Raw genomic sequence first — 52183 nt, 5'->3', positions numbered from 1 at the left:
CTTGAAAACTGTTGACTGTAACAGGTCCGGGGGTTCGAATCCCTCTTTCTCCGCAGAACTTAAAACCCCTAACAAATGTTAGGGGTTTTGTTTTTTATATCTTTTCTCTTTTAGGATTTATTCAAAACCAAAAAACCTCCGAAATCATTTCTAACTTTGAAGGCTCTTTAACTTTATCTAAAACTTATCCCTACTTATACTCCTCTTCTTTCTGTGCGTACCAATCTTTCATCACATAAAAAGCTTTCTTTTTAATTCCATTACTTGAAATTAAGCCTTTACGGTTGAAGAAATCCTGAATGTTTGTCAATTGTCTTCTTGGTGATCTAAAGTCGACTAAAATCCACGGAGACACTCCGGCTAAGCCTTCAATTCGATTGAACATCTGTGTGTTTTGAATATATAATTCTTCTTGATATTCTTCGTTCCAGCGTTCTTTTTTATCGCCGTGTAATCCTTGCAAAGCTTCGCCTCCAAATTCACTGATGATAACCGGTTTATTATATGGAATTACCCACTGCATATCTTTACAAGATTCATTAGTTCCTCTATACCAGCCTAAATATTGATTAAAACTCACAATATCTACATATTCATTCATATTATCCTGCAGCGTATTGATATTATTGGAACTTTTAGTCACTTCCATCGCCATACTAATCAAACGAGAATTGTCCTGTGTGCGGGCATATTTTGCTAATTTGCTTAGAAAAAGATCTCTGTCGTCGCCATGCGGCGTTTCGTTTGCTATTGACCAAATTACGATTCCACAGCGATTTTTATCTCTGTAGATCATATCGTGCAACTGACGTTCGGCATTAGCGTATGTATCAGGATTTGTCCATGAAATTGTCCAATATACCGGAACTTCAGACCAAATCATTAATCCCATTTTTTCGGCTTCTTTTACCATGTTTTCATTATGCGGGTAATGCGCTAAACGAACATAATTACAACCTAGTTCTTTTGCCCAAGTCAATAACGTAATCGCATCTTCCTGCGACCATGCCCTTCCAGATCTGAAAGGCGCTTCTTCATGAATACTGATTCCTCTTAAAAAGACTTTTTTTCCGTTTAACAGAATTTCTTTTCCTTTAGTTTCAATTGTTCTAAAACCAATTTTATCGTTTATATTTTCATCTGCTTTACTTATAACTACATCATATAATTTTGGTTTTTCCGGAGTCCATAAAACCGGATTTGCTTTTATTTCGAAATATGCAAAACCTTTTGAGTCGGTTGTAATAGTCTTTTTGATTTTTAATTCAGGAATAAAAACCGAAAGTGATTGATTGGCCGTTTCACTATTCAGCTTAATCCAGCCTGAAATTTTTCCTTTTTCTTTTTTATCTAGCTGAACCAGATAATCTTCAACATAAGTATTCGGAACCTGAGCCAAAGTAACATCTCTTGTGATTCCGCCGTAATTCCACCAATCCATATTTACGGTTGGGACATTATCTTTATGACGTTTGTTATCTACTTTTACTACAACAAAGTTATTTCCGTCAACCAGCAAATTTGTTACATCAAAATTAAAAGGCGTATAACCACCAACGTGAGTTCCCGCCAGTTTTCCGTTTACATAAACTTTTGCATCATAATTAACCGCTCCAAAATGAAGAATTCCTTTGGTTTGAGCATCTTTTTTATAATTAAAGTCTTTCTGAAACCAAACCGTTCCTTCATAAAAGAATAATCTTTGATCTTTTGAATTCCAATCAGACGGAATATCCATCGTGGCTGAAGTAGCAAAATTATATTCCGTTAAATCTGTAGTATTGAATTTTTTATTTTCGAAAAATCCATTGTCTTTTAAAGGCATTAAACGATAATCGTAATATCCGTTTTCGAGTGGATCTACAATATAACTCCATTTTCCATTTAGGTTGATGTTATTTCGAGATGAAATATTAGATAGTAACGGAATTTCCTGTGCCATCGTTTTCCCAAAAATCAGAAAAGCCAAACACAGCATTATTATTTTTCTCATAGCTACAATTATTTATTTAAAATACAATTTTCTATTTTTTATCAAAAGAACGAATTAACAATCAGCTTCTTATCAAAAAATCATCCTTCATAACTAACTAATCCATTTGCCGTTCCTAAATTACAATAGGTTTATCTACCTTAAACTTAGAAAAAACATATCAAATACACTACAAAATAAATCTAACGCAAGAAAATGAGCGTAGTTATTTTTTTCTTTTGAAGAGGATCTATTTGCATTTTATTGATGGAATAAAAAATGAAAACCTCTTAAATACAATAATTTAAGAGGCTAACTTTTATAGTGATATGTAAATTTACATCATCGTATTAATACGAATACTAGCTTTTATAAGGGCCAGCGCAGATATTTTTGAAATATGTATATCTTTTGGCTGATGATGTGAATTCTGACTTACCAATTTCACAAACTCCTGCCCTTGTTCTGATTTCTGAACATATTTCACTGTAATATATTCTTCCCAGTCATTTAATTTGACACTTAAAAGGTACATTTCTCCAAAAAAGATATTATCAAATTCTGTTTCCTTATATAAAATTATATCTCCGGATTTTAAAAGCGGATACATACTATCACCTGTAACAGAAATCGCTCCGTCACATTTAGGAAGATTTGGAATTTTTATCGTATCCAAAACTCTTTGCGGCTTTCCACTACTAAATAATTCCCTTAAACCTGCTACAGCTTCCAAATCATATAATGGTATTTCCTGACTCACGTGCAGCGAATCGATTGTTTTTCGGTCATTATTCATAATTACAATATTAGTGTTATGCTCTTTTATCATGGATCCGTTTCCGGTTAAAAGCCATTCAGAATTTATCTCCGGATAGTAGTGTAAAATTTTACATGCCTTATCTGTCCCCATGTTACTGCTATTATCTAAAAACTTATTAGAAAAGCCTAAATCATTGCAGAACTTATATTTAGTAATCCCTTTATAATCAAGGTATTCTCTTATTCTTTCAGTCGACCCCATAAAAAGATGTATTTTTTTACGTTAAAAATTTGTTTTGATGTATTATTTTACATTATATTTGCAAAGTAAAGAAAAATAAATATTAAAAACAAGTCAAACACATACAAATTTATGCGGTACACAAACTACATTCAAAACAAAATACTTGAATAAATTATTGATATTAAATTAATTACAAGATATTTAAGTTACTAAAAAATGAAAAACACAGCACTACACTAAATCAGAATAAAACTACGAATGACTTGTAATATTAATCATTAAAATTAAAAATCCTTATTCATCATTACTTAAATCATAAAAATGGAAACAAATCAAATCAAGGAAAAAATTCAGGAACTGGAAAATTGGCTGATTGAAAATCCAAACAGTCCCGAGAGAAACTTAATAGAATCTGACATCAAAAAATTACGAACCTTATTAAATAAAAATCATGAGTAGAAATCAAATCGAAACAAGAATTGCACAATTGTATCTGGCACTTCAATATTGTTCTGAAAGATCGAAATCTTTTACACCCGGAGAAAGAATCTGCATTAATCAGGAACGTTTTCAATGGATGCATATTCTGGACAATGAAACCGCTTCTCCCCGTCCCGTTTCACAAGCAATTGAAAACAAATTAAAAGAAGTACTAAGACTTGCTGATCACTATAATTTTAAGCCTTATTACGGTGATCCATTTAAAGAAGAAATCTTATTGCATAACTAAAATTATTATAAAAACTAAAAGCCTAATATTATGAACACGCCGTTAACAAACACAATGAACCCATCTTTGGACTTATCTCAATTTTCTGCACAGCAATTAAAAGAAGCTTTAAACCGAATTGAAAATAAAAAGAATGAAGAACGAGATGCTTATAAGAAACTGGTAGCCGAAACTATTCCTAAAGCACTTTCGAGATTATACGAAACTTCTGAAATGATGCGAAATGCAAAAACAGAAACTTTTCAATTATTTGAAACTATTCTGGATTTAAAGAATCAGGTTTATGGTTTTAAAGAAAAGCAAATGTCGCATACTTTTTCTAATGATAAAGAAGAAATCACAATTGGATATCGTATTAATGAAGGCTGGGACGATACGGTAACAATTGGTATCGAAAAAGTGCAGAACTATATTTCGTCACTTTCCACCAGTAAAGAAACTGCATCTTTAGTAAAAATTGTTTTCAATTTATTAAAAAAAGATGCCAAAGGAAATTTAAAGGGTTCGCGCGTTTTGGAACTTCAAAAATTAACGAAAGAATTTAATAATGAAGAATTTACAGATGGTGTTGAAATTATTGCTTCTTCTTTTAAACCAATTCGCTCAAGCTGGTTTATTGAGGCGAACAGAATTGATGAAAATGGTGTAAAAACCAATATTCCGTTGTCAATGTCGTCTGTAGATTTTTTACAGGGATATGCTTTTAATTTCTTTAACCAGCAAAACGAACAAAGTCATGCAGCCTAATAATGATATTTACGCTTTGGCCCTTTTAGCTCTTCTGCTTATTGCAACCAACTTAAAGCCAATTCTTTTATTTCGTGAATGGTTTTATTTCAGAATCAAAATAATTTTTAAACAATATTTAAATGAGCGTAAAAATAAAGCCAATTACTGACCACGAAAGTTACAAGGTTAATGAACACATCATTTTTAAAGACGGACTTGGTAACTGGAACTGTAAAAATGATTTATCGAATAAAGAACGTCAGGCTTTTAATCAATATGAAAGCATCGTAATTAAAAATCCGAGATTTAAAAAACACACAACTGCCACTTACAAAGGCTGAGTAAATCCCTCAAAATCTACATTATAAAAACTTAAGTAAACATAAAAAAATGGTTCCTGTTTTTCGCTTCTTTCTGAAGGAAAACAGGAACCGAAGATGGGCGGTTTTTACCCAAAAAAGCAGCCAAAAACCATTCTTTCTGTAGAGTTCCCAGTCTTTAGAGCTGCGGAACGAGATCATGATGGGAAGAGTACTGACCTCAATTGTTAAAAAATAATTTTTAACAAATAGCACCTCAGAACGAGGTTCAAAAAAATGGCATTTGAAGTAGAAAAACCATTACTTAAAAAGATTAAATGGTTTGGCTGCAGTAAATCTTTATGTCATTATATCGTATTCAAATAATTCTTAATCATGATTAAATCTTCATTTTAATAATTCTTCTCTTTTCAAAAAATCTTTCTTCATTTTCTATCACTCTATAAATATCATTATCATGCCTATATCCTCAAACAGAAGCCTCGGAATTCAAAAAAATAAATTATTGCGCTACAAACTTGTTAAAGAACTGTATCAAAAACACAAAACGGAAGATATTCCGACTACGGTAGTATGGCGTAAATATGTTTATCCTGTTTATCCCATTTCACGAACTACTTTGTATGAAATTCTTTGTACGCCTATTACTTCAGAATTGAAAAAAATTGAAGAACTTATGAGCAATCAGGAAAAGTCTTCTTAATACTTATAAAAGGAAAACGAAATCTTTTGAGCTCCTAAAAAACATTGTTTTTATGGTGCAAAGATGAGCCATTTACTCTCGTAAAAATGAGCTTTGTTCGCTTTCTGTACAACTATGTAAAGCCCTAGAATACTAATGTTCGTACGCCTTGCATTTGTTTTTTTTAGGGCTTTTTTTACCCAATCTTTGCAATCACAAAAGGAAAAGACAGCAGGAATCTAACTGCAAAAAATTAAGATTGCACCTTCTCCAAAAAAAACAGCACGCTGTGTGTTTCCCCAAATCACTTTTATAAACATTCAACATTAACACATTCAATGGAACAGTTTCTATACCCCTCTCTTACGGCATTTTTTGCCGCTTTTATAACCTGGTTTTTCTCTATGCGAAAATCATTAGCAGAAGACCGCGCCGCCGAACTTGACAACGCAGTAAGCGCTGTAAAATATTACCGTGATCTTCTTGATGACATTACCGCTCGCCTGACCGCCGCCACAGATACCATAAAAAAAATGGAAGTACAACACAAAGAACTTATGCTTATCAACCAGCAGCTGGTTGATGAGTTACAAAAATTTAAACAGCTTAACGGAAAAAATTCATGACACTAATCCAAAAAACCTTAGAAATCGCCACGGCACAAATTGGTGTCGAAGAAATTCCCAGAAACAGTAACTCCGGCCCCGAAGTTGAAATTTATTTAAGAAGCGTTGGCCTATCAAAAGGATATGCCTGGTGCATGGCTTTTGTTTACTGGTGCACGCAAAAAGCAGCGCTTCAGATTAATGCCAAAAATCCTTTAAAGAAAACTGCCGGAGTTTTGGATCAATATAATTCGAGACCGCTTTTGGTAAAAAAAACACCTCAGCCCGGAGATGTTTTCATTATGGATTTTAATAATGGCGCAGGCCATACGGGTTTCGTTGAAAAAGTGACCGGAACCACGATTTACACAATTGAAGGAAACACAAATGATGCCGGAGGCCGTGAGGGCTACAAAGTAGCCAGAAGAAAACGTGATATAAAAAGCGTAAAAGGCTTTTTACGTCTGCAAAACTAAATTTATAAACCAACTCTAATTATGACTAAAAAACTAAAATGCTTTGTTTTTCCTTTTTTCATTATTCTGATCGTGATTTCATGCCGAAGTCCAAAACCTGTTGAAAACGAAAATAAAGTTCAAACTATTACTATTACAGAAACACTGCACGATACTGTTTTTAAAATAGCCAAAGACAGCAGTTCTTATAACGCATTGCTTGACTGTATTAACGGAAAAGTAGTCCTTAAAAATGTTATTCAGGCCGAACCAGGGCGTACATTAAAAAGCCCAAGGGTTCGACTTGATAACAATAAACTCAGTGTTGATTGTGACTTAAAAGAACAAGAACTCTATGCTTTCTGGAAATCGAAACAAGTAAAAGATGTTCAGGAAAAAACGATTACTGTTACCAAGTTTGTTAATTACTTAACTTTTTGGCAGAAGGTCCAGATTTGGCTGGGCAGAATTCTTCTTATTGCTCTGGTCTTTTTACTTCTAAGATTCGTCTACAAAATCTATAAGCCTTTAATGGTTTAAAATTAACTTTTAAATAATTCATTTAAATATGTCTTCACAGTCTCATTTTTTCGTGGAGTCAGGAGGCTTTACGCAAAGCCGCGAACAAGCTTTTGGTCCTCAATCGAGTACCGAGTTTAACCTGACCTCCAAATTTTCATTAGCTTCTCCCAAAAAGGCTTATGCAATCTGCAAAGGAGTTGTTTTAGTGCAGCCTCAGACAGGCAGTCCTGATAAAGTAAATCTTATTCTTCGTCCTTACAAACAGCCATTTCCGGGATTAAATATCAAATATTTCATTTACAGAGGATTGCAAAGAAGTGATTTTTTCACAGCGAGTTCTAATCCTAAAATAATTCAGAAAACAGAACAAACGTCTGATTTTATCAATAAAATAAATGATGATTTTGATGCTTTTCACGATAATCGTAAAGATGCTCAAAACAACCCTATTCAAAAACCAGATTTTGCTGCTAAATACATTGGTTATAAATACAATCCAACTGAGGAAGAGGAAGCAACAGAATTAGCAATTCCACTTTCTAGTTTCTTTTTTAAAGAGTCTGAATTTGTTGAAGCGAATAATACTTTCGACGAAACAGACGATTTCGAACTTCCTATGATTGATATAGGAAAATCGTTGGGAAAATTTGCTCAGGGAGAATGCGGAATTGATGTTGTTCTAAATTACGGCGATTACAAACATAATTTTAATAATGGCGAGTTTGATTTTAATTTAAAATATGCTCGTAAAGCATTTGCTTCAATTTTGGTTACAGGCGATACTCCTTATAAACAAAAATTAGAGAGGGAGCAAAGTATTCAATTTATTGATATTGCTGCTTTTTATGGTTTGTTTGTTCCTAAAGATTCAGTAGATATTGTCAGCGCAGGAACTAAAACAACAAAAAAGGGTGTTGAAATTTTTAATAGCATTATCAATAATTTTTTCACCAAAAACTATTGGTATGTCTATATTCAGAGTGATCGTACGCGCAGTTATGATTTTTATGGAAACTACAAAATTGGCGATGGTCCAGAAAATCTTAAAACAGGTTTATTAGCAAATTCAGAAGGAATTGTCCCAATGACAGCCGTAACTTATGGAACTGATGGCTGGCCGATTTTAATTGATAAACAAGAACAGGCAAATACAGTTACGACAAATAACCTTTATCTGCAATTTACAACCGATAACAATAACAATACTGCCTTTTACGGACAGATTGCTGAAGTTGCCAATGCACAAAAAGATAATTTCATTAATGCCGATGGCTTGCTATTACCGCCAGATGAAGAAGGAAATTATGCAGATTTAACGTCAGCAATTCAACTTACAACTCCTGCTTATCAAGGGAAAAATATTGCAACACTTAATATTTTGCTCTATCAGGGAAAAGTGAATATGTATACCGCTGGAACAACACAAGATGAGAATGGAGATCTTGTCATTTTATACAGACAAGCTAACTTTTTTGATGATGTTTTTAGTTTAATAAAGGCAGAACCTTTATTAAAATTAAACGGTGATGACAGTTATTCAAGAATGACTTCTGAAAAACTAAATCTTATCAATGAGTTTTATGATAAAAAACAGCAAGGAATTTCAATTGTACAAACTCTTACTGTAAATGATATTATTGAAACCGGAATTGAAGAACCATCTACGGTTTCGCGAGTTACTTATTTAACTGAAGCCGGAGATGTTATGAATAATGCTGTTTCTGTAACCGGAAGCACAACTCCAGATACAAAAACAACGGCTTCTGCAAGCGGTGCAGTTACAAAAAGTAAAACCTATCAATTGCCAGATCCTTATTACTATAATTTGAAACTGTTTACAGACAGTACTGAAACGATTACCGGGCTGGAATTAAAAACGCTGGATGGCTCTACTCCTAATAAAATTATTTTGGGATTAACGAAAGCAGAAAATGATGCTATTAAAGCATTAATTACGGATGACACAAAAAATCCGCGTTTGTTTTTGATTGATTTGTTTGAGGATGGAAATGAGTTGATTTCTCTTGAAAATATTCCATACCAAAAATATAAGGTTGCTATTGTAGCAGAAAACACAAATGGTGAAACAGAATTATCTGAACCAGAAAATACTGTATTTGCTTATTCTCTTGATCGAAACTATCATTTTAGTAAAGGGTATAGTGAGTATGTAAAAGAGGACTTAAGAAAAGAATTAATGTTAGATTTAGATTTATCTTTATAATGGAACAAGCTGCAATATTAAAATCAGGAAAGGTTGTTAAACTAACTGGTATAATTAACCCAAAATATAGTATATATGGATTTTTAAATTCTTTTGAGGCTGTTGTTAATGGCACTACGAAAAAATTTAGAGAAACAGAAGAAAAAGATTTTAGAGATGCTGATTTGTTTGGTCAAATAAATATGGATGTTGATCATGGTTTTTATGAGGAGCAGTTTTTTTTAGAATACCTTGCAGGTAAAAACAAACTATATGAATTAAAAAATCATAAATATAACTTTAAACCAGCATCGGCAAAAGATGAAATAATTATTAAAAAATTAAAAGTTGTTTCACCATACACTGATTTCTGCAAAATTGAAACATATAATTGGACTTATCAACCTAATATTCCTGTTTTAGACTATTATGGTACTTTACAAATCATAGTGCCAAATGGATTAGCCCCAATAAAAGTAGAAAACATTCAATTATTGAGTACTGCTATGCAGTTTTATTCTGATAAAATAGAGAGGTTTGTAACACCTCCAGACACAAATAATAAGCAAGAAAAAGCATTTATAATTGCTAAAATTGCGATTCTTATTAATTCTATAAGGAAAGATTTATTTTCTCAATTTCTAACAGAACCTGAATTTCAAACGTACCTAAGTCATCAATCTCTTGAATGGGCAGAAAGTCCAATATTTATTAACCCAACTGTAGAAATATTAGAAGACTATTTAGCAAACTTACGTTCTTACTACGAAAATTTCTATGCAAATCAAATTCTAGTTAAAAATGCTTCCACAAAAGATAAATTTTATTGGCTGGCAACTGTTTTATCTGCTGAAGGTTTAGCTACTGTACCTGCAATTGAAAAATTTGAGTTACTTTATAATTTAAGTAAGCAGAATGTAACATTAAACGAACGGAATGGCGGTGAAGCATTAGCACTTAAATTAATTGAGTCATTTACTTTTCCTTCCGTTTCTTCTTCTGATAGAAATGACTTATTAAAAGATTTAGTAAATTTTCATGAATACATAACATTACAAGGAGGAAAAGGACCACATCCTGTAGAATCAAAAACCACACTTTTTGAAATTCTATATAAAGATATTGATGATGACAGGTATTCCAGATATACATTTGGATTTTGGAATTCATATAATAATAGAATGAAGTATATTATATTATTATACAAAACATGGTATTTCTCAACATACAATCCTATATATCCTGATCCTTCTTACACTAAACAATTGAATGAATGTAAAGTATATGAAGAATCGTATTATATGAAGTTAATAGATAATCCAGACCCAAATAACAGCATAAAAGTCCCTAAATATTATAATAACATTACTGCCCCACCTTTTATTATTTATGAAACTGTTGCAGGCAAGCGCAATGGAGCAAAAATTGAAACCTCAACTAATTATAGCTATAAAATGGTTGGCAAATCAATTGAAGTATATGAATATAAAATTGAATCAAGAAAAGGATTTCAAGATCATTATTCAGATCCAGTATTTTATGGCACTTACGAATTTCTACAACCCATTACTGTTATGGGGCTCAAACCTGATTTAGATTTAGTTGAAACGTTTAAAGGTGGAGAAAACTTAGGTGACCAAAAAATTCACTTAATACCGGCTTTCTTATTGCTTTATATGGAAGATTATAGCAACTTAAAAAAAATTGATTTTGGGGTAATGCTTACAGCCGAAATTGCTTTAAACCTTACAGGTATAGGTGCCTTAGCAGATTTACAATACTTAGGGTATCTTTCTAGAATGAGGTTTTTACAAACGGCAGAATCTGTTTTGGCATCAGATGCTGTTTTAAGTTGGAAAGCAATAAGCGGAGTTGTAAATGCTGTTGAATTTACAGCCATTAATGCAATGGCGTTAAATAATTATACAATTAATACAACTAACGATTCTACAACAAAAAAAGTTGCACAAAGAGCCAATGAATATCTTTTTTGGATCACAATGTTTTCAATGTCAGGAAAGCCCGCATTGCAATCAAAAGTCACTAATTCTGCTTTTGAATTAAATAATGTTGTTCAAGAATTTAATGATGCTGGTATTTCTATTTATAGACCAGGAATGACAACGGCTCAAATTCAACAACTTGATCAGGCACTTTTTGTTGTCAAAGATATAGCAGGAAGTAAAGAATTGGTTGTAAACACAATGATTCAAAAACTAGAAGCTTATGGCAACGATGCATCTGAAATTCTGCAAAAATACAGACAAATTGAAAACAGTACCGAAAAATATGCTTTTTATGTAGATCTGGGATTCTTTGAAGATCCGGGAATACGAAAAATATTTAATGTTAATGAAGGTAAAGCAATTGAAAATTGGAGATTATGTTATGCCAATGAAATTACAGCAGAAAGAAAATACATTAGTTTTTTAACAAATGACAAACATGTCGCTGATCTTATAAAATTTTATAAAGAAAAAAATGTCCGTAACATTTTAGAACCAATTGAAATTACTAAGAAACAAAAATTTTTAGATATATTTGGTGATGCAGATTTGATACACTTTAAATCTAATCCTAATATTATAAAGGAATGGGAGAGATATTATGATGATTTGATTGTAAGATCTAATTTTATGTGGTTAGCCAAAGAAAAACAAATACTTTGGTTTGAACATTATCCAAGTTTATCTGCAAACTTAATTAAGGAAATAAAAGCAAAACCTGACATTTTTAAAAATTGGAATAAATTATCTGAAGCTGACAAATTATTACTCAAAAATATTCCTGAGGAATGGATACCATCTGTTTACCAATATAGAGCTTTTTGCTTTATACGAAAATTCAGTCCAATTGAAATACCAAATTCAGTTGTACCTAAACCTAAATCAATGCCAAATGGATATTTACAGGTTTATTTTAAATTTAGAGATAATACTTTTAAATATGTAGTTAGAGCACATACCGAAATACCAGATGTACCATTTGGAGCTGGCCAAGGCAGTGTTTGGAGGGTGGAAAGAACGATTATTAATGATGGGACAATTACAACCTATTCGGAACATTTATGTGGTACAGATTGGATAAGAGGACATTTATATTATGATGCAATAACAAATCAACGATTAGGAACTGCTACTCCACTACAAATAAAAATATTAAATGATAGTCACTTTAAAGTAAAATAATATGCAAAAAATAGATTTATATTCAGAATATATTGGTGAAGTATGTATTGTATTAAATGAAAAAACAAATAATAATTTAGCAATATTTGAAGTAAAGATTCTTCACTTTCATTTTAATGAAATTTTATCATTAATTCCATTGGGTCAATATAGCAAAGACAGCGTCATGTATAACTATTTCAAATGTGAAGGATGGTATGACGAACGATGGGAATGCAAACAAAAAGAAGAATTTAAAAATCAACTTTTGTTAATAGAAAGCAATGTTCCACAAAATTTATTGTCAGCATACAATGCTATTAAACAAATTTGTGCCTCCAGCATTCAAAACAACAACAAATTGTTTATTGAATTAGAATAAAGTTCCGATCGCGCAGATATATTCACGCAACTATAATGGAGATTTGCAACAATAAATAGATGTAATATGTCATATGAATACCAATTAACAGTAACAAGATATTATACACAAAGATATGTAATGATTGGAGTTGGTTCTTCAGATTTAGATCAAGCATCATCTTTATCTGAAATGTCAATAAATGAGATTACAAAGACACTAGCAGAATTAAATGCGGTTATTTCTGGTGGCCTAGAGTATTTAGATTGGGGTACAGATTTGTTTCATGTATTTTCTGAAACAGCAGTATCTCGATATGGAGATTTTGACAAAGTAGAAAGATATGAAGTATCTACGATAGGCTTGAGAGATTTTTTAATAGAACTTAAGAAATTTAAAGAACAATGTCTTGCAGGCGATAGTTATAAAGCCATAGTTGGTGAAGCCTTTGCTGCAATAAAAGCAAATCCATCAAAATACAAAAGATGGTCAACATCAGATACTCATTTTTTAATTACTTTGAATAATATAATTTTTAGTTTAATATTAGAATCTAATGATTTCAATTTAACACAAAGTCAATATGTTGCTCAATTAGAAAGAGAATTTTAACCCCTCGCTTACGCGAGCATCTCGCTCGTGAACGCAAAGTATATAAAAGCTCAAAGACAAAATTGTCTTTGAGCTCCCTTAAAAACATCATTCTTCTTCACAGAAAATGATAATCTAACAAATTCAAAAAATCACATTTTTAAAACCCAATCTGGAACTTACAAATTAAGTTCCCTAACCTTTTATTGGCTTTTCTGAAAGTCAATGATTACCCAAAATATTTTATAAACTCGGTAAAATAAAACTATTGTGACGCCACTAACACAATTTTTAAAACAATCCATTTTGGTTGAAAACATACTAAAATAAGGTATAAAAACATCTTCTCTAAAAGCATAAAATCAACCAGAATAAATTACGGTAACCCCCATAAGCCTTAATAAACGCCTATAAATTTTAAAACCCGTAATAATTAATTAAAAATGAGCACAAATCACAACAGAATCAGAGTGGCAGATTTAGAAACAAATAAATCTAACAAAATTTTAATAACTAACGAAAAAGGTGAACTGGAGTTTAATGATCTAAACAATCTTCAAACCGAAAAATACAACGAACTTGATTGCACAACTGAAGGAAAAGCATTAGACGCAAGACAAGGAAAAGTATTAAAAGATATGATTGATAATGTCTCTCCCGATGAGTTTATTACCAAAACCTCCAAAAGCTTCTTCCATATGTTTTATATAGGCGACATTGACATGGTTGACGTTGATGATAAATCATACTTGAAATTCGAACAAGGAATGACAGGCTTAAAATCCTTAAATATTCAAGATTCAAAAAATTTATATCATGGCCGTGACTTTATTTTAAAAAATGGAAGCTTAACAAATGTTACTATTTTTCATAACTTAGGATCTGGCAATTTTAAATTTAATATACCAGGAGCTAACAATCTAGTTTTAAAACCTGAAGAAAGCGCTCACTTTGTAATGCGTGCTATTAATAACACAAATAACGGAGGATTAATCGATTACATAGGTATCTCAGCAACAGTTGATGCGACTCCATCTGTAAAAGGAACTCTAAAATTAGCAGGAGATTTAGAAGGATCTGCCGATTTTCCTACTGTAAAAGGTTTGAGTGGAAAACTTACGGCTGTTATTGCTACAGATTCAGAAACTCAAATAACGCAAACTGTATCTGAAGACAATAAGATGGTAAGCCGCTCCAAATTATTCAACTGGTGGACATGGATTAAGTCTCAGTCTCAAACTATTTCCGGACCTTGGAATTTTACTAATAAAGTTACATTGGCCGCTGGGAATACAACAACACCATCTCTTTTTATTCCTAATGGCACATTGACCTCAACATTACAAAATGGAGCTATTGAACGTGACAGTTCTGGTAAACTCTGGACAACAAGAAGCGGAGTAAGATATATGCTTACAGAAGATGACGGAAGTTACATTAAAATTATTTTAAATGGTGAACAAAAAATTATTGATACTCCTGCACCTTATATAACGATTAATGATACAAAAGATACGCTTCTTGGAACTTTCAATACAGGAAGTTTATCAAATAGTTTTCTGGGTAAACTAACTATTATGGCAAGTGCTGGTGATGTCACTGCGGGAGGTGGAAGTATTGCTCCAAAAGTCAATAAATTCCAAATTGTAATAAAATTTACCAATGCATTGCTTTCACCTAATTATTCGGGTGCAGGATACATTAGCGAATTAGTTTTAATTGATAATGTTAACAAAACAGGAACTACAGCAAATTTAGCAGGAACGCGAACAGGATGGGATGCAAATTGGGGATTATTCAATGGCTATTATGCCTATGATAGTGTCAATAAATCTAGTTCTAAAAATCTTAATACTGTAACAGCACAGCTTTTCTGCAGAAGAGTAATAGAATTTGATGATGCTGCAAATGTAAACACTAATAATCAAGCAATACGAGCTTATACTGCTATTACATCAACTTTAGTTGAAAGAATTAGAATGTAATTTTAATACTCTTTTTCTACAAAACTTAACTTATCTATATCCACTCTCTTTACAACTCTGTAAAGTCCCAGAACATCAATGTTCAACCACTAAGCAGCTGTTTTTTAAACCTCTTTTTTAGGCTGATCTTTACACTATCAAAAGGAAAATACTGCAAAAAAAAATCAATTTTTCAGCTGCTTTTTTCGAGGCATTATCTAAATCAAAAAATATAGTAAACCTGGTGTATCAAATAATCTATTCATTATTTGAATGCTTCGTTTGGTTTATCAAAACAAGAATTTAATCATGCAAAAACACGAACGAAAATTAAAGTCAAAAACAAATTAGAATATGCCAACTAATCCAATTCCAGCGACTCCAATTCCTACGGCAAGGTATTATCCTCGACTATCTGAGGTAATTACCGTAGATGACTTACCGGAGTTTTTATCCTTTGTAGAAAATGGCTTAAATGACATTTTCAATAAAATTCATTATAAAAATTTACAATATTCAAAAGGATATCGCGGCGACTCGGCTTTTTACAGTCTTGATATTGTAACAAGCGAAAAACTTGCGATTCCATTGCCTTTTGGTTTAGGGCTTGTACTTAATCCCGATTTAGACGGAGATTCGTCTATTTCGTCATTCCCAATTACGTTAGAATATCAGTGGGAAATTTTAGCTTTTCTAAAAACTTTCAGTTCAAGCAATTTTTCTTTTTCAGTAAAAGATTTTTATTCGGTAGGATTACAAGTTTTCCGCATCAGCGAAGAACAAGTTGTGGCTCACATGCTGAATATTTTTGTTGAAGCTGAAGAAGGAAAAACAAAATACGAACAGCTTTTAGAAGATATTAATGATATTGAGAATTTAACTGGAGTACAAAAATTAGAATTCCTAGAAGGAACTGAACAATCCATTAATGCTGTAATCACGCTTATTAAAAACAATCCGGCAATTACAGAATCTGTTTCGCTATTATTATTTGCAACTTATATCTTAAAATCAGATTTAAGCGAAACAAAACAAAAACTACAGGAATTCTACAACATTATTGTTCCAGATGGTATCGAAGCACATATTAAAAGAATTATTACACCAAAGGCAAAAGCAACTTTAGCTTTAAGTGCTGGTATCGAGTTTCCTCAAAACATTTTAAAACCTGTTACAGATAAAGGCGAGGCTCTTCCAGATCCAACAGCAAAATCAATGTTTGTATTTGGTCAGGCACAATTGTATGCTGATACTGAAGAAGGAATTGGGTATCAACTAGAATTAGGAGGATCATTAAAACCATCAGAGTATGCCATGATTGGTAATACTGGTTTAATTCTCCAATTAGATACTTTAAAAGTTGACTTAAGCAAGAAAACCAATATTCCGGAAGCTGATGCAGACGGACGTCCAAATGATTTCGTTGGAGTTTATGCGCGTGCTGTTTCAGTTACCCTGCCATCAAAATGGTTTAACAAAATTGAAGAAAATCCACTAAATACAACGCCAACATTAAAAATTGGTGCTTCTGATTTATTAGTGGGTTCTGGCGGTCTTTCGGGGAATATTTATCTGGAAACAGTTCCAAGTACAAATGGTGCATTCAATTATTTCAACAACAAATTCAATTTTAATTACCCAATCACAATGTTCGAAAAAGATCAAAGTGGTGTGGCAAATAAAAAAGAAATTGCTGATTATGCCTCTTTACTTGTTTTTTTACAGGAATTAAATACTAAAAAAACTCCTTATGCATTTGATTATCCTTTATCGTTAACAACACTTTCTTCGGTAGATTCACCTACTATTGAAGCTTCTACAACTTATATTTTTACAGAGGCTAAAGATTATCAGAACTTTTTACTGGAATTATATGACAATACACTTTGGAAAACAATTGGCTCGTCTAATAAAGGCTTCAAAATTGGTTTCAATAAGTTTGATATTTCATTTAAACAAAACAAAGTAATTGGTTCTAATATTAAGGGTGCCTTAGAAATTGAAAAATTCAAAAAGGGCAACGATCCTTTTAAAATAGATCTTGAAGGTCACTTACAAGATGATGGCGACTTCAACCTTACCGCTTCTTTCCCTAAGGAAAATAAACCGACAGCAAATTTATTTGATCTCGTAAAATTTGACTTTAACAGTTTTGAACTAGGAAAACAAGATGATGACTTTTATATAGGAACTTCATGTCATATTTCTTTTCCTCAAGGCTCTTTAATTGGAAACCTTATGAAAGGTCAGGGCTTTGATGTTGAAAAACTTCGTATTTACAGCGATGGAAATATTGAAGTTGAAGGAGGATCAATTCCTATTCCTATCAGTCTTTCTGTAAATCTTGGACCAGTTCAAATGGCAGTTACCAATATTAGTTTTGGTTCAACCCAAATTAACGGCCGTAAATATAATTTCTGGGGGTTTGACGGAGCCATCAGTATCAATCCGCTTGGAGTTGATGCTCGTGGAGAAGGTGTGAAATTTTACTATCCTACGGATGGCAATGATGAAGACGATCGTAAAGCAAAATCTTTCTTAAGAATTCAAACTATTGAAGTTGACTTAATTATTCCGGGAACAGCTACTGAAGCATCAGCAATGGCAATCATTAATGGTATGATTTCACTTCCTGAACCTGGAAAATCACAGGAATTTATTGGCGAAGTTGGTTTAAAACTGCCAAAAGCAAAAATTTCTGGAGGTGTTGGAATGCGTTTTATGCCAAAATATCCAGCATTCTTAATTGATGCTCATATCGAACTCCCTACTCCTATTCCACTTGGATTCCTTGCTATTTCTGCTTTTAGAGGTTTGCTAGGTTTTAGATATGTGGCCACAAAAGAAGCCGCAGGATTGAAAAAAGATAATTCTTGGTATGAGTTTTACAAAGCTCCAAAACCAGGTATTAATATTAGAAAATTCAGCGGGCCGCCAGATTCTATGCAATACAATTCTCCGTTCTCTATAGGAGCCGGAGCTACTTTTGGAACCGTTGCAGACGGCGGACATGTATTGTCTCTAAGAGCCATGCTTTTATTGTCTCTGCCTACTCTGTTTTATATCGAAGCGGGATTAAATGTTGTTGCCGGACGATTAGGACTTATTGAAGATGATCCTAGTAATCCTCCATTCTTCGCAATGGTTGCCTTTGGCGATGATTCATTAGAACTGGCAGCCGGAGCAGATTTTAGTATTCCGAAAGACAGCGGTGAAATCTTTAAACTTCATGCGTTATTAGAAGCCGGATTCTTCTTTAAAAATCAAAAGCCTTGGTATGTAAACATTGGAACAAAAGAGAATCCTATCCAAGCTGATATATTAACCTTATTTAGTGCTAAAGCCTTTATTATGCTTTCGGCTCAGGGAATTGAAGCCGGTGCCCGATTAGATTTCAATTTAGATAAAAGCTTTGGTCCTGCTAGAGTAAAACTGTGGGCATATCTGGAACTTGGCGGAAAAATTTCGTTCAAACGTCCGCAAATGGGTGGATATATTACGGCCGGCGGTGGTATTCAAATTAAACTTTGGATCATTAATGTGGAGATTGTTTTAGATACTATTTTCTCTGTAGAATCATTCAGACCATTCTTAATTTATGCTAAACTGGAGTTAAGTGTTCGTGTAAAAATTGGTTTTATAAGAGTCCGTAAAAACTTTGTAGTCGAAATTCAATGGGATATTAATCGAATCGTTGATCTTACACCTTACAGCCCGCTGCCTAAAGGAACATTTGGTGATGGAGTTGACAACAGAACTTTAGAAAATGTAAAAGGAGTTCACATGCTTACCAATCAAGCTTTTGCACTCGATTATTTCAAATCAACAGATGACAATGACTATGATCCAAGTAAGTTTTCTAATGGAATGCCTAAAGCAGAACTTATTACACAAGTAATTCCTTTAGATACATACATCGATATTAAAATGGCAAAAGGAGTATTACCAAATCCTGAATTGTCACACAAAATTGGAGGTTATACCGGCGATGCTAAAAACTATACCGATTTTATGCCTCCAAAAGACGATAATCCTAAAACAGCTAAGAAACCACGTCAGGTGAAACATCAATATGCAATTAAATCTATTGATATAAAATCATGGAATGGTTCAGCATGGGAAGATTATTATCCATTTGAAGCTGTAAAAAATATTGATGCAGCAGAAGATTTAAGCAATTTACCTTGGGCACAATGGCAGAAAGCAATTGATCAATATGATAGTATTCGTGTATTAGGAACCAATCCATTTTCATTCTTAAGTGCAGCTGAACCAGGATGGCACGTTCCGGAGCAATTCGGGATTACTTCGTCTAAATTATTCTGTCCTTCTGTGGAAATTGAACCAAAACATACTGATTTCCTTAACAAGAAAATTGGTTTACGTTATTATGTTCCATCTCAACATGAAGCAGATAAAATCAATGGATTGTTTTTTAAATTAATTGGAGAACTTTCAGAAATCACTGAAGATAATACAATTGAAGGTTTAGATTTTATGAGTATTTCGGGACAAACAAACCCGCATGGTTACAATAAATCTTTGTCTTTCAAAAACAATAATCAGTTAGAGGTTATTTTTCCAGATTCAGCAATTGAACCGGTTTTCCAAATAACAACTCAGGCGAAAGAAGTTGTTATAAAAGCCTTTACTGCTATTACTGAAAATAATGCAAAATCAGTTTCGTATAAACCAATTAAACTTAAAAAAACAGATACTGATACAGCCCAATATGATTTAACTTATACTAAAGCTGAATTGTTAAAATGTATAAAATTATTAAGTGAAGAAACTGAACCAATATCAAAAACTAAAATTGATAAAATTGTAATCATTCCTTTATCTACTTATGCAAAACGTATTTATGAAATTAGAAATGAAATAGCCGCTTTATTTAATGAGACATACAGCAGCGAAACGGGTGAAGTTTCTATCTCTTTACCTGGTAATATGACTAAATATAATGAGTTATTAGCTGAATTGGCATCATTAAAAATTAATGCCGGAAATGAGAATCCATCTGTAGGTGCTCCAAATAAATTGACTTTTACCAATTATTATGGATATAAAGGAAAAAATATTTATGCTTTTGATAAAGTAATTAAATTCAATGACACCTACATTATTGCTTTTCATCCGAAAGTTGATACAACGGTTCTGTTACAAGTTGATTCAAAAGGAGCTATTTTAAGAGAACGTTTACTAAACGGAGTGGTTACTTCTATGCAGGTTGTAAATGATAATTTACTAATCACTCAGGCATTGAATGCGAAGCAATGTAAAGTAATTGGAGAAGCTATTGTAGATTTTGATCTTATTATTGGCTGTACATCTCCTATTGCTGCGATGACTATTACGGAGCTTGATGATGAACTAAATTTAAGTTCTGGAGTACAGTATTTAAACAGCTATTCATTAGGATTTAACAAAGTACTGCCTCTTGCAAATAACGAATTGCTTTGGGTTAATGCATTAGAAACCGAAACACAGATTAATTGGGTTAACGGAACCGATCGTGCTCTTATTAAGCGTGTGAAAGTAAATGGAACTGTCATTAAAGTGCTGCAGCATAATACTGCTGAATTTAGTTTAGTTACTAAAGACAAAAAGATTATTCATTTTAATCTTAATACCAGTACAAATGCAATTGAAGTAATGGATACAAAGGTTATTTCTGATCCTTCAGTTTCTGAAATTATTGATGCTGTTATTGCAAACGGAAAAGTTTTAGTTACTGTTAAGTTCTCAAATGAAAAATTTGGTTTAGCTCAAATTACAGGAAATTCATTAGATATTGTAAAACAAGATACGGTTTTTGATTCTCCAATTTATTTATCAAACAGTACTCTGGCAGATAATTCGATTGTTGCTTATAACACGAAGTATTTATTTGTATTTAGTTCAGCATTAGCACTTACAAGATTAATTAAAAGAGGAAGCAATGTAGAAAATGCGTCGATTATCCATCTTCAAAATAAACCTTCTGAAAATGAAATTTTAATGCTTTCATCTAAACCAAAAGAAAAAGGTGTTTATTTTTCATTATTTACAGATCAGTTTGATAATTGTTCTTTATATCCTGAGCAAATTGTTACGATAACAACTTCTGCATCAGCTTTAACAACTGAAATGACAAGTTTTACAACAACTACATTAGTTGAAAAAGTGAATTATGCAAGAGCTCCTAAAAATTCAAAATTAATTTCGGTTAATGAGATGATTTGTTCTAACGGAAATGCTGAAGAAGATCCTGAATTGGATTATACAACTTCAATTCAAAGTGTTGAATGGCTGAGTAAAGAAAGTTATTTCCATAATACAACCATTCCTCAAATCGATGCTGTAGAAGACGATCGAGAAGCAATGAAAACTGCAGTAGAACATACTGTTCAGCCAATTTGGAGACCAAATACAACGTATTGTTTAGACTTCACTTTAACTGACACAGTAGATGACAAAGACACAAAAGATTTTAATTATTTCTATGGATTTAAAACTTTAGGACCAGTAGGTCATTATCCGGTTCCTGATAAACCAGTAAAGCCTAATGAACAGCCGCCAGTTAAAAACGAGTTGACTGAGTTGTCGAAATCGCCATTGACTTCATTAAGACAATATTTAGATTACAATCGCTCTTATCCAAATGCTGATGGAAGTTTATTGCAATCGAAACCTGCGTTTTATGGAAATCAACAATGCAAAGTTTCTTTGTTTTTTACAAATCCTTATGCATATCACATGTTTAAAGATTGGGGACCTTATAATAATGACGTACCTAAAATAAAAGGAAAAATAAATCTTTTTATTAAAGACCCGCTGACTGATTTGCTTATCGAATATCCGTTTAAAAATGAAGAAATAGCATATCCAAAACCAATTGAAACAATTAATGATTGGAAAGACGATAATGATCCTAGAATTCCATTAGGTATTCAATTGATAAACAATATTCTTACTGATAAATCAGCAATGAGATGTAGTTTAACTTGGGGCGATCCTATAAAACCAAAATCATATAGATATGAGGTCAAATTAACTGATTTAAAACCTTCTAAGCTTTATACTGTTTTAGTAAATAACTTTTTTGATGATGAACAGCATGGAACTACCAGCTTAAGCAAAAACGTATTGGTACATCAATTCGGGTTCCAGACTTCTCGTTACAAAGATTTCAAAGAACAAATTGAAAGTTATTATTTAAGTGAAGATCAATCACAAAGAGCATTGTATGATGTCAAACTGAATGTAGTTCAGGAACAAATTGACAGCCTATATCATTTGGTTTTCGCAGAAAATACGGCTAACGCATTAAGTGATTCAATGGCATCAAAATACCAGCATTCATTTGATCGTGCAATTGAAGGAATCTTAAAAATGTCTCCTCTTGATCCGGCACAAAATACCGAGATCAATAAAATTATCGACACAAATACTGGTAATATCATCGCTCTTTTAATTCGTAATCCGGAGCCATTTAATATTCCTAAAATGCCTTTGGAAGAAATCAAGGATTCAATTGTAGTTGTTGATGAATCACTAAATCCTAAAACTGGATATAAAGTATTGCATTCTAAAGATTATTCACAGGCTTTAATTATGCTAAACAGCAAAATAATTCCAAAGGAAAACCTAAACATTCAGTTTGATTACAGAATGTGGAAAAATGGAGGAACAGCATTAACAGAATCTATTGTCAAGCAAAACATAGAGGTACAACTATCAGAAAATACAAATCTTTAAAAACAAGAAAAAAATGAGTTCTATAAATCTTCAGGAAAGCCAACTCTCTGGCTGCGAAAAATATATAGCAATCGTTGTTGACGAATCGGGTTCGATTAGCTCCAATGAAGCACAGCAAATTAGAGGCGGGCTGACTTCATTTATCAATTCTCACTCCCAAAGCAACATCACACTTTCATTAATCGGAATGTCTAACAGCGATACAGCTGTTAGACCCGATAATGTTATCCAGAAAAAAATTGCAGATAACAAACAGGATTTTTTAAACTGGATCACTTTATTTGGTCAAGGCAGAGTTACTGTTCAGTCTGATTATTGGGCTTCTGGTTTAAATGAAGTCAGGAATCTGGCTGTTACTCCTGATATTGTTTTTGTTGTAACAGATGGTGTTCAGGTAAACAATTCTCAATTCTTAAAAGATATATTCACAGAGTTAAACTTAAAATCGCAGGTTTTTGTTTATGGTGTTACAAGTGAAATTGGAAGCGAAAATGAGTTAACAACTCCGTTAAATACGTTTTTGGGCAGAGAACCAAAATTAAAATCAAATAAACTTACTGCTTTAGATTCAGATTATCTTAGGGTTCCTGATTTCAGCACTTTAGAGATAGAATTAAATCAACTTATTACTGATTTGAATAATGCTCAAACAGGTTGTATTTCGAATGTTAGCATTATTGAAAATAAAATTGTTTACCCAGTTTTAAAGAAAGGCAAAAAAGTAAAGGAAGCAGCCGGAACTTTAACTCTTAGAAACAAAAGCCGTATTCCGCTTACATTAAGTGCAGGAACAAGAATTCATCAAAAAAGCAGTTTAAATGGTTTAATTTTCAGGCTTCAAAATGCTGTTACAATTCCTGGATCGGCTCAGGTTGATGTCGCAATTCAAATTGAAGGCAAACCATTGGCTCTTGGAAATTCTTCGGCTCCAATTTTTCTGGACAACGTTAAAAACAATGCCGGATTCAGCATTAACTTTAATGTCGGTAAAGGATCTGCTGTAATTGATATTGATTCATCAAAAACAAATCTGCAGTCTACTTATTTGCAAATTGCAGCTGCCGGATCGAGAGGAGTTGACAGTACAAAAGGAATTCACCTTCGCTGGATGCTTACTGGAAAATTAGGAGAAAAACATCTTCCAAAAGGAGATTTATATACAGGTGATATATTAAATCACAATAAACCTGATGACTTCGTAAAAGTTTACAGAGCTCCTTACATCAAGAAAACTCATGTTTTAGATTTAAGTGAAAAACCAAATGTTGTTGATAATCAAAAAGCATTATGGATTTATAAACCTCTCAATTCAACAAGATCAATTTATGTCACTTTTCATAATGTAACAAAATATAAATCGGTTAAACTTGCTATAGATCCACTGGTTAATCCTGCTGATTTTATTCAGGCTTATGGGAATAATTTGATCGAAATTGAAAATAAATCTGAATTATTTTTTGCTGCTGAATTAAACTTTTCATCTGTAAACACTTCGAGCAGAGTAAGATTAGAAACGCTATCTGTTGCCGAAAATAATTTTATTGCAGAAAAAAAAGTTTCAAATCGTAAAACGTATTCTTCATCTCAAATAGACAATATTCGTTTGGTTTCTGAAAACGGAAAAAGTATCCGATTGAAAGCTGATAAATGTCTTTTACATTCAATAAGTTTTGAGTTTTACTCAGATTTTATCACGCAGGCAAATACAACTGGAGACTGGACTTTAAAAGGAAAATATGGACTAAGCGATGACGATACTAAAGTTTTTGAACAATTAGAACCAAAGCTGAATGCCGTTCACGGAAAATGGTTAAAGTATAATGAAGACGACTATGTAAATATTGCTAATTATAAGGATAAATGGAATAGGTTGACAATTCCAACTGATGAAAGTGACAAAAACATTAAAGAAATTCTTAATCAATATCTTGAATTAAGTAAAAAAGCTGATAATCCAACTGCATCTGAAATAATCAATTTTGGCGATCTTGATGCGGGAAGAACTTTAACAGAAGAGGAAAAATTAGATGAAGATAAATTCACGAAAATATCTTATCTGGAGCTCTTAAACATTGCAGCAAATGATTATCATATTGCACGTATGTTAGGCTTGGGATGTATTGATATGGATGACGAAGTTTTATCTGGAGAATTTGTTTATCTAACAGAATATACCACTTTGGGTGATTTGGATGGTGCTGGAGCAAAGGAAAGACAGCATCTTTCTATGAGTATTCCAACATCTTTAAATACAGAACGTCAGTCTCTTCCTGTACAATTAAATAAAATTGTTCCGGGATTAAATATGGATTCTAATGAAAGTCAGACTGCAAGCATTACAGATCCGGAAGGATACAGTTTTGATGGAAAGAAAAGATACGTAAGTTTATTTATGGATGATGTCATGGATTATGACGTTAGTAAAGACCATAAAGATTTCTTTAAATCTCCAGAAGAATATGATGGAAGTACTTTTACATTTCCTGTTTACGTAGGAGTTGATTATAAAGTTGAAGAGTTGGATGACAATTGGGTAAAACCGGAATTATCACATGATTTAGAATACAAAAATGTCAATAAAAATCTTGAAGAATCGAATTATGAGTCTGTTCCTATTATTATTCCTGAATCTGGAAAATCGATTATAAATATCCGTCAGAAAGAAGTAGGCGAAAAAAATTATATCTATCAGGGATATGGTATTAATATTTTCTCGAGAGCAACAACCGGAAGACAAATAAGTATTAAATCAGATATTAAACCGGCAAACAATTTAATGCCGCCAAGTAACATCAACTCGCTTTTAATTACAGACGAAAGTCCGTTAATGTTTACTTCAGCTTCTGAACAAGAACGTCTTGGCAAGATTACAGGAACTGATAAAACATTGGTTAGAATATTGTTTGATTATTACTCAGCTCAGGAATTGACAAATTATACGCTTCCTGCAGATATGTCTGCTGAAACAGCAAAAGATGACAAAAACAGCATTTATCCTGATAGTGAAGAAATATTTGCAGATCATTTTAAACTGTATTACAAAGATGGACTACCAGAAGTTGAATATGCTGCTATTGATGACATTATTGATAATGGTACAGATAATTTGACTTCGATTATTAAAATTAAAGAATATAAAGTCTTAAGCAGCGGCCAGGAAATAAAAATCTCATTAACAGAAGACAACAAAGAAAAGTATGATGGAGGAATCCTGACTATTGGAGATCAAAATTATATTGTAAAAAGTATAGAAGTTGTTACCAAAACAGTTGATAATGTTGTGATCTTTGATTATGCACTAATTGAAATCTTGAAAAAAGAAGTCAGTGATAGTGTTCACGCAGATGGAGATGCCACAATAGATTCTGATCAAATTAAATCAATTCAGATGCCTGAAAACAGATTGTGTACTCTTGTACAGAATATGCAGTCATCTTGTAACTGGCATAAACCGGGAATTGATTTTAAAGTTGAATACCCAGCTTATCTTAATGAGATTCATCGTGAAGTTATTCAGCCAAAAAGTGAAAATACAAAAGATTTACAACTGGAAAAAACCAGGGGAATCTTTAAACCTGCAGTAATTGAAAGAGTTTTGGAAAAAACTTATGAAATGAATGCGGATGGATCATATAAATTAGATGTAAACGAGGATCCTATTCCGCTAGCTGTAGGTGAAGACTTAATAAAAAAACACCTAGGATTATACAAAATAACTTTCCCAGGTTTTCATTTACCTCAACATCCTCAATTCAAAACCGGAAACGAAAATTCTGTAGAATGGTCTAATGGTATTGTTCGTTTGTTTAGAAAAAGTGCTGTGAAAGCCGGAAGTACAATTCACGTAGAATCACGAAAAGAATTTAAAGTTGTTCGAACAGAAAATATTGGTGAAACAGGTGACTTAGTTTTATATATTAATGATACCGATTTCAAATTAGGAGATTATGTGAATCAGATAATGGATGATAAATACAATGAAATCATTATCGGACAGCAAGACGTAAACTACTATCCTAGTTATAAAGTTTACCTGTACGCAGATGCGGCATCTGGAATTAATGAACAAAATATTCAGCCAAGAGCAAATGAAAGTACGCACTACTCTATTTTCGGAATCAGCACACGTGCTGTAAGACCAAATTTGAAATACAAATCAAAGATTAGTATCCCTAGTCCGATGTATGCTGTTAAAATTGAAAAACCGGTAAAACCTGAAGAGATTAAATGTGATAGTTATTATGCTACAAGACCTGATTTTTATAATCGTTCGACTTTCACTTTTACTACAAAATATGAAGACAGCCGTAAACCTTATGGCGCATTGCATTACAGAGCTAATGAAGAAAGCTTCTTAAATGTTTTGTATGAAAGAGAAACTATAAAAACGATTCGTGAAGAACTACAAAAACTTGGTGGAAATGATGAAGTTAATTTTAGAGACAGATGGAAAAACTTTTTAAACTTTAATGAGCTTGAAACAGATGGTCATTATAAAATTTTTCCGGAAAATGATCCTGAAGGCTTTGCTTTCCCATTACCGGATAATGAAGAATTAAAAAATCTAATTAACGATTTTATTAAATGGCATAATGAAACACTACCTGGAACAATAGACGATGAAGTAGAAATCACATCGATATCAGCGTTAAATCAAGTTATAATCTCTAAAGGAGTTGAAAATCCTGTTTTGGCTGTCCATTTTATTGAAGAAGCTATTCAATCCGCTTTTGTTCCCTTAACGGAAGTGCCAGTTATTTATGAACACATTAAAGGAGCAGAATATACTCCAACTAATAAAAAGCAAACTATTAAAGATAAAAATGGTCATGCCTTAAAACCAACTGACACAGATTTTGATATTGCTCCAATGATGAAAATCGTAAACGAAACTGATAATATTACACAGTTTACAGATTTTAATCTTGATGGAAATTCGCAGAGCATTTATTTCTACGCTGTTCGTGAAATGGACATTAAAATGAATTTTAGCCAATTTAGTGATCTTTTAGGGCCTGTAAAATTAGTTTCTTCAACTCCGCCTAGAATGCCGGAAATCAAGAGAATTATGCCAATTCTTGAAAATCAGGTTTTAGGGATTAAGCCGGCTATTCAGTTTGAATTAAATGCTTATCTCCCGACATCCAACATTAAGAAAATTAATATCTACCGTGCTAAATCAATGCAGGATGCACAATCGATAAGAACAATGACTCCGGTTAAAGAAGTTTTAATTGATGAAGAAACTTTGTCTAATGAATTTGATAATGTCTGGACGGTTTATGATGAATTTGAAGATCTGGAATCTGTTCCATTTGGAGATGGTCTTTTTTACCGAGTTACAGTTTCAAGAGAAATCGAATATGAAGATTCTAGTTCGACTGACTTAAACCGAATTGTTAATATTGATTATGCTCCTTCGCAGCCATCAAAAATTACGGCAACTATAATTGCAGATAATGTTTCGCCAGAATCTCCAGTATTAGAAGCTTCGGGAATCGAAACCGGAACAAACGGAGAAATCTTTAAACCAGTCATTTTTAGCTGGGGAAAAACAGTTCATAACGGTAAATATCATTTGTATAAAATGAATAATCAAGGCAACTGGGAAAAAATTCACGAGAAAGCATCTAATGAAATTATTGTGAATTTACCTCTGCAGGAAACTAAACTGGGAACAGATGAATTAGTTATCAAAAATGAAGATGGTGAAAGAATTTATCATCACTTCAAAGTAATTTCTGAAAACTCATCAGGTATGTTCAGCAGCGAAGAAAAAATTCTAACTCTTTAAACCAATAAATACCAATGACTAACCTCATTGGTATTTAAATCAGGTTTTACTCAACAAACATTTAAAGCAAGAAATAAAATTAAATAACATGGCAACAAGCAGAAATGACTTTCACAGCAAATTCAATAATGGAGATATTCCATCACATGCTGATTTCGTCGAAATTTTTGACAATTTCGTTCACAAACAAGATGACAAAGCCGATTTTCAAATGGTTGAAACTGGTACATCTAACGAACATTATATTACTCCCGCACTTTTAAGATCAGTTTTTCAAAATTCAGGAATTATTTCCGGTAACTGTTACTTCCCTTTAAAAGAATATCGAGATGATTATACCGGCTCATTAATTGAATTAGAATATCCGCCTATTGAAAACAGTGTTAAAGTATTCAAAAACGGACAATTATTAGGGGAAGATGAAGATTATGTATTAGACTATGATCATGCAAAAATTAGTTTCCCTGAGGGAATTATCGACAGAAATATTGAAATAAATTATTGGTATCAGAATATGAATCCAATTTTGGAAGATTCTGATTCAATGTATGGAAAATCTTCTATTCCGTTTAAAGAAAATTTTAATGCCGATGATTTTAGCAGTGATACTATTGTGCTGCAAAACAAACCTCTAAAATACAGTGTAAAAATTTACAAAAATGGGCAGTTACTTAGAGAAGATAAAGACTATTCAATAGTTGACGGCACTAATGTCATTACGTTTTCTGAAGTTATAAGCAACCGTAATATTGAAGTAGATTATTGGTTTGCAAGTTCAATATCATTAAATGATCAACAATTAAAATCAAAATATGTTGATTTAAAAACAAATCAAACTATTGATGGAAATAAAACTTTTACCGGAGATACGCAAAGTAAAAGTTTCATTAAAACTGGCGGTGCTTCTAACGAATATCTTATGGCAGATGGCTCGGTTTCTACCTCTACAGCTTCTGATTATGATGCAGGACATTCTGGTTTTGATATGTTAACAACAAGCGGTTATCAAAAACTTAGTAACGGGTTAATATTACAATGGGCTTATTTAACATCGGGCAGTGTAAGCTACAGTTTTCCTCTTGCCTGGCCAGTGGGAGCTTTTAGTGTGGTCTTATCTACTATTAGAGATTCTTCTGGGAATAAAGGTTTTAATCATGTCGCTAATCTTTCAAAAACATCATATCAGGCGATTATTGACGGTAACTATGGTTACATGTTTGCAATTGGACGCTAATCTAAAATTTAAAATAAAAAAATTATGTATAAAGGAACATACAACGAAGATGGAGAATACACAGGCTTTTATGTTGAAGGGATTCATGAAAATATTCCACAGCCAAATATTGAATTAACTACAGAAGAATGGCAGCAAGCGTTATCTAAAAATTACAAGGTAATTGATGGAAAACATACCTTTTCTGCTTTCGTACAGAACGAGGATACTATTTTAGAAAATCTAAGAACAACCAGAGATACATTGTTAACTGATAGTGACTGGACTCAACTAGGTGATTCTCCTCTTTCAAAACAGAAAAAAACAGAATGGAAAAATTACAGACAAGCATTAAGGGATTTAACTAGTCTCGATGACTTAACGTCTATTGTCTGGCCTACACAACCATCATAATAAAAACAATTGTTCAATGACTTTCTAATGGTTTTTAGAAAACAAAAGACAACATTATTATTTATTAAAACATAATGTATGGAAGAAAATACAACATATAAACCTTTTAATTATTTAGATAATTATACTCCTATAGAAGGTGAGGTGGTTTTTTATAATACAGAAAAAACATTAGCGGTTAAAAAGAATGATTGTTCTAAAGAAACAGCTGGAAATCTGGTCACTTTAACTGCAAGTGCCAATAAATTTATATCAACTGAAAGTATAGCCGATGCAAATGAACAAGCTGAATCATGGCTTAGAGCGAATGTACAGGCTTATGCAAACAATGAAGGGATTTGCAGTATTAGAGAAACAGCTTGGCGTGGTGTGAATCCTTCGTGCGTAATTGAACCACCAACAACCTTACAGCCTTTCGACTACATGGTTATAAGATACAAATGGGCTTTAGGTGCAGGGAAAGATCTTGACACTTTTACCGGATTTGTTAACACAGGAACTCCTTGGGATAATAAATATATGGGATATGGTCATGGCCAAGGAACTGAGTTACCAAACTACAGCAATATCTCGCAATCTTATATTATGTATGCTGGAGACAATCAAGAAAACAACGGCGTTGAGGCCTGCTTAATTAATTTCGACAAATTGTCATCTGATAATATTTCTTTAAAATCGATTCCGGTTAGAATGGCTGCTGCTTGGTTTGGTCAATTTGGAAGTGGAAATATAGATATTGAGATAACGACTTTTTCAGGAGGAACTATGGAAAAACTAGGATTTGATTTTATTAACATAGACGGCTCTCAAATACAACAGTTGAATTTTTCGAAAAAGATTCCTTATCCACCTAAGTGGGTAAAAGATGTAAATGAGGTTACAAACATTGGATATATAACATATAATGTAGACTCTTCAACAGCAAAAGTCGTAATAACTTATTAAATAACATGGCAAATACAGGATATAAATCTTTTACTTTATTAGAAAGATACTATAAAGACGATGGTTCTTCTACGGGAGATACAAAACCAAATGTGCTAACAGATCCGGATTATATTGCACCAATTTTTGACACAACAAGCTGTCCTCAAGATGTACGATATTATAACACAGAACAAACTAAAACTATAACAAAAAATGATTGCTCAGCAGGTGAAGCCGGATCAGAAGTAACACTTACCGCTTATGTAAATCAGTTCGTATCTGATATTAGTATTACTGACGCAAATAATCAAGCCATTGCCTGGCTGGAAGAAAATGCACAAGTTTATGCCAATAATTTAGGGACGTGTATACTTAATATCCCGGTTATTTCCAGCACTATTTCAAGTGATGGAATGACTATAAATTTATCATGGATTGTTCCACATGATGATGTAAGAATTACAGGATATCAATTATATAGAACTCTTGATTTAAATGGTGATTGGTTACCATACAGATCTATAAATATTCCAGATCTAAAATCATTTTCAGATACCTCATTAGCAGCCAATACTACTTATTATTATAAGGTTGCAACAAGAAGCGCAGCTGGTTTATCAACCCCAAGTAATATAACTTCTCAAACTACAGGCGATAATTCTACAGGAGGACCAGGTGGCGGCGGCGGAAGCTGTTTCGTTGAAGGCACATTGATTACGCTTCCAGATGGTTCTAAAAAAGCTATTGAGGAATTGCATCTGGAACAACTGCTTCTTTCTGCCGAAATTGAAACATTAATTGATACCAATAATGCTAATGAGTTATATAAATGGTCTTCTGCTTCCTTGTTGGAAAGAAGAATAACATCGCCAATTACTAAATTAACGCAGAAAGATGCTTATAAAACAATAATTGTAAACGACGGATTGTTAGAGGCTACTCCAACTCACTTACAGCTTATTCAACGCGATAGTTTGTGGAGATTTATCTCTCTTGGAGATATTCAGGTTGGAGATAATTTGTACTCTATTAATAGTGAAATTATTCCGGTTACATCAGTTAGAATTAATTTAGAGAAAAGAAAAATTTTCCCTTTAACATTAAATCCATTTCATACCTATTTCGCAAATGGAATTTTAACTCATAATTATAAAGAGGGAGAAAATCCAAATCCATAAATTAAAATTGGATTTATAGAGTCTAAAAATAATTTACTTTTTTAAATCTCTGTGATTTAAATCGAATTTTGGCAACGGAAATATCAAACAAATCCAGCTTTAATCAATTTGGGTTCAAATTTTTTAAGCTGGATTCTAAAGAAATAATAAAAATTAATTCAATCAATCATAAAAGTGGATACAAATTATAACAGAATAAAAGTAGCTGATTTAGAAAAAAATGAACGTGACAAAATCTTAACAACAAATTCTAATGGTGAATTAGAATTTAGCGATGTTAATAATATCAAAACTGATAGTTACAATGCGTTGGATTATGTTCAGGATGGTAAATCATTAGATGCCAGGCAAGGTAAAGTTTTGAAAGATTTGATAGATATTGGATTAAAACCACAAATTACTATTAATACTGGCGCTAATAATATAACTACTGATACTGTTGATGCAGCTGGCTTACAGCAGCATGGTCGAAATGTAATTATTAATAATGGTTTAAATCCTATAAATATTACTGTAAAGGGAGGAATTAATAATATTATAACATATACCAAATTTGGTACTGGAGAAATTTCATTTGTACAGGGTCAAGGCCGAACATTAACTCAAGTTGATGGAACTGCTCTCTTAAATGGAGCTGTTGGAAGTACAGCCACATTGGTAAGTATAGGAACAATAGATTTATTAAGAATATCAAATGCATAAAGGATGAACCCTATAATCTATAACGAATTTGGGAGACAGCACTTCACTAAACTAACTCCTACACAATTATCTGGTTCAATAAAATATATAGGCTCCGTTTTAGCACCTAATGGTTGTATATATTATATACCAGGTGGAGCAAGTCAGGTACTAAAATTCAATCCAATTTCTGGAGTCATGACATTAATAGGTAGTTCTTATGGTGTTACATCAGATCATAAATGGGTTGGGGGTACACTTGCACCAAATGGAAAAATATACTGTGCTCCACAATCGGTAGCAAGTGTAACAAAAATACTCGTGATAAACCCTTCAAATGATACAACAGAATTATTGGATAAAGTTACCGGTATTTCTTACAGCGGTGGGGTATTAGCACCAAATGGTAATATTTATTTTATACCAACTTCTAATTCAAGAGTGTTAAAGCTGGATCCCAGTACAGGAATTACTTCATTAATTGGCAATACATATTCTGGATCAATCTCAAATTGGTATGGAGGAGCATTAGCTTTCAATGGAAAAATATATTGTGCTCCTTTAAATAATGATAAAATTTTAGAAATCAATCCTGCTAATGATACAACAACGCTAGTAGGAAATTCTTTATCAGGAACTGGGAAATATTCTGGAGCTGTTTTAGCCCCAAATGGAAAATTATATTTTACACCATATACTGGAGCTGATCAAATTTTAGAATTTAATCCTAATACGGGTATCAGTGCCTTAATTGGATCAACATATAGTTACGCACAAAAATGGCTTGGTGGTGGAATTATTGGCCTAAACGGTAAAATTTACTTTATCCCGGCCAAAATAGGTAAGGTTTTAGAATTAGACACATTAACTAATACAACAAAACTAATAGGTAATAATTATGGTACATCTACATTAAAATGGACAACTGGTAATTTAGCTTCTAATGGGAAAATTTATTCCGGAATGTATAATTCTAATCAAATGTTAGAAGTCTACAATATCAATAAAACAAATATAATGATGGCAGATGCTCAAATACCTACTGATTTGTCCCAATTAGCCACATCAAATTATAACAAATACTATAATAAGTTTTAATGACTGTTAACTAATTGCTCTAATATTACCCGTTATGAGATAATGAATAATTTAAAAACAATAACTCCTTAATTAAAAAAATATAAGATGAATACAAATTATAACAGAATCAAAGTAGCTGATTTAGAAAAAAATGAACGTGACAAAATCTTAACAACAAATTCTAATGGTGAATTAGAATTTAGTGATGTTAATAATATCAAAACTGATAGTTACAATGCGTTAGATTATACACAAGAAGGCAAAGCTCTAGATGCCCGACAAGGTAAAGTTTTAAAAGACTTAATTGATAACATTAAAGACACTCTTAAAGCTTATTTTGATACACTGTATTTAGGAATTTCCAATGATCAAAATGTATCTGGAATTAAAACATTTCTTGCTGGTAAACTAGGAATAAGAAATGTTGCTAATACTTTTACTTCATTTTTTACAAATGCAAATACAGCATCAAGAACTTATACTTTACCAAACAAAGATGGTATTGTAGCAATGACATCTGACATCTCCCCAAATATTGTAACCACTGGCAGCCAAAATTCTATCCCAAAGTACGGCTTATATGGTGCAACCTTAGGTAATAGTAGAATTGCAGACACAGGTTCAAAAATCGTAGTTGATAATTACAATACTGCAGAATTAGATTTACAATTTAATTCAATTAAAAATTCTAATGTAATAGGATCAGAAACAGCCACTTCAGGTTTTAATGGAACCGATTTTATTGTTAAAGGAGGCAGTACAAGCAATTCTCAGACACAATTAATAATTAAAAAAATGGGGGCAGGATTACCTGCTACTGCTACCTCAATTTTTTCATCTAATTATTCAGATAATGTATATGCATGTGCAGGAACAGTTATGTATAAGTTTGATAGAGTGACAGGCTCGTTTTCAATTTATGCTACTGGCCTTATCACTGGTAATAGTATATGGGGAGGATGTGAATCTCCTACTGGTGATGTTTATTATATTAATCAAGCAAGGAATATTTATAAACAAACGAACGGAACTGGTGCTTTTGTTTTATATGCTTCCTTACCGGCTGGATTTTATGGAACTGGAATTACTATAACGCCTAACAAAGATATTTACGCATGTACATTTTCGGGTAAAATCTATAAACAGACAAATAGTACTGGCTCTTTTATCGACATTGGCGAACCTTCTCGTAATTATATGTCATTGACTTCTGATTTAAATAATAATATCTATATCGCAGAAGGAGGGAATAATTCTATGGGCGGCGGTAACGGATATATGTACAAGCAAACCAATAGTACTGGAGTTTTTACTCAAATGGACAGTACTTTTCAATCTTGGAACGGAATTGTTTGGGATAGAATTACTGGAGACTTGTATTGTTCGTCTGGAACTGGTGTATATAAATTTACAGGTGGTTCAGGTTCTGCTATAAGTCTGGGTGTTTCTTTTGGGTTCGCTGGTTCAACTTTAGCAATTTGTAAAACGATATTGTTTACTACGTGGATAAATGCTTCAACAGGTTTACAGGATATTTATTGCTTGTATGTTAATTCAATTGGTCTTCCTGATTTGAATGGAGGAATCTTAAAACAAAAAGCAGGCATTGGAAAAGGTGCTGGTCAATCAAGAATTCAATTTATAACAGGCCAAAAAACAGCATCGGGAACAAATTTACAAAACGAAATATTAAGATGTTACATTGATGAAAATGGCTACTTAGTTTGGTTAAACATGCCAACTTATGCAGATAACTCTACAGCCATTGCTGCAGGTCTTCCAGTAGGATGTGAATACAAAACAGCAACAGGAGATCGTAAAATTGTTTATTAGTTTCTTTTGAATATTTTTTATCATCTTAACAGGAACGTCAGCAATTAAACAATTGCTGATGCAAGAATTTAGATGATATTTAATTCTATAAACCTTCATATCAATTAAAAAAATAATTTAATCTCAATAAATAAAACAAAAATGAGTACAAAATATAACAGAATAAAAGTAGCGGATTTAGAAAAAAATGAGCGAGATAAAATTTTAACTACTAATGACAATGGCGAATTAGAATTTAAAGATATTGAGAGTGTAAAAACTCAAAACTATAATGCTTTGGACTACAATGTCGAAGGAAAAGCATTAGACGCCAGGCAAGGAAAAGTTTTAAAAGATCTTGTTGATAGTAAGCAATCAACTTTAGTTGCCGGAACAAATATTACAATTTCAGGCAATACCATTAGCTCTACAGGAGGTGTCGCCAGCGATGCTACTATAACATCTAAAGGAGTTGTCCAGTTAAAAGGTGATTTAGGAGGAACAGCTTCACTACCAACCACTCCTACAGCTATTCATATTACAGGAGATGAAACTTTCACGGGAACTAAAACCTCTTTGATTACAGGAAGTGGAAATGGAATAGTTTCAAATGTAACTACTGGAACTGGGTTAAATTTTGTTGGTCAAAATAATGGAACAAATACTTTTACAGTAAATCAAACCGGCGCAGTTACGGCTAATTCATTTATTAAAGCATCTGGAACAGCATCTCAATTTTTAAAAGCAAATGGAACAGTTGACTCTACTACGTATGCACCTATTTCTGCACCAACTTTTACAGGCATTCCAAAAGCACCAACTGCAGCTGCTGGAACAAATACTACCCAAATAGCAACAACAGCTTTTGTTTTAGCTAATGCAACCACTACAGAGGCATCAACTACAGCATTTGGCAAGATTAGATTAACAGGTGACTTAGGTGGTACTGCAGGAGCAGTTACAACACCAACATCTTTACACATAACTGGAAATGAATCATTTACAGGTGTTAAAACTTGCATAAACCCAGGCCCATACCAAACTGCAGGAATGACATTTATAAACAATTCTTCAAGCGGGCAGGTTTTTGAAGTTACAAATAACGCTAGTAGTTTAGGGATGGTTTTGTCAAATAATAGTGATGGATATGGAATATATGCTACAAATTCTAGTTCGGGAATTGGTATGTATATGAATAATACAAATGATGGTCCTGGAATCTTAGTTCATAGTGGTTTTGGCGTAGGTGGAATAAAAAACGGAAATGGCATAGTTGTAAGCAATGTTGGAACTGGTGCCGGTATTTATGCTCATTGTGGTGGTGATAACGGAAACAGCATCTATATTAGTGCTGGGCAAGGTAAGCAGACTAGTATGTGTAATGGTTTAGTCTGCGATAATTTCACTCAAGGAGATGCCATAATCGCTAATGCGGCTTATGAATATGCAACTGGATATAATTATGTAGGTCAAAATAGTGGCATCAACACTTTTACTGTAAACAAACAAGGGGATATTGTGGGAAATTCATTTAAAATAAATACACTGAATACACCTCCTGCAAGTGCAAATTCTCTTGGAACACAAGGTGAAATTAGATATACTACAAATTATATTTATTTATGTATATCAACTAACACTTGGGTTAGAGCTCCTCTCTCTACATGGTAATTTAAATCATATTATTATAACAAATCGAAAATCTCAACTTCCAAATCAGAAGTTGGGATTTTTTATTTAAAATTCTCTACTAAATATGCAAATTACAAAAGCTAATACTATCCAAAAAACAATTAAATTTGGAGACCTTAAATCACCTAATTAATTATGAATTCAAAAAGAAATTCTTATTTATCCGCCTTACTAATGATACTTTTTTTCGTATCATTTTCCTATTCACAAAATACAGCTTCAAAAACAGAAAACAAATCAAAATTATTTGAAGAAACCGCAACAGATAGTGACTACTTAATGTCTATTGAAAAAGCCGGAGATGTTTTGCAATCGGCTGCTAATGATGCCGAATTCGAAGGAAACACTTTTCACTTGTTTGGAGAAATTAAACGAACCGAAAGTAAACTCGATTTAATATTAGCAAGTTTAAAAGGTGCTAATCCAAACGTGCGAAATCAGCAAATGTATCGTATTGTTTTAAAAGAAATCGAACAGGAATTAAATGATCAAAATAAAGCGATAGATCACCGAAATGCAAATCTTGAAAAAATTAAAAGTAAAATTCTTGATCTGCGTAAAGACAAAACTCTATTTACACTTATAAAAGATACTATCCGCAGAAAACAATTTAAAACAGAATTAGCCAATCTTAAAAAAAGATATCTAAAAACGGACAGCCTGATGACGAAAAATCAGGAAGTTTTAAATCTCAAAAAAAGACTGACAGTAGAACACAAAATAGCTGTTTCAAACGCTTTAACCACTGTAGAAACAAAGCTCGAAAAATCTGGAATAAGTATTCTTAAGAAAGAATATCCATCATTATGGAGTACTGATACTACAGCAAAAAAAGTAGTATCGCACAACATTAAAGCAAAAGTTATAATTGAAGAAAATGTAGCTGCTTATTATTTAAGCTACAAAGCCGGCGGATTAATTACATTATGTTTCTTTATGGGACTTTTGGCCTGGTATATTTCACGTAACTTGAAGTACTTAAAATCTAACGGTCATGCCGAAAATCTTTCTCTTTTTAATTTTAAATATTTAAACAGAGGTGTTATTTTACCTGTAATTGTTATAGGCTTAAACATTGCTATAGTTACAAATTTATATGCTCCAGCCCTATTTTTAGAACTGCTTCAGTTAGGTTCTTTAGGTGTGCTTACAATTTTATTTAAGAACGATTGGTCTGGAAAATCAATGCGCAACTGGCTATTACTTTTCGGATTATTTTTTGCCCTTTGTTTTCTGGATCTTTTCATTGAAGTTGGATTGTTTCAACGCTGTTCTTTTATCATCATAAATATTCTGGGAATACGATATGGTTTAGTTCAAATAAAAAGTTTAAAAGATCAATTGTATATCAAAGGATTTTTTAAATGGGCCAGCATTATTTTTATCGGATTAAATGGATTATCAATACTTTATAATATTTTCGGAAGAGTTTCGCTTTCAAATATGTTGAGCTTAACTGCTTTTATTTCGCTGACGCAGATTGTTGCTTTAAGTGTTCTTTTAAAAATAATTCTGGAAATAATCCTTTTACAGATTTACACAACACGTATAAAACGCGGAATCGAAAAAATATTTGATTACGAAAATGTATCTGATACATTAAAAAAACCATTTATCATAATAATCAGCTATATGTGGCTCGTTGTAATCGCTTCTAATCTAAACATTTGGGAATCATTACGTACTTCTCTTGGAAATTTACTAAGCCGTCCAAATACGATTGGAAGTATCACTTTCACTTTAGGAAATATTGTATTGTTTTTTATCATTGTCTGGGCTGCGCATTTACTACAGAATTATGTTGCTTACTTTTTTGGAGAAATTGAAGATGAAAACGAAGAAAACGTCAATAAAAGGCAGCATTCTAAATTATTAATTACCAGACTTATCGTTTTGATTGTGGGGTATCTTTTAGCCGTTGCCGCTTCAGGTATGCCTTTAGACAAACTGAGTATTCTTTTAGGAGCATTAGGTGTCGGTGTTGGGCTTGGGCTTCAAAATGTTGTTAACAACTTCGTTTCGGGAATTATTTTGATTTTTGATAAACCTATTCAAATTGGAGATGTAATTGATATTAGTTCAGAATCTGGAAGAGTAAAATCAATGGGATTAAGAACAACCAAAATCAATGCTCCAAATGGTGCCGAAATCATTATTCCAAATGGTAATCTACTATCTCAAAACATTACCAATTGGACTTATACTGATAATTTTAAACTGGTTGATATTTCAATTGAAATTAGCGGCGATGCAACTCCCGAAGATATAAATACAACTATTTTAAGTTCCCTTGAAAGCCTTCCTTTAGTAAATAATACCAAACCATCTCAGATTTATTACAATTCTATTTCTGATGGAAAATTCAAAATACAGATTAAATTCTGGTGCAGTATTTACAGAACCGAAGAAACTATAAGTACAGCTAAACAAGTTTTGTTTAGCAACTTTAAAGCAAAAGGGTTGACTTTTTCGACTTAGAAATTTAGATAGGAAAAATGGTTTGAATTACGCATAAGTTTTTCAAACCATTTTTTTATTGTAAAAATTTAATTTTCTTTATTCTTCAAATTAAAAAAAGATAATGGATTTTCTAGAAATAATATTCGGCAGATATCTCCTCGAAGTCTTAGGGGCATTTACAAGACATCTTTGTGTTCACGAGCGAGACCCTCGCCGCCAGCAGGGAAAATCAAGAAAAAAATGGAATTACGAGAAAAGATAATAAAGGTTTTAGATTACGAACCAAAAGTTCTACATCAAATATTCCTGTAAAAGCACCCAAAGTATATGCATGCAAAAACATAAAGAAATGAATAAGTTATTTACATTAATAATATTAGTTTTCAGCGCTTTTGCCTGTAGCAAAGCGAAAGAAACAAAAGAAACAAGCATTAATAAAATAGTGATACACTCAGTAAATCTAGATATTGATACGGGTTCTGACGTTAGTTGTCAAGATTTCAACTTAACTTTTGGCAGTCATGTAAAAGATAAATGAATAGAAGATAAATCAATTTTGACAGAGCTTGAAAATCTCTTAAAAGAGACAAAAAAAATTAAAAAAAAATAAGTCTGTAGATGTAAGAAGAAAAATCGTTATCTATTATAAAGATAAAACAGTAGACACCTTATGTGCTGGCAGATTTAATATTTTAGTTAATAATCAATTATTAGAAGAGAATACAGATCTATTAAATTTTGTACTTGATTTGTAGAACATATTTTATATTGACAAAAAAAGAGACCAAGGTCTCTTTTTTACTTATATTTTTTAGAAATTATTTCCCATTCAATAACTTCTCCAAATAAGCATTTTTCTCTTTCTCCGCTTCTAACAAACGCTCATAAAGTTTTTTATTTTCCTCATAAACTTCAACCAATTTATCAAGTGGATTAAAAGTGCAATGATTATTATTTCCAAAATGACTATTATTTACAGCTTCATTAAAACTATTAAAGTAATTAATAGCCGCTTCGTCCGAAAAATTTTTAATTGCATCCACAGTTATGCCAAGAGCTTTTGCCACTTCTGCAAGTTTATCATCGTCGATAGTTTCACTGTTTTCCATAGCAGAAACTGCTTGTTGATTTGTTCCTAAAGCCTGAGCCAAAGCTTCCTGCTTCATATCTCTTAATTCACGAATACGGCTTATTTTTCGCCCTATATGGTTTGGTTTCGTTAATGTGCTCATAATTCAAAGGTAATAATTAGGGATAAAAAATAATGCAATCTGTAAAAAACATATTTATTTCTGTAGGATACAGATCAAAATGATTCAATACCTAAAACAGTCTTATTTAATTGCATGCATAAAAACAAAAATACAATTTTTCGGACAAGTATAAATTAAAAATTCAAGTCCTGTAAAAGAGTAAAAATCCTTTTAATAAATACCCGCCAAAAAGAAATTTTAAAAAAATTAAAAGCCAAACAAGGATTATGGAAAAAGAAACAGAAAACTTAGAAGATCTCAAAAATTTAACTGCGGGATTTTTAAGTACATTAAAACCTGCTAGTGATAAAAAAGACATTTATACTGCCGAAATCAAATTTCTAAATTATTACGAACTAGGCTGTGTAATTACTAATATGCTAAAATTATGCATTTTGGCAATTGATCAAGAAACTCATAAAATTACAGAAACAGATAAAAATTCATCAATTAATTTCGGTCTTATTTTAGAGGTTGCATTTCAGCTTTTTCCAATGGATGAATTTGAACTTTTAAGTAATATCAGCCAGAAAGCTAAATACTAATTCTGAAACAACGCCAACAGTATAAACAAAAAGCCGCTTAATTAGAAAAGCGGCTTTCTGTTATAGTATTTTTTAATTTATTTTGAACTTTCCAGAGTCTCTAACCTCTTATTTTGTTCATCGATAATCTTCATTAACTTTTCAGTATTTTTTTGCTGTTCAATAGCATACAAAGTCAATTCTTCTACTTTCTTTAAAAGAATCATATTTATTTCAGAAACATTAATTCCGTTCTTTTCGAATTCTTGTGCTGATGGAATTTCAGGTAAATGACTATTCTCTTTTATATAATATTCAACTTCCTGAAGGCTTTTTAATTTATAATCATTCGCAAAAACATAATCTGGTGCAGGAACATTTAAATCAACTTTTACTTCTTTGGAATGGATTGTTCCGTTAACTGCAAGTTTTGCATCTGGATTTTCAGTTCCTATTCCAACATTTCCGGCAGCATTCCAAATGCTTCCTCCAGATAAATAGACATTTCCTTTAAATCTATTTTGATACGGAATTTCAACTGTTTTTGTCCCTGTCATTGCTTCATCTACAACCGTCCATCCTTGAAACCAACTACTTGTTTCTGAAATTCCCTGAGCATAGGCACTAACAGTAAATCTTTGAAAATATGACTTATCATTTATAAAAATAACCACCTTTCCATTTTCAATAGATAAGTAAACAGGTGGTGTGTAACTTCCTGCTGAAGACATTTTTGGTGTATGAAAATAAAAATTTGATGGATCATTAAAATTACCGCCTGTTGAATAAGTATAATAAACAATCGTTAGATTTATTGTCTCTGCCGTTTGGTAATTAAAGCCTGTAATAGTTATCGTGGGCATTTGACTTGCTGGAACAAAAGGTAAATTCGTTTTTATTTTTACTCCATTCACAGGGGTTCCATTGATTGAATAATTAGCTATATTATTATAATTCTGTGCATTACTAATACTTGCAAAAAGCAATATTAGAATTAGGTAGTACTTTTTCATAGGCTTTTTAGTTAATTACTTTTAATCTGTGATTTCAATTCTTTATTTTCTTGCTTTAAAACACTAATATCCTTTTTCATTTCAATCATATACAAAGTCAATTCTTCAATTTTCTGTAAAAGTTTCGCATTCATCTCTCCTAGATTAATTCCGTTTTTTAGAACTTCCTCTTCGCTTGGGATATTTTCTAAATGTCCTTTTTCTGCAATATGTTTTTCAACTTCTTCAAGTGTTGGTAAATCGTATTCTTTTTTAAAGACAAAATCAGACCAGCCAGTTGCCATAACTTTTATTTCTCTTGCTCCAATTGATCCTTCTACGGCCAGCTTATGTGTTCCAGTTGTAAGAGTACCAATTCCTAAGCTGCCGTTAGCGCTTAAAATCATTTTTCTATTGCCATATGAGTCCCAGGCAAATAATGGTCTTGTAATTATAGCTGCTGCAGTTGTTCGAGAATCAAATGTCATAAGAGGATCTGTACCGCTGTCAATATTAGGTTCAGTAATAGCTGTTAAATATAGCGATGCTCTGTTGTCACTTGTTCGATATCCTTGTAAACTTGGAACAAATTGATTATCGGCATTTGTGCCATTTGCAATCCGAATATAATCTTGAGTAGCATCACTTACGCTTAATTTTAACAATGTTTCTGATCCTGTAACAGCTGGAGTTTTAACTTCTAAAGAGGCTGTAGGAAGATTTGTTCCAATTCCAACATTTCCACTATCCATAATTGTAAATCGATTGCTACACAACCCTGTACCACAACCTAAATTATCATAAGCCCAGAACTGCAAACTATTTCCATAGTTACCAGTCATATTAAAAATTGTCCAATCTTTTGCAGAACCATTTGCAGTTTTAGAAGAATTTACAATTTTTATATTACCGCCTATTGCACCAGAAACATCAGTAATAATACCACCTTTAAAAATTCCATTACCTACCACCTCTAATTTTTGAGATGGATTTGTTGTTCCAATTCCTACATTAGAACCATCAGTTGGAAAAGTACTTTGAGCAAAATTTATCTGCGAAATACACACTAAAATTAAAATAATATACCTTTTCATAACTTATTTATTCTCAAGTTTTACAAGTCTTCTTTCTAATTCTAATTGATTCTTTTTCAACAGGATATTTTCATCTTTTACTTTTTCATTCTCTTTTTTCATTTCAATCATGTAAAGAGTCAATTCTTCTATCTTTTGTAATAATTTAGAATCCATTTCCCCTAAATTAATTCCATTTTTTAAAACTTCCTCTTCGCTTGGAATATTTTCTAAATGCCCTTTTTCAGCAATATGTTTTTCTACTTCTTCAAGTGTTGGCAAATTATATTCTTTTTTAAATACAAAATCAGACCAACCTAGCATATCAACCTTTACTTCTTTTGAATGGATTGTACCATTCACATCTAATTTATTAGTTGGACTTAGCACGCCAATACCAACATTTCCATTCCCTAAAATTCTAAGCTTTTCTGTCTGTCCAGTTACATATGATTCTTGGGTAAAAAACTGCATACCATAAGCATTTGTCCCTGCACTTTGTGTAATAGTTCGAAGCGAAGTCCCATATGTGTCTTTATCTGCATATTTAATAGAATGGGCAATCATTATATTAGATTCATTATCGACATTTGCTGCGTTTCTTACCAGTATATTTCCATTAAAAACTTCTAGCTTTGCTAACGGAGTAGCAGTACCAATACCTAAACTCCCATTTGCGGTTAAAATCATTTTTCTATTACCGTATGAATCCCATGCAAATAATGGTCTTGTAGTTACTGAAGCAGTACTAGTTCTTGAATCAAATACCGTAACAGGATTTGTTCCGCTATCTATAGTAGACTCAATTACGCTTGTTAGAATTAGTGATGGACGGTTATCTGTGACGTGATACCCATAGATCGTAGGAATAAACATCGTATTATCGTTAGTACCATTAGCTATTTTTATGTAGTCCTGCCCTGCATCACTTACATTTAATTTTAATAATGTTTCCGATCCAGCAATTGCTGGAGTTTTAATTTCAAGACTGGCAGAAGGATCATTTGTTCCAATTCCAATATTACCCTTATTAATAGTTAAATAAGTTACTGCATCGTTACCCCACGATTGGATATTATCTTTAGGATCTCTTTCCCACCATGTTTTTGTATCCAAATTTGGAGTTTTAAAAGAAGCGTCTATTGAAATTCCATCATGAAGTCTCGCATTAAACCAGTTATTTAAAGTACCGTCTCTGTACGTCCATAACTTATTTATTAATGTATTGTCTCCAACATTTCCGGAAATACTATTAATAAGCTGGTAAGAATTAACTGTAGTACTAAGAGCTATCGGTTCGTAGCTGGTTATTGTACCCACAACATGTAATTTAGAAACTGGTGATAAAGTTCCAATTCCTACATTCGAGCCATCAGTAGGAAAAACACTTTGAGCAAAATTTATCTGCGCGGCAAATGCCACAAATAATAAAAAAGTCTTTTTCATAATTTATTAATTTTTAGTTTTGATAGGAGATTCTGTTCTAAACTCCTTTATTTTTTTGCATGATAACTTCTACAAATAGTTGATCTGTATTCGTTTTATAATTTCTTTTTTTGATGAAATTTAAGTGTTTAATATTCCCAAGCATGGTATTATTTTCTACCTTGTTAAGTACTGCCAGACATCCATTAAATGATCCTTCAAGAGAAAATGTATAACTCGTTGTAGTAAAACCCTTTTGTGAGATAATGTGAGGCTCTTTAAAATCAACAATCTTTAAATGGTAACTATCACTATAAGAAGTTAATTGTTTTAATAAATCATTCTGAAAAGATTCTGAAATATTTACATCATAATTAGCCAAAATTTGATCCAGCTGTTTTTCTTTTTGAACTAGCTGCCCCACGAGTTTTGGCATATCACTATCTTGAGCTATCTCCTGTTCTTTATTTTTGTATTCAGTATAATAATTTATTGTATTAGAAATCGCAAAAGAATAGCAGATATAAAGCACAACAAAAAAACCAATTATCAGAAGTTTATTTTTTTTGTTCAGTTTCATCTTACTTCAGGGTTAAGTTTATAGAAAATGTAGTTTCATTATCTTCATTTTTGCCAAAATGCGTAATTAAAACTTTGTCAATATATTGTAGTTTTTCAATATCTTCTACCCATTTAGTAAAGGACTGATTTGCAATTGTAGTTCCTGAAATAGTGATTATTTTATCTTTTGTGAGTATTGCTTCGTCTGCTTTAATCTTTTTTTCCAGAGGATTAAAAGTTAATTCAGTCAATAAAATTGATGAAGGCACTTTATTTGCAATTTCATTGATAATTAAAGAACTTCTGGAAGTCATTCTACCATCAATGTCTTTTACTTTTTCTTCTTTTACTATAATTCTTTGTTTTATTTTACTGACATCTTCAATAGACGATTTATTTACCAATAAAATTTCAGATGATTCCTGAGCTAATTTATAATAGTGCGTAAAGAAAATAAAATTGAGTAGTAATATCCCCAATACAACTCCAACCATTATTTTAATTCCTTTATTAAAAAATGTTTTTTGATTGTAGTCATCATACAACTCATCGCTATATGAAATGATTGAACCTGTATTAAGTGTATTATTTAGTATCAATCGTAAAATACCTGAAAAAGCAAGTAATTGTCTATTCTCAATTTGAAGATCATTTATAGTATAAGTTACTGCAGATTCTAACGACCTAGCAGAGATTATCTGCGTTTCTTCTTTTGATATATTTTGATGATTGGTATACAGGTTGTTTTCCTCAGTGTAAGCTATAATATCAGCTATAGAACATACACCAAGACTGATTCCGGCAATTGTTATTTTTTGATTTTGATAATCTTCCAGTAAAGAGATAACATACGATTTTCTGGCAATAGCAATAACAGATTTTGTTTTTAACCTCCAGATTTCATAATAAAACTCATCCCAGTTTGTATTAGGAAAAGATTTATGTAATAGCTTTTCATCTGATGGTTCTACGCCTAAAACCTCTTTTTGAATAACCTGATTAGAATTTATAACTACAAAAAAAGGCAGTTTGGTATCCCATTTTTCTGCAATTTTTCCGTTATAACTAACCCTGTCTTTTTTACTAATTACTAATCCTTCTTTTTTCTTTTCAACTAACAGTAAAGCAACTTTATCTTCATTATTTATAGTGAAGTGCTCAACGCCAATGTATTCTTTTCCAAGCAAAAGAGTATGTAAGGAGAATGCGGTCATTAGTAAATAACTGTAGGTTTAATCAATACACTTAATTTTTTCTTCGAATCTTCTCTTTTTCTGGAACTAAATAACCATTTTAAGATTGGAATTCTCGATAATAAAGGCACTCCAGTTCCTGAATCATTTTTTACAGATTCTTCAAGACCGCCTAATACTATAATATCTTGGTCTTTAACTCTGATAATTGAAGTAAATTCTCTGGAATTAATTCCCGGAGGAGCGTCTTTATCTACTTTTTGACCATTAAAACTCGATTGAATTACTTTAATATCCATTGTAATCTGTCCATTACCAGAAACCAAAGGCATAATAGTTACAGACAATTCAGCATCGATAGGCTGATAGTTTTTAACTTCTGAAGCCTGAGGAATTTGTGACCCGTAATAATTCTGGTTGGTAACCACATAATACGTTGTTTCACCAATAGACAAATAAGCTTTATGACCATTTAAGGTAGATAATCTTGGGGACGAACGCACTTTTAAATTTCCGTTTGTTTCCATAGCTTTTAAACTTAAATAAAAGTTAGGAACCACTTGTCCAATATTTAAAGAGCCAAATCCGTTAAAACCATCAATAATTTTATTTATTGTTGAAGCTCCTAAATTAATATCTGCATTAGGGAAAACAGTTCCTTTTGTTGTAACAGGTTTATCTCCAATTCCTGCTTGAATACCTGTTTCTACTGTCGCGCTTCTGTTAACTTCTAACAACATTACTTCTATTAAAATTACAGGAACAGCTTTGTCAATATAATTTATAAAAGATTCAAATCGCTCAATGTTAGCTGCTGGCCCATTAACTAAAAAACTATTCAGCTCTTTATCAATTTTAATATCCAGATCCTTTTTTATTTCATCAGGTATAATAGTTAAAATAGATTCTGAAGGACCGCTGCTGCTGCTTGAAGATGAAGAATTACTATTGTTATTATTATAATTACTATTTGGGTTAGAGTAGTTAGAATTAGATGTAGATCTATTGCTATTACTATCATAAGAATTATAATTTGAATAGCTGTTCGTGTTATTTAATCTTCCGGCGCTTCGACCTTCTTTTGATGGATCGCTTAAAAGTTCAATCGAACGGTGCATTAATGGAATCGATTTAATATTTCGCACCACTAATTGATCTTTTGTTCCAAAATAATAAACAGAGCCACTTCTTTTAAAAGTATAACTGCCTCCGGAAGATGCTATAGATCCAGCTTGGCTATTACTATTAAATTGCTGCGAGTTATTATTTTGCGCTGGATAACTATCTGCTTTTACTTCAAACAATTTTGCCAAAAGTTCGTCAAAAGTGATGTTTTTGGCTTTTACTGTCCCGTTTCCAGCATTTTCTAAAGGACTTGATATAAACATATCTATGTCAAGTTCGTGACCTATATCATACACTATACTTGAAATTGGAGTGTTTTCAAAATCTACGTTTAACAGTTTTTTATCAGCATCAATCACTGTAAAGAAAAAATTAGATTTTCTTGGACGTTGAGGTTTGTTTTGTCTTATTTCTCCATTTTGATTTCCTGTCCCTTCAACAACAAAATTCCCATCTAATTTATCAAAAATATAAAAATTGTCTCTTGATTTCGTTACACTTAAATTATTAGCAAAAGCCAATTTGTTTAATGCGGCATCAAAAGGCATGCTTTTTATATAAGCAGTCACTGGTTGATTTTCTAATCCAGGAGCAAAAACTAAATTTTTGCCGCTTACATCCATTATTTTTCTGAAAACGTCATATAATTTATCGTCTTTCAGGTTTAACGAAAGTAAATTATTTGCATAATCATGGGTAACATCAATCTCTTTTATCTTTTGAATTTCAATTGGTTTTTCATACGACTTTATGGCCAGAATATTTCCGGTAAAATCAATAGTAAGATTATATTCTTTACATAAAAAAATAAGCAGATCACCTACTGTAACATCCGAAAAATTATTTACAATATTAATTTGGTTTAAGTTTGTTGCTACACTAAAATTAAGTTTATGAATTTGAGAAACAGCCAATAAGAAACTTGACAAAGAAGCTTCTTTAATATTAACATTAACTTTTTCATTAAGTCCCGGAGCGTCGGCAGAAATGGATTCTATATTATTTTTAAGCTGTAAAATCCGATTATCCTGTGAATATGAAATCTGGAAAAGAATCAGTAAAAATAGAGTAATTATTTTTTTCATGAATTTATGTCAATTGTAGGACTTTTATATATTTTAATTTACAAGAGTAATGAAAAAACTTCATCGACAGAAGTGATTCCCTCTTTTATTAATGACAATGCATTACGCTTTAGTGTAAAAATGTCTTTTTCTTCTAAATAATCGTTGATATCCAGTTGGTTGTTTTTAATTAGATTAGACAATTCTGACCCAATTGGCAAAATTTCATAAATCGCTTTCCTTCCCGAATATCCAGTATGATAACAATGCTCACATCCAACAGCAACGTGGTGTGACTTTAAGTCTTTTGGAATTTCAAAACCAGTTGGAAAAATTTCTTCAACAATTGATTGTTCAGTTTTACAAGAATTACACAATTTACGTACTAAACGCTGTGCAACACTAATATTAAGAGTACTTGCTATTAGAAATGACGGAACTCCCATATCGATCAATCTTGATACTGTTGCCCATGCCGAATTTGTATGTATGGTTGACAAAACAAGATGCCCTGTCAATGCAGCACGAATTGCCATATTTGCTGTATTCACATCACGAATTTCTCCGACCATAATAATATCCGGATCCTGCCTTAAAAATGTTCTTAAAGTTGCAGCAAAATCAAGCCCGATATTTTCTTTTAACTGAACCTGATTAATTCCTTCCAGCGTGTATTCTATCGGGTCTTCAACCGTTAAAATATTAGTATTCGGGACATTTAATCTTTTTAAGGTAGCATATAAAGTCGTTGTTTTTCCTGAACCTGTTGGTCCTGAAATAAGAACTATACCATTCGGACGTTTAATATTTTCTAAATAAGATGCTAATTCTTTTTCCGTAAATCCCAAAGAATTAATATCGATATGACTGGTGTCTTTACTTAAAATACGAAGTACTACTTTTTCTCCATGCAGCGTTGGTAAAACAGAAACACGAACGTCAAAATCCTGATAATCTGTAACCATTGTTATACGTCCATCTTGCGGTAACCTTTTTTCGGATATATCAAGCTGAGCACGAATCTTTATTTTGTTTACAATAATAGGGTATTCTTCTACCGAAATATGAAATTGTTCTTTTAACTTTCCATCTAAACGAAAACGAACCCTGGCATTTTTTTCATAAGGCTCAAAATGAATATCACTGCTCCCTATTTCCTTAGCATTTAATACAATTTTTTCTAAAAAATCAGAAGTATAATGAATCTCAGAAACGTTATTAGACGTTTTTCGGTAATTGGTACTTAAATAACGGTTTATATTTTCTGTAGAATCTGTTTCTAACTGAACAGGAAAACTAAGGAGAATACTTAATTCATTCTGTAAGCCTCCGATATCAGAATTATCTGTTTTTAATAATACGACCTGCCCACTTTTTCCAACAGGGACAATTCGGTAATAATAAGCCTGTTCTGCTTTTATAAGCTGCTGGAATTCTATTGAAATATCAAAATTTTCCATTTAATAAGCGTATAAAAATGTATCATTACCAAAAAAAGAAATTGCATAAACAGCACCAAAAAAAAGTGACATATAACCTGCTAATGGTACTGTGGACTGCTCTTTTTTATTACTTAAAGCTAAATGCAAAATCAAAGAAAATAAAAGGGAAAAGACAAATAAAACCAAAAAAGAAACTATCGAAAATGTGCCGGCTATAAAAAGAAAAAACAGGATGTCTCCTATCCCGATTGTGTTTTTTAAGTCTAATCTTCTAAACCTGGCATAAATCATACTGACTGCCAAAATCAAAACTACAAATATTAAATTACCTCCCAAATTGGTCAATGCAATTGACAAAGGCAAATTGTGTAATTGAATTGCAAAAGCAAGAATCCCAATAATTGGATATAAAAACCAGTAAACTAAGCGGCTTTTAAAGTCCTGATACAATACAAGAGCAAATACAATAAGTAAAAGTAATTTCAAATACCACATTAATCATTTATGATTTGTTTTGGAACACCATTCTGATCAATTTCCCAAACATTAAAAACCCCATTTCCATTAAAATCAGTAATTGCTGTAGCTTTTACTTTAAACTCATTATTTGTTGATTGCACTATTTCATAAACGTAATTAGCACTTCCACTTTCTTTTGTTGTTTTTGGTGCTTCAAAGTCTATTTCAGTAAAATTAGGACTGTATTTTGAGTACATAAAGTAATACTGTTTCTCTGCATTGTATATAGCTTTAAGCTGTACCTGTGCCTCTACACTTTTTGCTTTTGTAATCAGTGGCATTAGGTTTGGCAAAGCAATTAAAAGCAAAATTCCTATTATAGCAAGAACAATCAACATTTCCTGTAGATTGAATGACGGCAATTTTTTAAGTAGATTTTTCTTCACAACAAAAGTGTAATATTTTTTTACAAATATATCTTTTTTATTGAGAAAAAAATCAAATTATTTTTAAAGAAATATTTTGTTAATTTAAATATAAAATATAAGAATTATTTTACTATTATTGCAATTTATATCTTAAATTAATTCAAAAGCATTCTTTAAATGAAACTTAAATTCTTACTCACCATTTTAATTTTAACCTTAAATCTTTATAGTCAAAAATCAACTGAATATGATTATGGAATTCCTTTGCCACCAGAATCTTATCAATTTAAAAAGTGGATATGCAAACAAAAACTGGAGAAAAAGTTAAGCTACATTTTTATAATTAGTT

38 protein-coding genes are annotated in these 52183 nt (G+C 32.1%); 26 read left to right on the top strand and 12 right to left on the bottom strand.

Annotated features, from left to right (window positions below; all coding sequences use genetic code 11):
- Positions 1-190: 190 nt before the first annotated feature.
- Positions 191-1993, bottom strand: coding sequence for a glycoside hydrolase family 2 protein (locus ACODSB_RS21120; protein WP_488938474.1), 1803 nt, complete (start codon positions 1991-1993; stop codon positions 191-193).
- 316 nt (positions 1994-2309) lie between these two features.
- Positions 2310-2993 (bottom strand): S24 family peptidase, encoded by a 684-nt coding sequence (locus ACODSB_RS21115; RefSeq protein WP_488938473.1) that lies wholly within the window; start codon positions 2991-2993, stop codon positions 2310-2312.
- A 303-nt stretch (positions 2994-3296) separates the two neighbouring features.
- Between ACODSB_RS21115 and ACODSB_RS21110 the strand changes: the two genes are divergently transcribed.
- The 25 genes from ACODSB_RS21110 (at position 3297) to ACODSB_RS20990 (ending at position 40833) form a co-directional block, all read left to right on the top strand.
- The gene (locus ACODSB_RS21110) at positions 3297-3434 is read left to right on the top strand and encodes a hypothetical protein (protein ID WP_157849152.1); all 138 of its coding nucleotides are present in this window, start codon (positions 3297-3299) and stop codon (positions 3432-3434) included.
- Positions 3427-3705, top strand: coding sequence for a hypothetical protein (locus ACODSB_RS21105; protein ID WP_053471134.1), 279 nt, complete (start codon positions 3427-3429; stop codon positions 3703-3705). Before ACODSB_RS21110 ends, ACODSB_RS21105 begins: the two co-directional genes overlap by 8 nt.
- A gap of 30 nt (positions 3706-3735) precedes the next feature.
- A complete protein-coding gene (locus tag ACODSB_RS21100) occupies positions 3736-4452 on the top strand; it encodes a DUF3164 family protein (RefSeq protein WP_053471135.1) in 717 nt (238 codons plus the stop codon).
- A 122-nt stretch (positions 4453-4574) separates the two neighbouring features.
- A complete protein-coding gene (locus ACODSB_RS21095; protein ID WP_044047667.1) occupies positions 4575-4775 on the top strand; it encodes a hypothetical protein in 201 nt (66 codons plus the stop codon).
- Positions 4776-5211: 436 nt separating this feature from the next.
- Positions 5212-5457 (top strand): hypothetical protein, encoded by a 246-nt coding sequence (locus tag ACODSB_RS21090; protein WP_053471137.1) that lies wholly within the window; start codon positions 5212-5214, stop codon positions 5455-5457.
- Positions 5458-5774: 317 nt separating this feature from the next.
- Positions 5775-6062: a methyl-accepting chemotaxis protein gene (locus ACODSB_RS21085; protein ID WP_091290755.1), complete on the top strand. Its 288-nt coding sequence runs from the start codon at positions 5775-5777 to the stop codon at positions 6060-6062.
- Entirely contained in the window at positions 6059-6517 is a 459-nt protein-coding gene (locus ACODSB_RS21080; protein ID WP_488938472.1) for a CHAP domain-containing protein, read from the top strand. Before ACODSB_RS21085 ends, ACODSB_RS21080 begins: the two co-directional genes overlap by 4 nt.
- A gap of 21 nt (positions 6518-6538) precedes the next feature.
- Positions 6539-7036, top strand: a complete 498-nt coding sequence (locus ACODSB_RS21075; RefSeq protein ID WP_488938471.1) for a hypothetical protein — start codon at positions 6539-6541, stop codon at positions 7034-7036.
- Positions 7037-7064: 28 nt separating this feature from the next.
- Positions 7065-9242 (top strand): hypothetical protein, encoded by a 2178-nt coding sequence (locus tag ACODSB_RS21070; RefSeq protein ID WP_488938470.1) that lies wholly within the window; start codon positions 7065-7067, stop codon positions 9240-9242.
- Positions 9242-12409, top strand: a complete 3168-nt coding sequence (locus ACODSB_RS21065) for a hypothetical protein (RefSeq protein ID WP_488938469.1) — start codon at positions 9242-9244, stop codon at positions 12407-12409. The genes ACODSB_RS21070 and ACODSB_RS21065 overlap by 1 nt, the downstream gene beginning before the upstream one ends.
- A 1-nt stretch (position 12410) precedes the next feature.
- Entirely contained in the window at positions 12411-12770 is a 360-nt protein-coding gene (locus tag ACODSB_RS21060) for a hypothetical protein (RefSeq protein ID WP_488938468.1), read from the top strand.
- A 66-nt stretch (positions 12771-12836) separates the two neighbouring features.
- The gene (locus ACODSB_RS21055) at positions 12837-13361 is read left to right on the top strand and encodes a hypothetical protein (protein WP_488938467.1); all 525 of its coding nucleotides are present in this window, start codon (positions 12837-12839) and stop codon (positions 13359-13361) included.
- 422 nt (positions 13362-13783) lie between these two features.
- Positions 13784-15325 (top strand): hypothetical protein, encoded by a 1542-nt coding sequence (locus ACODSB_RS21050; RefSeq protein ID WP_488938466.1) that lies wholly within the window; start codon positions 13784-13786, stop codon positions 15323-15325.
- 333 nt (positions 15326-15658) lie between these two features.
- Entirely contained in the window at positions 15659-23044 is a 7386-nt protein-coding gene (locus ACODSB_RS21045; RefSeq protein WP_488938465.1) for a hypothetical protein, read from the top strand.
- A gap of 13 nt (positions 23045-23057) precedes the next feature.
- The gene (locus tag ACODSB_RS21040; RefSeq protein ID WP_488938464.1) at positions 23058-28838 is read left to right on the top strand and encodes a vWA domain-containing protein; all 5781 of its coding nucleotides are present in this window, start codon (positions 23058-23060) and stop codon (positions 28836-28838) included.
- Between the two features lie 88 nt (positions 28839-28926).
- Positions 28927-30072, top strand: coding sequence for a gp53-like domain-containing protein (locus tag ACODSB_RS21035; protein ID WP_488938463.1), 1146 nt, complete (start codon positions 28927-28929; stop codon positions 30070-30072).
- Between the two features lie 24 nt (positions 30073-30096).
- Complete coding sequence (locus ACODSB_RS21030; RefSeq protein WP_488938462.1) at positions 30097-30465, top strand: tail fiber assembly protein; 369 nt, start codon at positions 30097-30099, stop codon at positions 30463-30465.
- Positions 30466-30543: 78 nt separating this feature from the next.
- On the top strand, positions 30544-31410 hold the full coding sequence (locus ACODSB_RS21025) for a DUF5977 domain-containing protein (RefSeq protein ID WP_488938461.1): 867 nt from the start codon (positions 30544-30546) through the stop codon (positions 31408-31410).
- Between the two features lie 5 nt (positions 31411-31415).
- Positions 31416-32570, top strand: coding sequence for a DUF5977 domain-containing protein (locus ACODSB_RS21020; RefSeq protein WP_488938460.1), 1155 nt, complete (start codon positions 31416-31418; stop codon positions 32568-32570).
- Between the two features lie 174 nt (positions 32571-32744).
- The gene (locus tag ACODSB_RS21015; RefSeq protein ID WP_488938459.1) at positions 32745-33272 is read left to right on the top strand and encodes a hypothetical protein; all 528 of its coding nucleotides are present in this window, start codon (positions 32745-32747) and stop codon (positions 33270-33272) included.
- A gap of 3 nt (positions 33273-33275) precedes the next feature.
- Positions 33276-34349 carry an NHL repeat-containing protein gene (locus ACODSB_RS21010; RefSeq protein ID WP_488938458.1) on the top strand — a complete coding sequence of 358 codons (1074 nt, stop codon included), beginning with the start codon at positions 33276-33278 and terminating at the stop codon, positions 34347-34349.
- A gap of 87 nt (positions 34350-34436) precedes the next feature.
- A complete protein-coding gene (locus ACODSB_RS21005) occupies positions 34437-36164 on the top strand; it encodes an NHL repeat-containing protein (protein WP_488938457.1) in 1728 nt (575 codons plus the stop codon).
- 141 nt (positions 36165-36305) lie between these two features.
- Positions 36306-37814, top strand: a complete 1509-nt coding sequence (locus tag ACODSB_RS21000) for a hypothetical protein (protein ID WP_488938456.1) — start codon at positions 36306-36308, stop codon at positions 37812-37814.
- Between the two features lie 195 nt (positions 37815-38009).
- On the top strand, positions 38010-40313 hold the full coding sequence (locus tag ACODSB_RS20995; protein WP_488938455.1) for a mechanosensitive ion channel family protein: 2304 nt from the start codon (positions 38010-38012) through the stop codon (positions 40311-40313).
- 331 nt (positions 40314-40644) lie between these two features.
- Complete coding sequence (locus ACODSB_RS20990; RefSeq protein ID WP_488938454.1) at positions 40645-40833, top strand: hypothetical protein; 189 nt, start codon at positions 40645-40647, stop codon at positions 40831-40833.
- 280 nt (positions 40834-41113) lie between these two features.
- On the opposite strand, the gene ACODSB_RS20985 is transcribed toward ACODSB_RS20990, so the two are convergent.
- On the bottom strand, positions 41114-41527 hold the full coding sequence (locus tag ACODSB_RS20985) for a helix-turn-helix domain-containing protein (protein ID WP_488938453.1): 414 nt from the start codon (positions 41525-41527) through the stop codon (positions 41114-41116).
- Between the two features lie 248 nt (positions 41528-41775).
- On the opposite strand from ACODSB_RS20985, the gene ACODSB_RS20980 reads away from it, so the two are divergent.
- Complete coding sequence (locus ACODSB_RS20980; protein WP_488938452.1) at positions 41776-42093, top strand: hypothetical protein; 318 nt, start codon at positions 41776-41778, stop codon at positions 42091-42093.
- Positions 42094-42170: 77 nt separating this feature from the next.
- Here the strand turns inward: ACODSB_RS20980 and ACODSB_RS20975 are convergent, their stop codons facing one another.
- The 9 genes from ACODSB_RS20975 to ACODSB_RS20935 are packed head-to-tail and all read right to left on the bottom strand — an operon-like array spanning position 42171 to position 51882.
- Positions 42171-43085 carry a hypothetical protein gene (locus tag ACODSB_RS20975; protein WP_488938451.1) on the bottom strand — a complete coding sequence of 305 codons (915 nt, stop codon included), beginning with the start codon at positions 43083-43085 and terminating at the stop codon, positions 42171-42173.
- 11 nt (positions 43086-43096) lie between these two features.
- Positions 43097-44158 carry a hypothetical protein gene (locus ACODSB_RS20970; protein WP_488938450.1) on the bottom strand — a complete coding sequence of 354 codons (1062 nt, stop codon included), beginning with the start codon at positions 44156-44158 and terminating at the stop codon, positions 43097-43099.
- Between the two features lie 3 nt (positions 44159-44161).
- Complete coding sequence (locus ACODSB_RS20965) at positions 44162-45583, bottom strand: hypothetical protein (protein ID WP_488938449.1); 1422 nt, start codon at positions 45581-45583, stop codon at positions 44162-44164.
- A 37-nt stretch (positions 45584-45620) separates the two neighbouring features.
- Complete coding sequence (locus tag ACODSB_RS20960) at positions 45621-46142, bottom strand: hypothetical protein (RefSeq protein WP_488938448.1); 522 nt, start codon at positions 46140-46142, stop codon at positions 45621-45623.
- A 1-nt stretch (position 46143) separates the two neighbouring features.
- Positions 46144-47337, bottom strand: coding sequence for a hypothetical protein (locus tag ACODSB_RS20955; protein WP_488938447.1), 1194 nt, complete (start codon positions 47335-47337; stop codon positions 46144-46146).
- Positions 47337-49526, bottom strand: a complete 2190-nt coding sequence (locus ACODSB_RS20950) for a type II secretion system protein GspD (RefSeq protein WP_488938446.1) — start codon at positions 49524-49526, stop codon at positions 47337-47339. Before ACODSB_RS20950 ends, ACODSB_RS20955 begins: the two co-directional genes overlap by 1 nt.
- A 38-nt stretch (positions 49527-49564) precedes the next feature.
- Positions 49565-50965, bottom strand: coding sequence for a GspE/PulE family protein (locus ACODSB_RS20945; RefSeq protein ID WP_488938445.1), 1401 nt, complete (start codon positions 50963-50965; stop codon positions 49565-49567).
- Entirely contained in the window at positions 50966-51442 is a 477-nt protein-coding gene (locus ACODSB_RS20940) for a hypothetical protein (protein WP_488938444.1), read from the bottom strand.
- Positions 51442-51882: a type IV pilin protein gene (locus ACODSB_RS20935; RefSeq protein ID WP_488938475.1), complete on the bottom strand. Its 441-nt coding sequence runs from the start codon at positions 51880-51882 to the stop codon at positions 51442-51444. Before ACODSB_RS20935 ends, ACODSB_RS20940 begins: the two co-directional genes overlap by 1 nt.
- Positions 51883-52183 lie beyond the last annotated feature (301 nt).

Source organism: Flavobacterium sp. FG68, from assembly GCF_057808895.1.
This window is presented reverse-complemented; position numbering and strand designations above follow the sequence as displayed.

Bases quoted from the DNA above. Each gene is read 5' to 3' on its own strand.
- ACODSB_RS21105 (WP_053471134.1), top strand. From the start codon at position 3,427: ATGAGTAGAAATCAAATCGAAACAAGAATTGCACAATTGTATCTGGCA.
- ACODSB_RS20970 (WP_488938450.1), bottom strand. From the start codon at position 44,158: ATGAAAAGGTATATTATTTTAATTTTAGTGTGTATTTCGCAGATAAAT.
- ACODSB_RS21100 (WP_053471135.1), top strand. From the start codon at position 3,736: ATGAACACGCCGTTAACAAACACAATGAACCCATCTTTGGACTTATCT.
- ACODSB_RS21095 (WP_044047667.1), top strand. From the start codon at position 4,575: ATGAGCGTAAAAATAAAGCCAATTACTGACCACGAAAGTTACAAGGTT.
- ACODSB_RS21060 (WP_488938468.1), top strand. From the start codon at position 12,411: ATGCAAAAAATAGATTTATATTCAGAATATATTGGTGAAGTATGTATT.
- ACODSB_RS21110 (WP_157849152.1), top strand. From the start codon at position 3,297: ATGGAAACAAATCAAATCAAGGAAAAAATTCAGGAACTGGAAAATTGG.
- ACODSB_RS21020 (WP_488938460.1), top strand. From the start codon at position 31,416: ATGGCAAATACAGGATATAAATCTTTTACTTTATTAGAAAGATACTAT.
- ACODSB_RS20950 (WP_488938446.1), bottom strand. From the start codon at position 49,526: ATGAAAAAAATAATTACTCTATTTTTACTGATTCTTTTCCAGATTTCA.
- ACODSB_RS20995 (WP_488938455.1), top strand. From the start codon at position 38,010: ATGATACTTTTTTTCGTATCATTTTCCTATTCACAAAATACAGCTTCA.
- ACODSB_RS20985 (WP_488938453.1), bottom strand. From the start codon at position 41,527: ATGAGCACATTAACGAAACCAAACCATATAGGGCGAAAAATAAGCCGT.
- ACODSB_RS21075 (WP_488938471.1), top strand. From the start codon at position 6,539: ATGACTAAAAAACTAAAATGCTTTGTTTTTCCTTTTTTCATTATTCTG.
- ACODSB_RS20945 (WP_488938445.1), bottom strand. From the start codon at position 50,965: ATGGAAAATTTTGATATTTCAATAGAATTCCAGCAGCTTATAAAAGCA.
- ACODSB_RS21025 (WP_488938461.1), top strand. From the start codon at position 30,544: ATGGAAGAAAATACAACATATAAACCTTTTAATTATTTAGATAATTAT.
- ACODSB_RS21070 (WP_488938470.1), top strand. From the start codon at position 7,065: ATGTCTTCACAGTCTCATTTTTTCGTGGAGTCAGGAGGCTTTACGCAA.
- ACODSB_RS21090 (WP_053471137.1), top strand. From the start codon at position 5,212: ATGCCTATATCCTCAAACAGAAGCCTCGGAATTCAAAAAAATAAATTA.
- ACODSB_RS21080 (WP_488938472.1), top strand. From the start codon at position 6,059: ATGACACTAATCCAAAAAACCTTAGAAATCGCCACGGCACAAATTGGT.
- ACODSB_RS20975 (WP_488938451.1), bottom strand. From the start codon at position 43,085: ATGAAAAAGTACTACCTAATTCTAATATTGCTTTTTGCAAGTATTAGT.
- ACODSB_RS21010 (WP_488938458.1), top strand. From the start codon at position 33,276: ATGAACCCTATAATCTATAACGAATTTGGGAGACAGCACTTCACTAAA.
- ACODSB_RS20960 (WP_488938448.1), bottom strand. From the start codon at position 46,142: ATGAAACTGAACAAAAAAAATAAACTTCTGATAATTGGTTTTTTTGTT.
- ACODSB_RS21050 (WP_488938466.1), top strand. From the start codon at position 13,784: ATGAGCACAAATCACAACAGAATCAGAGTGGCAGATTTAGAAACAAAT.
- ACODSB_RS21045 (WP_488938465.1), top strand. From the start codon at position 15,659: ATGCCAACTAATCCAATTCCAGCGACTCCAATTCCTACGGCAAGGTAT.
- ACODSB_RS21055 (WP_488938467.1), top strand. From the start codon at position 12,837: ATGTCATATGAATACCAATTAACAGTAACAAGATATTATACACAAAGA.
- ACODSB_RS21040 (WP_488938464.1), top strand. From the start codon at position 23,058: ATGAGTTCTATAAATCTTCAGGAAAGCCAACTCTCTGGCTGCGAAAAA.
- ACODSB_RS21000 (WP_488938456.1), top strand. From the start codon at position 36,306: ATGAGTACAAAATATAACAGAATAAAAGTAGCGGATTTAGAAAAAAAT.
- ACODSB_RS20980 (WP_488938452.1), top strand. From the start codon at position 41,776: ATGGAAAAAGAAACAGAAAACTTAGAAGATCTCAAAAATTTAACTGCG.
- ACODSB_RS20955 (WP_488938447.1), bottom strand. From the start codon at position 47,337: ATGACCGCATTCTCCTTACATACTCTTTTGCTTGGAAAAGAATACATT.
- ACODSB_RS20940 (WP_488938444.1), bottom strand. From the start codon at position 51,442: ATGTGGTATTTGAAATTACTTTTACTTATTGTATTTGCTCTTGTATTG.
- ACODSB_RS21035 (WP_488938463.1), top strand. From the start codon at position 28,927: ATGGCAACAAGCAGAAATGACTTTCACAGCAAATTCAATAATGGAGAT.
- ACODSB_RS20990 (WP_488938454.1), top strand. From the start codon at position 40,645: ATGAATAAGTTATTTACATTAATAATATTAGTTTTCAGCGCTTTTGCC.
- ACODSB_RS21115 (WP_488938473.1), bottom strand. From the start codon at position 2,993: ATGGGGTCGACTGAAAGAATAAGAGAATACCTTGATTATAAAGGGATT.
- ACODSB_RS21030 (WP_488938462.1), top strand. From the start codon at position 30,097: ATGTATAAAGGAACATACAACGAAGATGGAGAATACACAGGCTTTTAT.
- ACODSB_RS21065 (WP_488938469.1), top strand. From the start codon at position 9,242: ATGGAACAAGCTGCAATATTAAAATCAGGAAAGGTTGTTAAACTAACT.
- ACODSB_RS21085 (WP_091290755.1), top strand. From the start codon at position 5,775: ATGGAACAGTTTCTATACCCCTCTCTTACGGCATTTTTTGCCGCTTTT.
- ACODSB_RS21120 (WP_488938474.1), bottom strand. From the start codon at position 1,993: ATGAGAAAAATAATAATGCTGTGTTTGGCTTTTCTGATTTTTGGGAAA.
- ACODSB_RS20965 (WP_488938449.1), bottom strand. From the start codon at position 45,583: ATGAAAAAGACTTTTTTATTATTTGTGGCATTTGCCGCGCAGATAAAT.
- ACODSB_RS21005 (WP_488938457.1), top strand. From the start codon at position 34,437: ATGAATACAAATTATAACAGAATCAAAGTAGCTGATTTAGAAAAAAAT.